The organism is Frateuria terrea (assembly GCF_900115705.1).
GTDB lineage: Bacteria > Pseudomonadota > Gammaproteobacteria > Xanthomonadales > Rhodanobacteraceae > Frateuria_A > Frateuria_A terrea.
Genome location: NZ_FOXL01000008.1, coordinates 166,768 through 223,343, shown reverse-complemented (window position 1 = coordinate 223,343; position 56,576 = coordinate 166,768). Strand labels below are relative to the sequence as shown.

Genomic DNA, 56,576 nt, shown 5'->3' with positions numbered 1-56,576 from the left:
AGGGCGAGGCAGGGCGAGGCAGGGCGAGGCAGGGCGAGGCAGGGCGAGGCAGGGCGAGGCAGGGCGAGGCAGGGCGAGGCAGGGCGAGGCAGGGCCAACCAAATGAGCGCTTCACCAAGCGGTGGCGCAGCACAACCTATCGACTCCGTGGCGCCCTACTCGTCCAGGTCCATCATATGTTCATAATGCTTCAACTGATCGGTTCGGACAAAGACCTCCTTGAACTTAGCGATGTATACGGCGGGGTCTAGGTTGGGGAGATCCGAGATATTGATCGGATCACCATGTGACTGCCGATTTATAAATCGATAGAAAGGTTGGAATGCAGTATCGGAACTCTCGAGCGCTAGCAGGCTGTCCCGCAGACTCTGTTGGTTTGAGACAAACCCAAAATAATGCTCTAGGATGTATCGCATGGCGATCGGCAGGGCCACGGAATACCTGGTGGCTTGTTGTGACTCCTTTACGACCACCCAGTAGGACTGGTAATCGTTTTTTATTTCATCCCACTCCATTGGGGTTATCGAAGAATGTTGTTGCTTAGCTACCCTGAAGCACTCGCATTGCTTCAACAACCCCTTTTCTGGCTTGATTAGCTTAAATAGTTCGTGATAAAAGAATAGGCTATGAGTAAGAATAATGATCTGAGCAAATTGCCGAGGTCCGATGACCTCGCGCATAACTAGGGACGCAATGTCATACACGTGGTTATGGGAAAGGCTGGATACTGGATCATCGAGCACGACGACCCGGTTTCCTTTTCGGACGGTGCCATCGGAGGTCTCCGCGCCATTGAGCGATTCTAAGAAATAGATCATCGTGATTAGGGTTTTTTCTCCCTCGCTCAACGATTTATAGCTCGCCCTTCCTCTTTCTCCCCTGGAAATCCGATAGTACCCTTTATTTGCTTCGTCCTTCTCTATCTGGAACCCCTGAACCCCTAGTTGCTTGATCTTAAGATTGATTGCATCGACTGCGGCTTCAATCGTGTTGGATGATGCCCGAAGTTCACGTAGTCTACTTTGAGCCTCCATATAGCTATCTCGCAAGGCTTGAAGTTGCACCTCTATTGCGCCAGCTTTTGTGTCGAGTTCGGCTTTGGCTGTGATATAGGACGTGATAACTGCATCGTAGTCGAACCGCATTTTCTTCCAGAATCGGCTAATTACGAGCTCTTTCGATTGATCTCGTTTTTCCAATCGAGCATTATAGGTCGTGATGTCTGATTGCAAGCGTCCCAAGTGGCTCATCAACACTTGAAGCAAGCCGCTTGTCTGTTCCAGCTTGACCTGTTCCGCTGGAACGGAAAGCTTGGAATTAATAGCTTCTAGGTTCCTCGCCATCGCCAACTCAAGATCTTTGATTGCGCGCTGGCATTCGGCGTCACTAGTCACGTATTCATCCTGGAAAGGAGGACTTGCTAGCGTTTGCCTGAGCGTATTTAATGAGTCTCTGTATTGACTGGCGAGTAAATTGATCCTGCGTACTCGCTCGTTGTAAGAATTATCAAAGATATTGGCGACCTCGGCTGCAAAGTCATGCGGCAGTCCCTGCTGGCAGAAGGGACATTTTTGTTGAGATTGATCGAGATACGTCACGCCCCTCGCAACCCAATTCTGATTCCGTAGAGCGCTTATAAGGGGTGAAAGTCGACTGTCCTCCGAGCCCACAATTTCTTCTGCCCATAAGGCGTCTTCTTCAATGGTGGGCGCAACAAGATTGGGTAGCGATATATCATCCTTTCTACCAGCGGAGCTATCAAGCAGCTCATCTGCTTCCCTAAGCAGGGCGTCTAGGTCAACATCGCCGTCTTGCGAAGCGATGGCTAATAGATGTTGAAATAGTCTGGCCTTGTCTCCTCGGAGTTTATATTTTTCCAGACAGAATCGGAGCGCTGTTTGGTCAAAGCGTTCTTTGACCGACCAACACGCGTCCTTCGTCCGCTGGAGTAAGTCGTCTGCTTCGGATAGCAGGGCTTGCAATAGGGCCTTCTGAATGGCGCCTGCAACTCGATCGCGTTCGACTTGTTTCTCCAGCGCTTCTATTTCCCTTACTTCCTCTCCAGATTTTTCGCCCAGAGTGAAAATTCCGCGCATGCCATCTTTGGCATGAAAGTTCTCTTCTACATAATCGGCGTCGTAAATGAATAGCTCGGGCTGGTCGATTCCGTCTATTGATACGGAGCAGTCTTTCATTTCAGCGGGCATGTCCTTTCCGTGTGCCCGAATGAGTCGCGCGATGCTCGTTTTACCTGAGCCGTTATGACCATACAGAACGGCAACTGGCTTCTGCAGCGTTATCGGTGTCACCGCTTCGGCTGAGTACGAGGCATACCCTTTGAGGCTGATCTTCGTCGTGACCATGTCCTTCCCTGAGATTCGCTGGATACCGCAAGAATCGCCCAACGTAACGGGCAAGTAAACATCGCTGTAGCGAGCTTTACTCCCCGTAACCTTTTGATTCCAAAGCTTTACGAGAGGGTCCTGTCCCGCGACACTTCCGGGCTATCTCGGCGGGGATCGCCGCAACCGGAGGAAAGGGGATGGCTGTCTATGGTTACGCTCGTGTATCGACCGTTTCCCAGGCGCGGGATGGCGAGAGCTTGGAGGCCCAAACGCGGCAGATGAGCGCGTACGCAGCCTCGAGAGGGTTGGACTTGCCGCCGGATAACGTGTTCGTCGAGGCAGGGGTGAGTGGAGGGGTCGAGTTCCAGTGCCGTCCGGAGGGCGGGCGGCTGTACGGTTTGCTTCAACCCGGCGACCTGATTGTGTTCCCGAAGCTGGATCGGGCGTTTAGGAACACTCGGAACGCACTCAACGTTCTGCACGAGCTACGAGAGCGCAAGGTGCATGTGCACTTCATCGACTTGGGCGGTGACGTGACCGGCAACGGGATTGGAGCGATCGTGTTCACCATCCTCTCGGCCTTCGCTACCTTCGAGAAGGAGCGCATCGCCACCCGTATCCGGGAGGTCAAGCAGATGAAGAAGGCGCAGGGTAAGTTCACCGGTGGACGGCGCGCCTTTGGATACGAGGTTGTGGATTCGGTCAAGGTGCCGAAGCCGGACGAGCAGGCCATCATTGCCGAGATGCGTGCGTTGCGGACAGGCGGGGCAAGCTACCGCGATATTGGGTCGTGGCTCGGCGAGCAGCGCAAGCTCACCTTCTCGCCCATGGGAGTGAGGCACATCCTCAATGAAGCCAGGTAGCCCGAACACGACGCTGCACATCTACACACGCGTCTCCACGACTGCGCAGGAGGACAAGGGGACCTCGTTGGCATCACAGGAGGCGCTCGGGCGCCGGCGGGCAGGGGAGCTCGGCTTTGAAGCCCGTGTATGGAACGAGGGCGGTCGTAGCTCCAATCACGAGGACCTCAAGGACAGGCCCGTGTTGTACCAGTTGGTGCAGGAGATGCAGGCTGGAGCGGTCAAGCACCTGTTCGTGTACGACCAGTCCAGGCTGTCGCGGAACGACTTCGTCGCCTCCTTCATCCGAAACTTGCTCCAGAAGCAAGGCATCACGCTGTACACCAAGGACGGCACGTACGACTTCACCAGCCCTCCCGATCTGCTGTTGAGGCAGTTCCTTGATGCGTTCGCGCAGTTTGAGAACCTCGTTCGAGCAGACCGTACCCGCGCGGGGAAGCTGGCGCGAGCGAAACAGAACCGGTGGCATGGAGGGCCACCGGTGTTCGGCTATCGCCTCGAAGACCGAAGGCTGGTGGTGGAGCCGCCTGAGGCAGAGAAGGTCAAGCAGGTGTTCGAGCGGTATGCCGGGGGTGAATCGACCATTGCTATCAAGGCGTACTTGGATAGTTCCGGTGTGGCTCCGAGACGAGGAGGCGTCTGGACGACGGGGTCGATCCTCAAGATGCTGTCCAACACGCACTACATTGGATACTACAGCTATTCCGACAAGGCACTGAAGGAGACGGTGCGCGTCGAATGTCCACCCATCTTGGCGGTCAGCCTTTGGCAGGCGGTGCAGGAACGTAGGAGTGAAATTCTCCAGCGCAAAGGTCAGGTCAATCGGACCACGCACTTCTATCTGTTGCGGGACATGATGTTTTGTGGCGACTGCGGCTCGCCCATGGCAGCTAGGACGAGAGCCGCCAAGCATGAGCACTTCTACTACTGCCCGCAGAAGGAGCGGCAGTGGGTGAAAGGCACTGCTCCCGAGCACAAGTTCTCCAAAACGACAGGGTGCAGCTTCAAGCGCTCGATGAATATCGAGCAAGCCGATCGGCTCGTCTGGGAGGCGGCGCTCAAAGTTTCCCGCCAGGCCAAGTTCCGGCGGCGGCTTGCAGAAGGCATTGGAGCCACCGCAACCGTGGCTGCCAACCTCAAGAAGACCCAGAAGGCGATCAAAGCCAGGGAGAGAGAACTCAAGATCGCCAACGATGCACTGGTCCGACTCGATGTAGAGCGGCGGCTCGGCAGGCTAACCGCAGCCGAGCACGCTGATCGGTCCAAGCTCATGCTGCAGGAGCGTGACGCGCTCCTGGCAAAGCTCGAAATGCTCAAGACGGAAACGGATCTGGAACACCAGCGCCAGAAATGGGGCGAGTGGATCGCCACGTGGGGGGAGGAGGCGCCGAAGGAGGAGCTCACGCCGGAAGAGCGTAAGCGGTACCTATCGGGCCTAATCGAGCGCATCGACGTATGGTTCCGATCGGATACGAAGGAGCACGTGCTTGAGCTCAAGTTCGCGCGGGCTATCGCTGGCGATGCTGTAGTGAAGCGCGGTTCGAGCTACTGGAGCGTCCCCGGCATCGGTCCCGTAACCCTGCACGCAAGAGGGCCTGCCGGGGGAAAACAGTTGACCCCCGTTGGAACACATTCCGCTACGGTGGAATAAGAGCGGCTACATCGGCCCGTGCTCGACCTGCCGTTCGCGCTGCATCAGCGTCCATTCGGCGTGTTCGGTCAGCGCCGCATGGCCCAGCGCGCGCAGGATCGCGCGCTGCTCGGCCGGGTCGCCGGTGCGGTCCAGAGCCGCGCGGGCCGCGCCGAAGATGCGCTCCATGAAACGATATTGCTTGAGCAACACCTTGTCGGCCTTGCGGTAGGCGTAGGCCTCGCGCACCGCGGCGATGATCGAGAGGATGCCCATCACCGCGACCAGCGTGGCCTTGGTCGACTCGCCCAGGTGCAGCGCGAATACAGCCAGCAAGACGCTGATCGACACGCCGCTCCACAGGCTGATCGCGCCGATGGCCTCGGTGACCCGATGCAGGCCGGCGCATTCGACGCTCTTGCGTTCGTAGTAGTGCAGTTGGCCAGAGCGGCCGGCCTGGCCCACCCATTCCGCGATCACTTCGCTCAGGGCCGTTGCCGTGGCGGCGGGCGCGTGGCTGGGCGGTAGCCCGGAGGCGCGCATCACGTTGCGGATCCAGCCCAGTTCCACGTTCTGCTTCTGCAGGAAGTCGTCATGCGCGAACGCATGGTCGCGGGTCAGCGAAATGCCGGCGCGCCGCCAGTAGGACTGGATCCGCAGGCCTTCGGCCAGCGCCCGGTAGTCCAGGTACTTGCGGTGCCAGCCGCGACGCTTGGCAATCGCCGCCACCACGGCGCCCAGCGCGAACAGCAGCAGGAACAGATAGATCAGGTAGTCCTTGGCCGCGAAATGGGCGTAGCAGGTGAAGGCGATGCCCATCAGCGCCGCCATCACGTAGATCGAGCGCATGGCCAGCAGGACGCGATGCTGGAAATGCACGGCCAGCCAGTCCGCTTCCCGAAAGCTGCGCTCGATGGCCATGGCCGCTACCGTCGGCGGCGCGGCGGCGCCCGCGTTGGCCACGGTTCCAGACGCGGCGTCGATCGCAGCCGCGTGCCGGGTGCACTCGTCGTTGAACTCGGCCATGCGCTCGAACATCAACCGGAACGCCGCAGGGATCTCCGGTTCCGGGCCATCGGCCGCGGCATGGCGCCACTGCACGCGGATCGGCGGGCGCTCGTCCGCGGGAACATCGGCGCGGGCGCATGCGATGTGGCAAAGCAGGCGCTCGTCGCCGGCGCCGAGGATGTGGCGCGGGTCGCGCTCCTGCCCCGGCGGCCCGGGCAGCGTGCCGCTGAGGTAATAGCGCACGATCTGGGCGGTGCCGCCCAGCCGGTCGGACGCCTGGCCGTCCCAGATCGCCAGCAGGATGTGGCAGTGGCTGGCGATGTAGACGCCCGCCTGGGCGTACTGCTGGTCGCGCGGCGTGCCTGGGTTGCCCACGTCGTGGTGCGTGTGTCCGTGGCGCACCGGCAGCACCATGACCTCGGCCTGCCGGCACAGCGCCTCGAACCGGGCACGGGCAGCGGAATCGGTGAAGTCCTCGATGTACAGCTCGTGTGGCAGAGGCAGCGGTGCGATCAGGCGCAGGCCGAGTCCCAGCGCTTCCTCCGCCACCAGCTGATCGCCGCCCTCGGCCAGCGCGGACAGCACTACCAGCGGTAGCGACGGGTACGCCTGCCCGAGCGACTCCAGTAAACGACGCACGCAATGGCGGATGGCGTCCGTGTCCGCCTCCGGCAGGTCGCGATGGCTGGTTACGCCGATCACCAGGGGCGTCATGGCATTTTCAGGATCCCGACATGCCACGGCGGTACGGCCCCAGCACCGCCGCCGTTCCAGGTGAAATCGCGCTCACGCCGGCCATGTCTCATGCGCTCCCGATCCGGGGCCAGGGGGCCGCCGCCATCGGATGGCACGCCACCTCTGGGGCTGCCCGCATGCGACGAGGCCGCCGATCGAGGCACGGCTCAGTTGTTCTTGATCGTTGGCCGGGTGGATGTGCCCGGCAGCAGCGGGGTCGCCAGGCTCGGCGATGCCTCCTTCTGGTCAGACGCGTTCTCGTCATCGAGCGGCTCAGGCGCCAGGTCTTCGTGCTCTTTGTTGGAGGGCATGGGATTCTCCGGGATGTGAATGGTTCGGCCGCCAGTGCACTGGCGGCCCCGCGTTTACGCCTCGCCGCGTTATCGATCGGTGACGTCGGTCGGCGCCTTTCGACCCGGTGGGCCGTCCTTTCCGCAAGACGGCTAGTTGTTCTTGATCGTTGGCGTGGTGGACGTGCCGGTCGGCAAGTCGGCGACCGTGGAGTAGTCGTTGCCGTCGACCTCGACCGTCAACTGATAGGTCCAGGTACCGGCCGTGCTCGCGCTGTTGTTGGTGTCGCTGAGCGTCAGCTGGTTGCCGTTGCCGCTTATCGCGGGCGATCCGAAGATGCCCTCGGGCGGAGGCGTGGCTATCCATTGGAAAGAAATGATGGATCCGGACGCCGCGTTTCCGGTCAGCTGCCAGGTAATGGTCTGTGGATCGGGACTGCGGCCGACGTGGTTGGCGTTGCCTTGCTGATCGACCTGAACGGACCACGGGTCGGTCGACTCGTCCAGCGAGACGTGGAGATTGTTCGGCATGTCGGTTCCTCCAACGGTGGAGCTCGGTTGAGGTACTCAGTTCGTCCTTGGGTTTCCCTGTTCCCCGGCCAAATCATGGCTGTCGGCGCTGGTTGGCGGACGCCAGCCGTTGTTCGAACTGCGGATTGCGCGGATAGTCGATCTGCTCATGCCGCAACAGCGACAGCAGCGCCGGATCGCGATAGCCCGACGCCCACAGCCGCCCGATCACGGGCGTTGCCTCGTCCTTCCGGCCCATCCCGAGCAACGCATCCGTCTGCAACGCAAGCAGGCGCGGGTCGCCCCGACCGCTGCTTACCTTCTGCAAGAGCAGCAACGTGCGCTCGCGCAGTTGTCGGGCACGCGGCGCATCGCGCGTGAGGGCGGCCAGCTGCAGCCGGGCGGTCGCGGTGTCCAGCAGAGTGGCCCGGTCGTCAGGCTGTTTGGCGAGTAACGGGTCGAGCAGCTTCAGCGCTGCCCCCACCTGGCCGAGTGCCAGGTCGTCCCGCCCCGCTGCGAGCGCCTGCGCAGCCTGTTCCGATCTTGCTTCGGCCAGGCCCTGCTGCCAGTCGGCATTGGCAGGATCCTGCCGGGTCAGCGCCGAATAGATTCGCAGCGACTGATGGACCAGGGCGCTCGCTCCAGGCAGGTCGCCGGTCAGGCGCCGGAACCGGGCCAGTTGCGAGGAATACAGCGCCACCTTTTGCTGGAAACTGGTCTGGCTCGGATCGACCTTCGCCAGTTGGGTCGCCATGTCCAGCGCCTGCTGCATCTGGAGCAGGCCGGCCGGGGTATTGCCGACCATCATCGAGGTGCGCCCAAGCGTGGCCCGTACCCGCACGGTGTTCTCGCGCTGGTCATTGTCTTTCGGATCGCGCGCGCTCAGGCCGGTCTCGATCGCGTCGTCGGCCGCGTACTCGGCGAGCGCGGCCGCCAGATCGCCGCGCACCAACGCGGTCTTGCCCAGGTTGTTGTGCGCCGCACCCAACTGCGAGATCCATTGGGCGTTGGGCGGCCGGCCCGCTACCAGCGCCGTGCAGCGGACGAGCATGCGGCGGTATTCCGCTTCGGCCTGGTCGAGCTTCCCACGAGCTTCGAAAACGTGTCCGATGTTGTTGTCGATGGAGGTGAGCAGGAAGATCAGTTCGGGGTCGCCGGCCGCATGCGACTGGGCACGCTGCAGCACGTTCCTAGCCTCTTCGAAATGGCGCTGGGCGGCGTCCAGGTCGCCCAGGTTCCAGTCGGTCATGCCGATGAAAGCCAGGATCTCGGCATAGGAGGTCTGGCGCTCCGGATCGTCCGGTGCCGCATCGGCGAGCGGGCCGGCGACCTGTGCGGCGGCCTGGAAGGCGGCCATCGCCGCCGCCAGGTGGCCCTGGTCCGATCGCACGCTCCCGATCTTCTCCAGCGCCTTGGCGCGCTGCTGCAGCGCCTCGTCGGTGATGTCGGTCGGGGGCAGCGACTGGAAATAATCCATCGCCTTGTCGTCGACCGCCTCCATGATGTCCAGGCGCTGCACCTGGGCGAGCTTGTCGTTGAGGTCGCCGAGCATGAAGTCGACCAGCGCTTCGGCCTGCTTCTGGCGCCGCTCGGCGGCATGGCGCGCGATCACGGCGTCGATCGCCAGCAGGCTGGTCACCAGCATCACCAGCAAGGCCAGGCAGGCCAGCGCGGTCAGGCGCCGGTTGCGCCGCTGCAGTTCGCGCCGGCGCAACTGGTCGAACTCCAAATCGAGCAGGCCGGCGACGAGCTTGAGCTTGGCGTTGTGCTTGCCGTCCTTGCCGGGGCGCACGTCGGCGGCGACCGGTTCGGCGTCCTTCGCGCCGGGCGGCCCATTGCCGTCCAGAGGAAGGCGCAACGCCTTCGGCAGGCACTCCTGTGCCTGGTTGTCCCCGGCCGCGTTCGGCTCGCCGGCGACGACCAGGCAAAAAATGCGCCCGTCGCGGCCGAGCCGGCGAAAGGCGAGTACCTCCTCGCCGACCCAGCGCGAGGCCGCGGCGGCGGGCGAGCAGATGACGATCAGGTTGGCCGACTGGGCCAGCGCCTGGTTGACCTGGCGACCCAGGTCGCCCGAGGAAGCCAGCTCGTCGCGGTCACGGAAGACCGGCGCCAGCCGGCGAGGCACCACCCCCGCAGCGGTGCGTTGCCCAACCAGGCGCGAGGGCACGCGATAGGTCTCCAGCCCGCGATGCAGCCACTCCGCCCACGCCTTGTCGCGGTGGCTGTAGCTGATGAAGGCGCGGTAGCGAAGCGCTTCCGCTTGGGGTGCCCGGTTCATGACGACGACCCCGGATCGAGTCGCCCGATTCGCTGGCGGTGCGCCGGAACCTAGCATCCCGGTCGTGATGGATGCCTCACGGGCCGACGAAGCGGGCGTGGCAGCCGTGGCGCGTCAGCCGGCCAGTCGATCCATGGTTTCGCGCAAGCCGACGGACCAGTCGGGCAGGTCGATGCCGTGGTGCCTGAGGCCGGCGTTGTCCAGCACCGACCAGGCCGGGCGTCGTGCCGGCGTCGGAAACTCGGCGGTCGTGATCGGCGTGACCTTCGGGATGCGCCCGATAAGGCACCGGGCATGCGCCTCGTCGAAGATCGCGCTGGCGAAGCCGTGCCAGCTGGTGTAGCCGCTGGCCACCACGTGATGGATGCCTTGCAGCTGCCTGCGTTCGGTGGCGTCGGCATCGCACCAGCGGTCCAGCAGCGCCAGGCTGGCGCGCACGATCAACGCGGTGGAGGTGGGCGCACCGTACTGGTCGGCAACCACACGCAGTTCCTCGCGCTCGGCGCCCAGGCGCAGCATGGTGCGCAGGAAGTTGTGGCCGTGCGGGGCGTAGACCCACGCGGTGCGCAGGATCAGGTGGTCGGCCCCGCTGGCGCGCAACGCTTCCTCGCCGGCGAGTTTGCTGCGGCCGTAGGCACCCAGCGGACCGGTGGGTGCGTCGACAGGGTAGGGAGCGGTCGCGCTGCCGTCGAACACGTAATCGGTCGAGTAGTGCACTACCAGTGCGCCATGTGCCGCAGCCCAGGCGCCCAGCTCGCCGACCGCTTCGCCGTTGACGCGGGCAGCCAGGGCTTCTTCCTGCTCGGCGCGGTCGACCGCGGTGTAGGCAGCGGTGTTGACGATCACGTCGGGTGCCAGCTGGCCGAGCAGCCGGTCCAGGCCCGGCCGGGCAAGATCGGCCACCTCGGCGCGCCCGCCATTCCACAGCGAACCGTTGCGCGTGGCCACCGCGAGTTTCCCGCGCGCGGCCAGTCCGCCATCCTCGACGAAGCTGCGGCCGAGCTGGCCGTTGGCGCCCAGCAGCAGGATCTTCATGGGGCGTAGACGGGCAGGCGCTCGGCGGGAACGTCCTTCAGGAACGGCGCGCGGGTGTCCTTGTCAGACAGCAGCGGCGCGCTGACCGGCCAGTCGATGCCGATGTCCGCGTCGTTCCAGCGGAGGCTGGCGTCGCCCTCGCGGTCGTAGAGCGCGGTGCACTGGTAGGTGAAAGTGGCGAACTCGGAGAGTACGCAAAAGCCGTGGGCGAAGCCTTCGGGAATCCAGAAGTGACGATGGTTGTCGGCGGTGAGCATGGCGCCGGCCCAGCGGCCGAAAGTGGGCGAACCGCGGCGGATGTCCACTGCCACGTCGTAGACCTCACCCTCCAGCACGCTGACCAGCTTGCCCTGCGGATTGGGCCACTGGTAGTGCAGGCCGCGCAGCACGCCCCTGGCCGAGCGCGAGACGTTCGACTGCACGAAGCGTCTTTCGATGCCCGCCTCGCGGTATTTGGCCTCGTTGTAGCTTTCGTAGAAGAAGCCGCGGGCATCGCCGAATACCTGCGGTTCGATCACCACCACGCCGGGCAGGGCGGTCTGGAGGATCTTCATCGCACGAGGCCCTGGTTGATCAGGTTCTTGAGGTACTGGCCATAACCGGTCTTGGCCAGGGGCTCGGCCAGGCGCAGCAATTGTTCGGCGTCGATCCAGGCCTTCTGGAAGGCGATCTCCTCCGGGCAGCACACCTTCAAACCCTGGCGGTGCTCGATGGTCTGGATGAAGTTGCCCGCTTCCATCAGCGATTCGTGCGTGCCGGTGTCCAGCCAGGCGTAGCCACGGCCCAACTGCTCCAGATGCAGGTTGCCACCGGTCAGGTAGCAGCGGTTCAAGTCGGTGATTTCCAGCTCGCCACGCGGCGAGGGGCTGAGCGAGGCGGCGTAGTCGCAGGCGCGTTCGTCGTAGAAATACAGGCCGGTGACGGCGTAGTTCGATTTCGGGCTGGCCGGCTTTTCCTCCAGCCCGACCACGCGGCCGTCGGCGTCGAATTCAGCCACGCCATAGCGCTCGGGATCGCGCACCCAATAGCCGAATACGGTGGCGCCCTGTTCGCGCGCGGCGGCGCGCTGCAGGCGTTCGGTTAGGCCCACGCCGTAGAAGATGTTGTCGCCCAGCACCAGGCAACTGGGCGCGCCGCCGAGGAACTCGCGACCGATCAGGAACGCCTGCGCCAGACCATCCGGCGAGGGCTGTACCGCGTACCGGATGTCCATGCCCCACTGCGATCCGTCGCCCAACAGCCGCTGGAACAGTGCCTGCTCGTGCGGGGTATTGATCACCAGCACTTCGCGGATGCCGGCCAGCATCAGCATCGCCAGCGGGTAATAGATCATCGGCTTGTCGTACACCGGCAGCAGCTGCTTGCTGATGCCCTGGGTGATCGGATACAGCCGCGTGCCGGAACCGCCGGCCAGGATGATGCCCTTGCGTGCGCTCATGTGTCGTCTCCCTACGAGCCCAGTCGTTCCATGCGGTAGCTGCCGTCCAGCACCCGCTGCACCCAAAGCTGGTGCGCCAGGTACCAGTCGACCGTGTGTGCCATACCGCTTTCGAAGGTTTGCGTGGGCGTCCAGCCGAGCTCGTGCTGCAGCTTGCCCGCATCGATCGCGTAGCGGCGGTCGTGGCCGGGGCGGTCCTTGACGAAGGTGATCAGCGACTCGCGCGGGCGGCCGTCGGCCAGCGGCCGGCGGGCATCGAGTAGCGCGCAGATGGTCTTGACCACCGTGAGGTTCTCGCGCTCGGCATTGCCGCCCACGTTGTAGGTTTCACCGATGCGCCCGGCGTCGAGCACCCGGCGGATCGCGCTGCAGTGGTCGCCCACGTAAAGCCAGTCACGCACGTTCCTGCCATCGCCATAGACCGGCAGGGGCTCTCCGGCCAGGGCCTTCTGGATCACCAGCGGGATCAGCTTCTCCGGGAACTGGTAGGGCCCGTAGTTGTTCGAGCAGTTGGTAGTGAGCGTGGGCAAGCCGTAGGTGTGGTGGAACGCGCGCACCAGGTGATCGGAGGCCGCCTTGGAAGCGGAGTAGGGCGAGTTGGGCGCGTACGGCGTGGTTTCGGTGAATTTGCCCTCGGCGCCCAGCGAGCCGTACACCTCGTCCGTGGATACGTGCAGGAAACGGAACGCCCCGCGAGCGCCGCCATCCAGGCCGCGCCAGTAGTCGCGGGCGCATTCGAGCAGGCCGAGCGTGCCGACCACGTTGGTTTCGACGAACGCGGCCGGGCCGTCGATTGAGCGGTCGACATGGGATTCGGCGGCAAAGTTGATGATTGCCCGTGGCTGGTGATCAGCCAGCAGCCGGGCGACCAGGGCGCGATCGCCGATATCACCCTGCACGAACAGGTGCCGGTCGCTGCCTTCGAGCGAGGCAAGGGTGTCGAGGTTGCCGGCGTAGGTCAGTTTGTCCAGGTTGACCACGCGCAGGCCGCCGGCGACCGCCTGCAGCACGAAGTTGGCGCCGATGAAGCCGGCGCCGCCGGTGACGAGCAAGGTATCCATGATCCGGTCCGTCTTCCAAACCCCGTATTGTGCCATCGACAGGGCGGTTTGCGGGATCGCGGGTGCCGGCGGAAATAGCCGGAATTAAGGCAAAAGCAGGCTTCGCGGTTAAGATAGCTGCCCCATTGTTGTCGGCCCTTTGCCCCATGAACAAAAAGAACGCCGCCTCCCTCGGGCTCGGAACCCGCGCCATCCACGCAGGCCAGCATCCCGACCCGAGCACCGGCGCGATCATGACGCCGATCTACGCCACCTCGACCTACGTTCAGGAGAGTCCCGGCAAACACAAGGGCTATGAGTATTCGCGGACGCAGAACCCGACGCGGATGGCCTACGAGCACTGTGTGGCAGATTTGGAGGGCGGCGTGGCTGGGTTTGCCTTCGCGTCCGGCCTGGCGGCGGCGGCCACGGTGCTGGACCTGCTCGACTCAGGCAGCCACGTGATTGCGATGGATGACCTTTACGGCGGCAGCTACCGACTGTTCGAGCGGGTGCGCCGGCGCTCGGCCGGGCTGGACTTCGAGTTCATCGACCTCAATGACGCCAAAGCGCTGAAGGCCGCGCTCAAACCCAATACCCGCATGATCTGGGCCGAGACGCCGACCAACCCGATGCTCAAGCTGGTGGACCTGGCCAAGGTCGCCGCCTTTGCGAAGAAGCATGGCCTGATCCTGGTGGTGGACAACACTTTTTGCTCACCGATGGTCCAGCGGCCACTGGAATTCGGCGCGGACCTGGTGCTGCACTCGGCCACCAAGTACCTCAATGGTCATTCGGACATGGTCGGCGGCATCGTGGTCGCTGGCAACGAAGAGCTGGCCGAGCGGATGGCCTTCCTGCAGAACTCCGTGGGCGCCATCGCCGGCCCGTTCGACGCGTTCCTTGCCATGCGCGGCTTGAAGACCCTGCACCTGCGCATGCAGGCGCATTGCCGGAGCGCACTGGAACTGGCCCAATGGCTGGAGAAGCATCCTGCGGTCGAACGGGTGATCTACCCGGGCCTGAAGAGCCATCCGCAACACGCGCTGGCGCGCCGGCAGATGCACGGCTTCGGCGGCATTGTGACGATCGAGGTCAAGGGCGGCCTGCGCAAGGCCCGCCGCATGCTGGAGCGCTGCGAGCTGTTCGCGTTGGCCGAGTCCCTCGGCGGCGTGGAAAGCCTGATCGAGCATCCGGCCATCATGACCCACGCCTCGGTGCCGCCGGCCAACCGCAAGCGGCTGGGCATCAGCGACGGACTCGTGAGGTTGTCGGTGGGCGTGGAGGATATTGCGGATCTACGTGCAGAGTTGGAGTTTGCGTTGCAATGAGTCCGATGCCACGACAGGGACGAAGTGACGCCACGGTATTGCAGGATCGTCGCCGTTGGGAGAGCCCGTTCGCCTCGCTACTTCGAAATGGATCTTTGGTGTGGGAGTTGAGCAAGCGCGAAGTATTAGGGCGTTACCGTGGCGCGAGTTTCGGCTTGGCGTGGTCCGTCATAAGCCCGTTTATGATGCTGTGCATATACGCTTTTGCGTTCGGCACCATAATGAAGAGCCGTTGGCCGCACGAGGCTGGCGGGGATCACTCGTACGCGGCGATATTGTTCACTGGCTTGATCGTGCACGGATTCTTTGCAGAATGCGTGTCGCGCGCCACCACCCTTGTGGTCGGTAATCCGAACTTCGTCAAACGGGTAGTATTTCCGCTCGATGTATTGCCCTGGCCGATGATGTTTTCGGCGTTGTTTCACGCATTCATGAACGTGGTTGTTCTGGCGCTGCTCATGTTGGCACTGGAGCATCGGTTGCATCTGACCCTGCTTCTGTTGCCTTTGATCTTAGTTCCACTAATGCTGTTGACGATGGGCATGTGCTGGTTTTTGGCGTCTGTGGGTGTTTATTTTCGCGATATCAGCCAAGTGATGCCGGTATTCATGACGGCCATGCTCTTCCTGTCTTCGGCAATTATTCCGGTCAGTATTTTGCCCAAAAACCTACAAACTCTGTTCAATCTCAATCCGCTGACCTTTTTTATCGACGAGGCTCGCGTTGTGGTGCTCATGGGCGAAGCGCCGAACTGGGGGGCGCTTGCATTGGCGACAGTAACTGGTCTGCTGGTGGCTTGGCTGGGGCATGCTTGGTTCGTAATGACGCAACGGGGATTTGCTGATGTCCTCTGAGATCGTCATTGAAGTGCGTGGCATGGGCAAGATTTACCCGATATACGACAAACCGCATCATCGATTGATGCAGATGATATTGGGCGGGAACAAGCGGTGGTATCGCGAATTTGAAGCCCTGCGCGACATTAACTTTACGATCCAGCGAGGCGAAACCGTAGGGATCGTCGGACGCAACGGCTCGGGCAAATCGACCTTGTTGCAGATCATTTGTGGAACCTTGGCCCCGTCGACCGGTGACGTTCGAGTGCGCGGACGAGTGGCCGCATTACTGGAACTCGGTGCCGGCTTCAATCCAGAGTTCACTGGCAGAGAGAATGTTTACCTGAACGGATCGGTGCTTGGCCTGACCCGTAGCGAAATCGACAAACGTTTTGATGAAATTGCGGCGTTTGCCGATATCGGTGAGTTTATCGAACAACCGGTTAAAAGCTATTCTAGTGGCATGGCCATGAGGTTAGCTTTTTCGGTGATGGCGCATGTCGACGCTGACATCCTTATCATTGATGAGGCGCTTGCGGTAGGTGACGCCTTTTTTACGCAAAAATGCATGCGCTACCTGCGCGAATTTAAAACGCGAGGCACTCTGCTGTTTGTCAGTCACGACAGTTCAGCAGTTACCGGGCTATGCGAGCGCGCCGTCTGGTTGGATCACGGACGGCAACAAGCGTGCGGTACAGCCAAGGAAGTAGTTCACGCGTACTTGGAAGCTTTCATGGCCGAGCGTCAGGGAGGGGCATTACGGCGCGAGTCAGTTGGAGCAGGGAAACGTGCCAAGTTGCGACGCAAAGATTGCCGGCAGGAGCTAATTGATCGCTCGTTGCTTCGTAATGACATTGAAATTTCGACGTTCCATCCCGATGCGGAAAGTTTTGGTGAGCTGAAGGCTCGCGTGGTCGATGTGGCCATTCTCGACGAACATGATAAGCAGATGCGTTGGGTTACCGGCGGCGAGAGCGTGGTATTGGAGCTTACCGCCGAAGCCAATGAGCCGTTAGAAAATGTCATTGTCGGATTTTATGTGAAGGACCGGCTCGGCCAGTTTTTGTTTGGTGACAACACCTATCTCAGTTATCTGGACACTGGCTTTTCGGTCGCTGCTGGAGAAACATTCCGCGCCCGTTTTCACTTTGATATGCCGCGCCTGCAAGCAGGAGATTACTTTGTCACAGCTGGGGTGGCGGATGGCAGCCAGAGTGACCATGTCATCCAAAGCTGGGTTCATGAGGCTTTGATATTTAAATCTCAGGGAACACAAGCTCCGGCGGGCATCATTGGTCTTCCCATGTACAGCATTACCCTCGACCGTGAATGATTCCATGAAACCTTTTCGTCTTGACGATCATCCGGTCGCTTTTCTGCGGCCGCGGCTCTCGTTCCCATTCGCATGGGCGGGTCATATCCCATTTGCGTATCTACTGATCGACTTGCTGCGCCCTCGGAGCTTGGTTGAGCTGGGTACCGATTCCGGTAATTCGTACCTGGCCTTCTGTCAAGCGGTCCTCCGCTTGAATATTGGGACACGTTGCACGGCGATTGATTCGTGGGAGGGCGACGCGCATGCACGAAAATACGCAGACGATGTTTATCTTAGCCTGAAGGCCTATCACGACCCATTGTATGGAAGCTTTTCGCACTTGAAGCGTTGTTTCTTCGACGAGGCGATAGTTGATTTCGCTGACGCCAGCATTGATCTGCTACATATTGATGGTCTTCATTCCTATGAGGCCGTGCGGCACGATTTCGAAACATGGTTGCCGAAATTGAGCGACCGTGCTGTCGTGCTTTTCCATGACTCGCAGGTGCGAGATCGCGGCTTTGGGGTTTTCCGTCTAATCGAAGAGTTAGCCGAACGCTACCCTACGTTCGATTTCACCCATAGCAATGGTTTGGCAGTAGTGCAGGTGGGCACGCATGCGCCTGACGGGTTCCAGGCCTTCATGCAGGCGGCGCAGGCCGAACCAGAGCGCATGCGCGAGTGCTTCAGTCAACTGGGGCAGACCATTGTCCGTGCGGATGGCGCGGCTCCGGCGCAAGTGGAAGTAACCGCACCGGATCTAGTGTGCAGCCTTTTCTACCGGCAACAAGATGAGCACTTCAGCGAAGAGCGATTGCTAAGCGCGAAGCTCGATGTCACCGAGGGCAGACGGGCGATCGAGTTCCTGCTTCCGCCGGGCATACGTCCGGACTATATCCGGCTGGATCCCGGCGAGGCGCCCGGTGTTTTTCGTGTAGGTGCGATGTCCCTCGCCATCGAGGGCGGAGTTGCTCACGATGTGCCGGTGGCCGATCTTCACGCCAGGCTGGGTTTCCTCCATTGCGACGTTTGTCCGCCCGAGAAGGCTGGCGAGCTACGAATTGTTGCGCTTGAGCGCGACCCTTATGTGGAAATCGAGATTGCCGATCTCGTGGGCGGCTTATCGCCGGCCGGGGCATTGGTGTTGCGGTTGGAGCTGACGATCGAGGTTGTGCTCAACGAACCGGCAACATGGGAGATCGCAGCTACGCAGGCCAGAGCACTTGGCGAGATCAGGCAAGCCGCGGCGGGCCAGGTCGCCTTGCGAACCGTGGGTCGAAGTGTGGAACGGCTGAATCTCAGTCAGCGGGAGCACGCGCGGGCGCTGGATGAACAGGTCGCTCAGGTAGAGGCTGCCTTACAGAAGCGCCTGAGAGATATCGATCAGCATCTGACCGACGCTGTCGGCCGCCTGACAGCGATTGTCGAGCCGCTGCGAAAGGGGCAGGTTCGCCATGAGACGCTTCTGCGCACTCTACTGAAGCGGCAGGATATCTTTTCGCGACTGCGTCGGCGAGTGGCACGGACCGAGTTTCAACTGATGCCAATCCAGCAGCTTGAGGCGTTGGACCCAAGCGAACGACGTTGGCAGGTAACCGGGGCCGATCCGATATTCGCTTGCGGTAGCGATAATTTTCCCATGGCGCCGGGCTGGTACATGATCAGCCTCGACATGGAGCAGCACGACGGCAGTCCCGTGCAAGCAATCCTCTACCCAGACTACGGCCCGGACGTACCGCCGGACACGCAAGGCATAAACATGTCTTTCGTCAAGCCTGGCCAGTCGTTGCACCGCGGCGTCGTACGTTTCTCCCACCCCTTGCATGGCTTGCGATTCGATCCGGCCATGTCACCCTGCCAGCTATCTGTCCGTCGCCTTGTCATGAGGCGTGTGAGTAAGGTCACGGCGGCACTGGCGCTGGTGCAGGCAGCCCGGACTGCCTCCCGCCTACCAGGCAGGAAGGGAATCGGCCCGCGCATGTTGGTCGGCAGGCTTCGCGAACTCGGCTTGCGCGGTGTTTTGGGTGCGCTATATAGGTCGTATGCGAGGCCAACCGGAGTCGCCAATACATATGATGCGTGGCTGGAGAATTACGATCGCGTCACGCCGCAGGATGTCGAGCAAGCGCGTACGGTGTGCGCGGCCTGGGAGTTTCAGCCACTGATGTCGGTCCTTGTGCCTGTCTACAACACCGAGGAGAAGTGGTTGCGACGCTGCATCGAGAGCGTGCAGGCGCAGGCTTATCCGAACTGGGAGCTGTGTATAGCGGATGATGCCTCCCCAGCGCCGCATGTCGCTCGGATATTGAACGAGTATGCCGCGAAAGATGGCCGCATCCGGCTCGTAAGACGCCCTCGGAACGGTCATATTTCGGCTACCTCCAATAGCGCTCTGGCACTGGCGAGCGGGGAATACGTCGCGTTGCTCGATCATGATGATGAGCTGCATCCACTGGCCTTGTTCGAGGTCGTCAAGTACCTGCAAAGCCATCGCTCGTGGAAGCTTATCTATAGCGACGAGGACAAGATTGACCAGGACGGGCGACGTTATGATCCCTACATGAAGCCGGATTGGAACTACGATCTGCTGCTGTCACAGAATTGCATCAGCCACCTGGGCATATACCAGCGTCAATTGCTGCTTGATGTTGGGGGTTTCCGTGAAGGTTACGAAGGCAGTCAGGACTGGGACCTTGCCTTGCGATGCATAGAAAGACTCGCGCCAACAAACATCGGACATATTCCCCGAGTGCTTTACCACTGGCGCGCGATCCCTGGTTCAACTGCCATGGCGGTCGACGAGAAAAGCTATGCCCGCAAGGCCGGCATGAAGGCTATTGGTGAGCATCTAGAGCGTATAAAGGTCAAGGCGAAGCTGCAGGAAATCGTTGGGCGACCGGGAAATTTCCGTGTGAGCTACGCCCTGCCTACACAAGCGCCAAAGATCAGTCTGATCATTCCGACACGCGACGGGCTCAAGCTGCTCGAACGCTGTGTCAATTCAATTCTCGCCCTCACCACCTACGACAATTACGAAATCATCATCGTAGACAACCAGTCACAGGATCCTGCCACGTTGCAGTACTTGAGGGACGTCGTAGTCAACCCGAAGGTGAAAGTTATCGCGTACGACCAGCCATTCAACTACTCCGCGCTAAACAATTACGCAGTGCGGCAAACCCAGGGCGAGCTGGTCGGTCTGGTCAACAACGACATCGAGGTAATCTCACCCGACTGGCTACAAGAGATGGCTGGCCATGCGATGCGCCCTGAGATCGGAGCCGTCGGTGCGATGCTCTACTACCCTAACGACACCATCCAGCATGCCGGTGTCGTGCTCGGCGTGCACGGTGTGGCTGCACATGCTTATTGCGGCAAGCCACGTGGTTACCCCGGACAGATGGGCCGGGCCGCGCTTACACAGAACATGAGCGCGGTGACCGCCGCTTGTCTGCTGATCAGGCGTGAGGTGTTCGAGGAGGTGAACGGTTTGGACGAGTCCTTGCAGGTCGCGTTCAACGATATCGATTTCTGCCTGCGGGTGAAGCAACGCGGATATCGCAATTTATGGACTCCGTTTGCCGAGCTGTATCACCACGAGTCGGCTACCCGGGGTTATGAAGATTCCCCGGAGAAGCAGGCGCGCTTCGCCAGCGAAGTCGAATCGATGCTGGCAAGGTGGCCGTTTGAGCTGGCCGCTGACCCGTTTTACAGCTGCAATCTCACGTTAGTAGGAACGCCGTTCGAACTCGCGTTTCCTCCACGCATGCCCATGTAGCCACAGGCGGTTGGGGCGGCAGCTAGAACGTGGACGGTACCCAGTGACGGTGCCGCGGCGGGTTGTGAGTTATCGATCTGTTTTGGCGATGCGGACCGATTGGTGGGCGAGTGTAGATCCAAGGCGCGATCTTTGAAAACGCGTCAGCCATACGGCAGGTTAACGCGTTATATCACATGGAAATGGAAAAAGTCTGTCGTGACTGATTGCCTGCCAGGCCGCCCCCAAGTAACCAGGATGAAAAGGGCTCTCATGGTTTTTGCATCGCGTGCTGTCAATTGCCTCCCACGTCTGCGGTCATCATCCAGCAAGCAGTGGCTTCGCACTGCAGCGGCAGCGCTGTTTGCTCTCGCAATGATGTGGCTACTCGGCTGGGGTAGTCCCGCCGTTACAGTCGAAATTCGTTCATGGGCGGGCGCCGATGGACAAATCTATTATGCGGCTGCAAACCAAGACTACCAGCCTGATCAGCATGTGGCGTTCAAGATCAATGCGGATGGGCGTTGGCATAGATATCGAATCGACATGCCAGAAGGGTGTGATCTAGAACGAGTCCGGATTGATCCAGGCAGTATTTCCGGTCGGTTCGAGATACGTCGGATCAGATTCCGAGTGCCGGGAAAATCAACTGACCTCCTAGGGTTGAAGCTGTTCGAGGCTATCGAGGTGACCAACGATCTCCGTCGCGAGCCAAGCAGCGATGGGAGCCTTCGCTTTGTAGCTCAAGCTCCTGATCCTTTCATAGGCGTCAGGCTCCCGCCCGGAGCGGGCGTCGCGTCGCTAGGAAACCGAGTAATGGCTTGGCTCGGTAATGCGACCGCCGCAGCCTTGCTCTGGCTATTGGTCGCCGAGCTAGCACTGCCATTGCTCGTGCGGCGCCTTAGCCGGAAGCTTCGTCTGCCATCCATGTTCCATAGATTAGCTGCCAGAGCAAGCGATCCAAATGTATTAATTCCGTCACCATACTCGATGGCAATAGTTGTATTTGTAATCTGCAGTGCTGGTTTATATGTCGCACTCAATTTAAATCAGTCATCGCTTGGTGTTTGGGAGGAAATTTATCCTGCGAAGCCGGTTGCGCAACTGGTGGATTTCGGAACACCAAGGCGTGTTAGATCGGACGAGTGGAATACACAGACACCCTGGGTTCTGAACCAAGTTCAAAGTGGGGAGAAGGATCACAACCCAAGTATCGGCGGAAGTGAGGCGCCGCTATTGGCTGCCGTGCCGGTCTTGCATTCCTGGGCGATCGCGCAGGGCGAGTTCATCGGGTTCCATCTGTTTAATCTTTCGACCGGTTTCTCGTGGTGGTGGGCCTATAAAACTTTCGGCCTGATACTGTCTTTTTTTTGGCTCTTCTTACTTCTTACGCGAGGTAGCGTGGTCGCTTCGGTGCTGGGTACCGTATGGGTCTATGGGTCATCCTTCACCCAGTGGTGGTTCTCAAGCAATATGCCGGAACTGCTTATTGCTTTCGCGTTGGCGACTATCGGTGGGATATATCTTCTGTTGGCACATCGCCGAGTGACGATCGGAATCGGCGCTGCGCTCATTGTGTATTCTTTTCTTAATCTAATGCTGCATCCGTATCCTCCGTTCATCGTGCCTATGGCATATTTGGGAGTGGCGATTTTGGCCGGTTTGGTGTTAGAGCCGGGTCGTACAGCGCAGCTCCGAGAGAAGCTGCGATTCCGCCTGTTTTCTCTAGTTGCAGCCGTACTTGCCATTGGACTTATTGGTGGTAATTACCTGATTGACGCCATGCCCTCAATTGAGGCTATGGCTGGTACCAGCTATCCGGGCCATCGTATCGCCCTAGGTGGGGGTTTTCGTTTTGCGAAGTTGTTTTACGGCTTTTTCGAAGCACTGCGCATGGGTGAGCAGCACGTACCGCTAGGGCCGAGTAACGCGTCGGAAGCGAGTAGTTTTGTAATCTTGATGCCCCTATTGTTCTTGACGGTGCCGTTTGCCGCGTATGTACGGCGCAAAAACGCATTGCTGGTCGCGCTGTCACTTTACTGCACCGTGGTAATTTTCTGGATCAGCATTCCGCTGCCGCATACCATCGAGTCCGCCTTGCAGGCAATGGGTTGGTCGTGGTCGCCGCCTGCAAGGTCTGTCATAGGCTTGGGCATTGGATCGATCATGGTTACAACGATCCTCTTCTCGCGGGTCCGTGACGAATCCATCGAGCTGCGTCGCATAGCTGTGCGGAAAATCGCACCGGCTTTGTCGTTCTTGTTGGTGCTTACATTTGGCGGCTACCTGCGAAGCATGGATCCTGTTTTCTTCAGCCCCAGGATCGTGCTGGCGGCATCGGCAATAGCCGCTGTATTAGCCGCGGGCGTCTCCCATGGACGCTTCGAACTATTCGCTGCGGGCCTGGCGGCGATAGTCATACCTGCGTTAACGGTCAATCCTCTGGTAAGTGGCCTGTCTGCAATTGAAGGTAAACCAATCTTGTTGGCGGCAGAACGTCAGAGCAACTCTGGAGAGGACCGGTGGGCCGTGGTGGGGGATTTCATTTTGTCACAGGGGCTGAAGGCAAAAGGTTTGAACGTAATTACAGGATCGCAAATGATACCAAATTCCAACGTGGTCGACGTGCTTGATCCGAGGGGGGAATACAAAAGCATATGGAATCGCTATGCCCATGTAATAGTCGAGTCTGAGCCTGGTAGAGTCCACCCACTCTTTCAGCTTCGTTCTCCTGATCTATATGTAATCAGACTGGACATTTGCGGTCCCGACCTACCTCGGCTTGGCGTCACCCGTGTCGCGTATACGTCGGTTGTTCCCCCTGCCGATCGCCAGTGCCTGACACCGTTGGATGCTCCGGCTGACAGCGGGGTACATCTGTTCCGCCTCTCCTCGCGGACAATTGGTGCATATCAATGAAGATATTATGGTGCCACGAGGTCAGTTACCTCGGCAAACCGGTTTACGAATATCAAGACTTCGCTGAACGCCTTGCCGAGCGGGGCCACGAAGTCGAGGTGATTGATTTCGACGAATCGATGAAGGCGAGGCCGGGCAGCGTTCGCGTGAGCCGGACAGGGCAGGGAACGGTCCTGCTGACCTCGATCCCTCACGGAAACCGACGAGCGCTGAAATATTTCGAAGCGCGGAGAAATTTTCGACGCATGATTATCGAACGCCTCCGTCGGGGCGACGTCGATGCAATATTCGTGTACTCAATATTTATCAACGGCACACAGGCAGTCAGGCTTGGTCGCAAGTTCGGTGTGCCGGTTGTATACCGTGTGTTAGACGCTTATCACAGGCTGCGACCGAGCTTCGTTGAGCGGACAATCTTATTGTTCGGGGAGCGCTTCATTTACCGCCGGGCAGACCTAGTACTGGTGACCAATGAGCAAATGGGAGAATACGTAACCCAAATAGCTGAGATCGATATGGCCGCTCGCATGATCGTTATCGACCATGGTGTGGATACCGTGCACTTTGCGCCGCGGGTTGCAGATGTTGAACTTATGGCGCGCTATGGTCTCTCGGATAGAGACACAGTGGCGCTCTTTCTTGGAACAACTTACAGCTTCAGCGGTCTGGTCAATTTGGTGCGGCGCGCGCCGCAGCTAATAAACCGGGTTCCTTCGCTGAAGTTGATGATAATCGGAGGGGGTGGGCAGGATGCCGAGCTTGCTGCGTTGGTGACCGAACTTGGGTTGAGTTCGCGAGTAATATTGACGGGTATGGTTGCCTATACGGAAGTTCCGCGCTATTTGTCGCTAGCGAAGCTAGCGCTCAACCCGTTCGAACTCAATGATATTACGCGAGATATTATTCCCATAAAGATCTTACAATATCAGGCGGCCGGCCTGCCCGTGCTCTCCACTCCACTGCCCGATCTAGTGCGAAAGCATCCCGCTGGAACCTCCGGGATTGAGTACAGCGTCTCTGACGAGACGAATGTATTCCTGCGGAGGATGGTTGAACTTTTAGAAGCGCCGGAGCGATTACGAGCAATTGGCCAGCGGGGTAGGGCCTTCGTCAATGAGCGATTCTCCGTAGATTCCACCGTCAATAAGGTTGAGGGGATCCTAGTTCAGCTCAAGAGGAACATGGGCCAATGATTCGCGAGATATTGATGATCATATTTGTCACTTTGTCGACCCTGGTGAGCCAACTGCTTGTCAAAAACGGCGTCAGTGTCATCGGAGTGCGCGATCCGGACCTGAAAGGAGGCAGGTGGCTAGTGGCGGCTCTATTATCACCCAGCATTATCGGGGCTATCGCGATCCAAGGCGTGGGCTTTTTGGTTTGGGTCGTAGTGGTAAGTCGAATGAAGTTAGGGGTCGCCTTCGCTATCTCTGGAGCGTTTTTCTATCTATTTATTGCGCTTTCAAGCTGGATGATCTATGGCGAGAAACTTAGTGCGATGCAGTGGACGGGACTTGCCATGATCTCGAGCGGAGTCCTGATGATGATTGTTGATTCACGCTGAGGAGGTGACCTGTCCGTCGGAGCATCGCGACATTCATTTATATTGGGCTTGATCGGAGCCGCCGGGGTAGCAGATATGAAACGACATACAACGTCATTCCGGTCCCCCAGCGTACGTAGCTCCCGTTTTATGCCATACGCGCCTGTTCACGAATGGGGTATAGCTGAGAAGGATTCGCACAATCTTGTCCGAAACGTTCGTGGGAAGATAGTCTCCGACGAGACGAAGCAGTCGGTGCTGTTCACCACGCGGCTGCGAGGCAAGTACGTCCAAGGCTTGCGCGATCTGCGGTAGCTCGAGGCCGCACAGGATTACGCTTGCCTCCTCGAAGCCCTCTGGACGCTCGTGCACCTCGCGCAGGTTGAGCGCGGGAAAGTTGAGGATCGATGACTCTTCGGTGATTGTTCCGCTATCAGAAAGCACGGTCCGCGCATGGATCTGCAGATGTATGTAATCCAGGAAGCCAAACGGCTTGCAGAAAGTTACCCGAGGGTTCGCGACAAGGCCCATCGCTTCGATCCGCTTGCGGGTGCGTGGGTGAGTAGAGACGACCACCGTACTATCTCGCGTCGTCGAGAGATAGTCGAGAATGGCAAAAATTTTGCGCAGCCTCTCATCGCTGTCGACATTTTCTTCACGATGCGTGCTGACGAGGTAATACTCGTTGGGCACAAGGTCCAGTTCGTTAAGTACCCGCGATGCCTCGATCCCGGGTCGATAGTAATCTAGAACCTCGCGCAGTGGACTACCCGTCCAAATCACCTGATCTGGCGGCAAGCCTTCTCGTAGCAAGTATTGTCTCGCGATCTGGCTGTAGGTCAGGTTGATATCGGCAATATGATCAACTATTCGCCGATTGATCTCCTCTGGCACACGCATGTCAAAGCAGCGATTACCTGCTTCCATATGGAAGATTGGAATTTTGCGGCGCTTTGCAGCTATTGCGGCCAAGCTCGAATTGGTGTCCCCGAGAATGAGTACCGCGTCCGGAGATACGTCCGCCAGCACCCTGTCGGCTTCCGCGATCACGTGAGCGATTGTTTCCGCAGCGGTAGTACCGGCAGCAGACAGGTATCGATCTGGGGCACGTACTTGGAGTTGCTTGAAAAACACCTCGTTGAGTTCATAGTCGTAATTCTGGCCCGTATGAACCAAAGTATGGCTACAACTTGAATCGAGCTTAGCAATAATGCGAGACAACCGGATGATCTCCGGGCGAGTCCCCACAATGGTCATGACATTAAGCACGAAGCTTCTCCAGTGGCCCGAGCTTCTCAAGCACGTGCTTTACTCCCGCCAGGTCGAGCCGTTCGGTATTGTGCGAAGTATAGTCGTCGAGTGTTGAAATTTCGGGCTCGCCCTCTACGAAATACTGATTGTAATTCAAATCCCTTGCGTCGGCTGGAATGCGGTAATATCGATCGCAGTCCTCGGCTCGTGCCATTTCCTCGCGGGACACAAGCGTTTCAAAAAGCTTTTCGCCGTGCCTGGTTCCGATGATGCGAACCTCGTTATCTTTGTGAAGCATTTGCCTAAGCGCTTCCGCGAGCATCGCAACCGTGGAGGCGGGTGATTTTTGGACGAAAATATCCCCGGGCGTCGCATGCTTGAAGGCGTGAAGGACCAAATCCACCGAATCCTGTAGTGACATAAGAAATCGCGTCATATTAGGGTCAGTAATAGTGAGCGGCTTTCCTTCCAGTAATTGCGAAACGAACAGCGGAATTACCGAACCGCGCGATGCCATAACGTTACCGTAACGAGTGGCACAAATGACGGTCTTTGCAGGGTCACAATTGCGCGACTTCGCAACAACTACCTTTTCAGACAAAGCTTTCGACATGCCCATCGCATTGATGGGATAGACAGCCTTGTCTGTGCTGAGCACCACTACGCGGGAAACTCCGAGCTCGATTGAGGCAGTGAGTACGTTCTCGGTGCCAAGTACGTTTGTTTTTACTGCTTCGAGCGGGTAGAACTCACACGACGGCACTTGTTTGAGCGCGGCGGCATGGAACACGTAGTCGACGCCCTTGAGTGCGTCACGAACGCTTCCGTAGTCACGTACGTCACCAATGTAGAACTTTATCTTCTCGTTCTGCCGAGCAACGCGCATGTCGTCTTGCTTCTTCTCATCGCGGCTGAATACCCGAATCTCTTTGATGTCGGTATCGATGAACCGGGAGATGACTGCGTTACCGAATGATCCGGTGCCGCCCGTGACAAGCAGCGTCTTTTCGTTAAATGCAGATTCCATCATCGTATTCCTTCGTAATCATCCAAACAATTTCATGGCGTGGACTAACTTGGGCCAAGGCGGCGGCTGGTACCCTGTGGCTCGGTTAAATCGATCTGCGTTAAGGGAACGGTCGATGACCACGGTGTCGTCTGGTATTATCTTGATATCCTTTCCATATACCGTGGCTGTCAATCTAAGTAGGTCGTATTTGCTAATGGGGGCGGATGCGACATGATAAAGACCATGAAGGTCAGGTCTCGGTATCAAATAACCCTCGATGATCCGCGCCAATTCAACAGTCGGGAGTCCTGTAAACACAGCCCGCGTGAATCCTTGTGCTTGAATATTTTGAGATAAAAACCACGCAATTAGACCATTTGTTGATCCCATTTCGTGGCCAATGATTGACGTGCGAAGGGTTATCGCATGTGGATAGTCGACTTCGCCGAGCAGCTTGGATCTTCCGTATATATCGATGGCGTCCGGCGGGTCGGTCTCACTGTAGTTTCCGATAGTGCCGGTGAACACACAATCGGTACTGATGTGGACCAAGCGTGCGCCCGCGACCACACACAATTGAGCAAGACGATGTGGAAATAACGCGTTCATCGGTAACGCGCTGAGAGGGTCCTTAGATGTTTGGAGTTGTTTAATCAAGCCTGCGGCGTTGATAACGTAATCAGGCTTTATTTTCGAGAATGCTGATGTAACGGTGTCGAAGCGGTTGGCGTCCACTCCGCTTAGGATGGCGTCGCGGCGCGCTGGGTCGAAATACGATTTTCCCCGTTCATCGCGAACAGTCCCAAAGGTTTGGATATCGGGTGTCCGGCTAAAATAGCGAAACAAGGTGTTGCCTAGCATTCCCGTGATGCCAATGATCATTAGCTTCATTTAGGATTCTTCCGTGTCGGCGTAGAGGGATATGGTGTCCGGCTCGTCCGGCAGCCTTGAGTGGATTGCTGTGCGTGGCGCGGCTTGCATGTCCCACATAAGGAACGCAAGCAGGAGCTGCAGCCCAAGCATGATTGGGAGCGCTGCGAGCATGACGGTACCCGCTGTTGCGGGGCTAGCGGGGTTGAATAGCCATTTCCAAAAACCGAATATCGTACCCCCGATCATCAAAAGGGAGCCTAGCAAGAGCTGCAGTGAGGCTGCAGAAAGATCGCGTAGAAAGTAGTTGTAGAAGATTCGTTTTGCGAAATTGCGCGTGTGTCCGACGAAAAATTCGGTAAAAACGCGCGACGGCCTCAGATGACTTATTTCGTCGCCATATCTTGCTGCCATTGGAATGTCCACCACCACGGCTCGCAGAGTGTTGAGGCGGAAAAGCATGTCAGTTTCAAAAAAGTAGCGGGCACTGATGCGTTCGAGTGGAAGGTGCGCAGCGACCTTCGCTTGAATCGCAGTGTAGCCGTTAGTTGGATCAAAGATATCCCAGTAGCCGCTTGAAAACTTTGACATGAAGGATAGTGCTGCGTTTCCAAACAATCGCAGTGGCGGCATTGAGTGGACATTGGAGAGATCATAGAAGCGATTTCCCTTCGCGTAGTCTGCAGATCCATTCAGTAGGGGCGCGATGAACCGGGAAATTAACTCAGGTGGCATTTGGCCATCACCGTCGATCTTCACCAGGATGTCAGCGCCCTCCTTGAGTGCGGCCCGATAGCCCGCCATAACGGCTCCGCCGACCCCGAGATTGGAATTGTTGCGAATTATCCGAACTCGTGCGTCCGAGCAATGCTTTTGTACGTACTCACCCGATTTATCCGGGCAACAGTCATCTATGATATAAATCTGATGGCATTCCGGACCAACGCGCTTGATGACGCCCAAAATATGCTGGGTCACTCGATAGCATGGAATGACCACCGCTATAACTGGTGTATGCGCAACGGTCTGTAACAGCATCTCTTTCCTTTCGATGCTTGGTGGGCTATTACAATTTGTTTGCTTAGTCATTCTGTCAGCCGGCGGTGGAGGGGTCTTCATCGTCGTGTCCCCAGCGATCTTGTTGTAGTAACTAGCGCGACCAGCGCATCCAATTCGGTAGCGAGCGCAGGTTGATGGCGAGCTCCCCTATGGCGGGATCGGCCAGTACAGGACCGCGATCGGTTGGACCGCCGCGATAGCGATCAGCTCGTTCGTTACGCACTCTCTGGATGCCCGGCGCCCAAGCAGAGGTCGCGACACGCGAGGGAGCATGGTGCTGTCTTGATCCATCCATGTGGTAACACTCGGGAGCGGCGCCCTCGCGCTCGACTTGCGCTGTGCTCTGTAAGAGCTTGACTCATTAGCTATCCCCAGCTCAACGTGCGCCAGATCCCGACATTTGCTTCCCGGTTGGTGGGCAAAGCGGATGTAGCAGTCAATTGTACTATGCCGGGGGTTCGGCGATGGAGATGAGGACCACCGGGTGGCGTAGTCCAAGGGTGTTTGGAGCTGCCGACAACTGAAAGAGACAGACATCAGGTGTGTTAACAATATCGAGCGGCTACTGTTGATTGTTGGAGCGGCTGTGCTAGTAGTCTGCGTCGGCAAGAGGCAACAGAGATGGGCGTGATGCATCGACTCATGGTCGGAAAGGCGCCGGCTATTGCCGATTGCCATAAATCTTCAACGGTCGTAAGGGCCGTGAGGCTGCTCTCGACCGCGGGCATCAGCTCGATGCACGGTGGAGAGACACGATGAATTCCATCTTGCGGTTCGGTGGCCGCATGTGTGCAAAGCTGGCACCGTTACTGGCTTACCTGTCGTTCGCGGTCGTTGTGCTCGGCGCCAATCCCTTCGCAGAGGAAACCGCAGGGCCCTTCGATCTGCTCGTGGCGCAGGCAGGCTGGACGGTTCCGGGGGAGCCGGTCTCCGTAAGAAACGCGGAGCGCTCTGATGTGCTTGATGCACTGCTTCCGCGCTGGATTTATCAGCGAGGAGAAATACGCGCTGGTCGCTTGTCTACTTGGGATCCCTTGCCGGCGGGTGGGGAGCCTGGCATCCAGAGTCTCGTGAACTCGGAGCTGACACCTGCCTTTGCGCTATTTGCCCTTTCGCCGAATGCGGCGCTTGGCTTCTATCTCGCGACGCTTTTTAACCTGACGATGGCGGCTTGGGGAGCGCATCTTTGGTTACGTCGTCGAACATCGCTATTGCCGGCGACGTTTGGCGCCGTGACCATCATGTTGTGCGGCTTCCATACGGCGTGGTTGTATTGGCCTCATACTCTCACTTCTATCTGGATTTGTTGGTTGCTTTGGGCGATCGACCGTTGGTGGCAGGATCCAAATTATGGGCGGTTCCTGTCATTGGTGGTTGCCAGCGCGATGCTCCTGCTTGGCGGATTCCCATTTGTGACTTTGCTTGGCGCAGGGGCAGCGGTGCTTTACTTGTTGTGCCTCTGGATCGCGGATGCCCAGCCGCGGGGGCTGATGCGCATTGGCGGATTTGGCGCCGGGTGGATTGTGGCGATGATGTTATGTACCGCCCCGCTCATCTCGCTTCTCGCTTGGTATGCCCGGCTGGATGTCAGTTACCGCGTTGGCGGGAGCCAATTACAGTTACCGGATGCTGCACGATTTCTGTTGCCTCACTTCGCTAAATCGATGCCGCACGTTGAATCTGCGATGTATGTGGGGTTGCTAGGGCTGGGGCTGGCTGTACTGGCATTTGGCCTCATACTCTGGCGACGTGCCCGGGTCGGTGTAATAGCGCTCTATTCACTGCTGTTGGGAACGGTTGCCGCCATCCTGGTGTTCGGAATCATTCCGTCCGCCTATTTAAGCTGGGTACCCGGACTAGCGCACAACCCTTGGTCTCGAAGCATTATCATTCTCGACATAGCGCTGTCCGCTGCCGCGACGTTTTGCTTGGACGAAGTGTCAAAGCGGATCGGAGCGCAGGCGCTCGCTCGGTTGGTGCTGGGCTTCCTGGTCGCGTATCAGGCGGTCGATCTTGCGTCCTTTTTCCGACGCTTCAATGGACCAACTCCGGCGGCCTATTTTTATCCGGCGGATCCGTTGGTGGCAAAGATAAAACAAAATTTAAGGCCCTTCCAGAGTGTAATCGCGGATAACAACTTTCTGGTTTCGGGAACGCTTGGCGCCTATGGCATCCCCGAATGGTTTGCTCATGCCTTCAAGAGCGAGTCAAAAAAGTCTCTGCTGAGCAAGGTCATTGATGATCCGTTCACTACGGCTACTGCGACCCTCGTGGAGGGGGAGAGCATCAATTTGAGCAGCCCGGTCATGGCTGCCTTGGGAGTTCGGTATGTATTGGGTGACGCTGGAATTGTGTTGGCCGGCCCTCGCCCGGACTTTGGTCAGAACACCATCGTTCCTGCGCACGCGCCGCTACCGCCCATGCCTGGAGTTGACTGGGTACAGTTTTTCGATTTGACCACCACCTTTCGTCCCCAGGCGCTTTTCGTGCGCTTGGCTACCTATGCGAGGGCCGGTCTGGCAGGCGAGGTCGTCCTGACTTTGTATCGGAATGGAGAGATTGAGCCAATTGCTCGCAGCACCATCGAGGCGTCAAAGGTGCTGGACAACCAGATGGCCACTTTCCCGCTGCCCAAAGCGCTCGTTCTCGCGCCGGGTAGCTATCGTTTCCATTTCACCTATCAGCACGCGGGCGCTGGCGACCGGCTTAGTGCGTGGTTCACGCCGGCGCCGGCAAAAAATTGCTCGTTACAGTTGAATGGCAAGAAGGTGCCAGGTTGTATCGATCTTGAACTGGCCGCCCCCCGCAACGATATGGGGGCATTTTCGCCGATAGCATCGAGAAACGGCATGTATTTATTAGAAAACACGAACGTACCGGCCGGGCCCTATTTTCTGCACGAGCTAAGTGGGTGGCCCAATCGGGAAAGTTCGAATGAGACCCGGCTAATCGCCCGGACCGGGCCAGATTTCCAAATAAGATACTTCGGTCCTGACTCTGGCTTTGTCGTAGTGCCAATGAACTTTCCGAAAGAAGACTGGCATGTCCGCCTGAACGGTCGCGAAGTCCTGCCAGAACGGTATCTCGGCGACTTGCCAGCATTCCGGGTCGATGGCCCAGCAACGCTGGATTTCAGCTATAGGCCGCGGTCGCTCCGTTTTGGAGCGTGGATTTCCTTGGCCATGCTGCTGGGACTGCTATTGGGATGGGGGCTTGCCACTAGGCATCGCCGGTCGGCATCGGGTGCCGACGGTATCGTCGACGGGACGTGAATCCATTTCGAGTTCGATTCGCTGGACGTGAAGAAGAATGCGTTCCGATAGCTTTCGATTGGCAGCGATGAGGTCGGCAATCAATCCCATCATGATTAGAAGCGTGCCAAGGATGAGGCACAGCGCGGCGAGGACCACGGATTGGATATGCCCTTCTCCCCGTCCCGTGAGATACAAAACCAGAAACCGAACGCCGTATAGTAGGCCAAAAGCTATGCAAGGAATGCCAGTCCATAGGAACAGAGCAAGTGGCCGGTAGATGACGAAGACGCGCACGATGGTACCTAGCGAACGTTGCACATAATTGCCGATACTCCTCACCAACCTTGAAGGCCGCAGGTCCGCATTGGTGCGTATAGGAACCGAGATTACCTGCATGTTGCTCTGACCGGCTTGAATGATCATTTCCAGCGTGTAGGTGTAGGCATTGAACACATTGAGTCGCATCGCCGCCTCGCGCGTAAACGCTCGGAACCCGCTGGGTGCATCGGCCACGTCGGTATGGCTGGCCACGCGCACCACCCAGCTGCCAAGGCGCTGGAGCACCTTTTTTAACCTCGAGAAATGTTCGGTTTCGCTGATTGGCCGCGCGCCAATCACGATCTCGGCTTCGCCGGCGAGGATCGGCTTGGTGAGCGCCGGTATATCGGCGCCGTTGTACTGGTTGTCAGCATCGGTATTGACGATTACGTCGGCGCCCACCTTCAGGCAGGCATCGATTCCTGTCATGAAAGCCTCGGCCAAGCCGCGATTCATCGGATGCCGGATTACGTGATCCACGCCGTTCGCGCGTGCGACCTCGGCCGTGTTGTCGGTAGAGCCATCGTCAATGATCAACCATTCGACAACGTCGAACCCGTCGACTTCGCGCGGTAGTTCAGCAAGTGCGATGGCCAGCGTTTCGGATTCGTTGAAGCAGGGGATCTGGATGACGAGTTTCATCAGGGCTCCCTCGTGCAAGGAGTGGATACTCCACATGCCGTGACTTACCAGTGACATCCTTAGGGGCTATCGTCCGTCTCCAAGCGTATGTCACCGAGAGCCGCTTGGTGAGGCCTTTGAGGCAAGCAATTGTCAGGCAGACTAACCGTCGCGGCTGCTAGCAATAGCTATGCTTCCCCAGACGAAGTTGAACAGATCGCCCAGCGTGGTTGCGATGCGCAGCGCGATGACCAGCAGCACAATTTGGGCGGGGGGCAACGATCCGCTCAGCCACGCGCTGAGAATCGCTTCCCGGACACCCAGCCCAGCTGGTGCGCCGGGTATGATGAACCCGAAAATCCAGCTGCTTGCGAAGGCTCCGGTCAGGAAGATTGCGCTCGGTGTTGTATCGGCATAGCTCAGCAGGGCATGTGCGAGAAACCACAGGCCGCTGCCTATCAAGCAGAAGTTGGCCGCGTAGACGACATAGCAAGCAAGTGCGGTGCCCGCGCCCAAATGCAACCTAGGTGGCACATAATCATGATCGCCGCGTCGGCTGGCGCGGTAACGGGCAAGCCAGGAAGCCACGCGCGGCGCCAACAATAATCCGACAATGGCCACAAGCGTGATGACGATCAGCAGCGGTACGCGGTAGTCGATGATTCCCCAATGGGAAAAGGCTCTCGGCGGTGCCCACAGTAAGGTCAATGCGCCGATATGCGCGCTGGCGACAAGCATCAGAAGCATTTCATAGGCCACCGAAAACAGAGCGGCCGACAACGACACTCCGGCCGATCGCGCGAGGGCGATGCGCCCGATGTGCTGCGCCACGTTACCTGGCAGGTACTTGCCGAACTGGGTGGTCGCCATGACGGGCAGCATACGGCGGTAGCGTGCCGGTTGGTGCATGGCGTTGAGCTGCCAAGTCCAGGCAAGCGCAGTGGTGGGGATCAGCAAGGTGTAAAGCACAGTCAGGATCACTGCCGCGAGCAAGACCTTGCCATCCATAAGACGTGACAGATCCTTGTCAATTAGCGCCTTTTCTGCGTGGCGGATGAAATAGGTGCCTGCGGCGATTGCAAGCAAGATCCCCAGCCATCGCATCAGCCGCTTGCTCATCCTCCGCGAGCTCGTATGAGGTAGCCATTGCCGAAGGGTAGGCCGCTGCTCATGGCTTGTGCTGCAAGTGCGCAGCGGAGCGCCAGCTGTCCCGGTAGCGAGCGCATGGCTGGGTACCAGCGGAGGACATGATCGCGCTCGATGCCGCTGCGGTTGCTGTTTATCTGGTGGCTCTGATCGAGGCTGGCCCTTGGCGGGTGGCGCCGGATTCCCCTCGCTTGCATCTGTTCAGTGACGTTTCCCAATGGAAAGCCGTAGCATTCCACGTGCTCGATTTCCAGGCCGGCGGCCACCACGACGTCGATGAGATCCTGTTTCCGGTAGCGCCGGTAATGACCTGCCCATTCGTCTGCGGCGCTCCACAGGCGTGGATGGGCCGGGACGGAAATGAGAAGGGTCCCTCGGGGAGCCAACCACGAGGCCCATTGCTTCATGGCTGCGGCATCGTCCTCGATGTGTTCCAGCACTTCAAACGCCATCACCAACGAGAAACGGCCTCGCCATGAGGCATCTGGTTCGTCATGCACGGCGATTTTCTGGCCGGTTTTCGCACTAAGCCGGGCGACCAGCTGACGCGCCTGCGGCGAGCTTTCGAGCGCCTGGCATAGGAACCCGCGTGCGGAAAGCTCCTGCAGGAGCATCCCTGCGCCGCAGCCGATTTCGATTACTTCACAGGGAGACAGATTTCGCAGCTGCCGGAGGATGCGCTGCCGACGAAGGAGATATCGAGGTGCCGGCACCCAGCCTTCCTCGGGAGCAGCCGGGCCGAGCAGAGGTAGATATTCCATAGCTCAGGATCCCAGTCGAAGGTGACGTTTCAGCATCGCCATGCACTGTTGCCCCACCGCTTCGGCATTCAACTTGTCCTGAAGTGGAGCATGACACGGGCCGATAGGGAGGTCCCGTCGGACCAAACCACAAACGGCGTCGGCCAACGCCTCGGCGTCGCAGGCCGGGACGAGGCTCACGCAAGGCGGTGAATCTCCCAGCATTTCGCGAATGGCGGGGGAATCCCGGGTAATCAGCGGCTTGCCCATCGCCACTATTTGGAAAACCTTGTTGGGGATGACGCTAGCCGCCTTTTCCGACCCACCGAAGATACCCAGGCACACATCGGCGCTAGCGATCCGCCTGCGCAATTGTGTGTAATCGACCCATGGCTCCCAGTGCACCTTCGGCAAGGGTTGTTCGGTCAGTAAGGTCTTGATGCGATCTGCCTCCTGCCCCTTGCCAATTAGCTGCCACTCGATCGGCTCGCTACGGGTGAGGCGGGCGGCACGCACGATGGTTTCGATACCGTGCAAGGGAATGAACTGGCCATAGAATAGAACTTGCAGCGGGGGATGATCGGACGAGTTGACCTGCGAGCGAACGGCGTTGACAAGTGTGGAGTCGGCGTGAAAGTGCTCCGTTTCTGCGCCGACCCAGACAGTCTCGGCACTTCCGGTAGTCAGCCCGAACAATGTCTCAATGCGACGTGCATGGGCCTGCGTGTCCAGAAAGACGAGGTCGGCACGATTCAGCGCAAACCGCTCCAATGCATGCAAAAGCTTGGCAGCGAGACCGCGACGGGGAAGTAACTGCCTGTCCTCCACCACGGTGTCGTAGATCGACATGAACATGTCCCAGGCGAGTGGGACCCGGCGCAGACGCGCTATAGGTGCTGCGACGATCATGTCCAAAATGCCGGGAAAGCCGACCAGCACAACATCAGGTTTCGGTGTGCGAGCGAGACGCCACGCCAGGCGGGGATAAGACAGTAACCAGCGAATCGCTATTCCCAGCCATTGTCGTGCCCCCCGAATCTGGGACTTGTCGGCGACCCCGTGCCAAAGCTCTACGTGGCATTCGGCCACCTCTGCCCCAGCCAGCCGGAGGCCTTTCAGCAGGAGCCGAGCCCTCGGCTTGCTGGTGTCATAGGTACCCCAGCAAAGAATACGCATGGGTCAGCATACCCCGGCATTGCTGATAATCACCCAGCAAGCGCCGCTTCCAGCTCCGGAACGATCTTGAACAAGTCCCCGACCAAGCCAAGATCGGCAATCTCGAAAATCGGCGCCTCGGCATCCTTGTTGATCGCCACGATGGTGCCGGCGTCCTTGATGCCGGTCAGGTGCTGGATGGCGCCGGAGATGCCGATGGCCATGTACAGCTCCGGCGCGATGATCTTGCCGGTCTGGCCGACCTGCATCTCGTTCGGCACATAGCCGGCGTCCACCGCGGCGCGGGAGGCGCCCACGGCGGCACCAATCCTGTCGGCGAACTTGTAGATGATCTCGAAGTTCTCCTTCGAGCCCACGCCACGGCCGCCGGAGACGACCTTGCTGGCGCCCTGCAGGTCCGGGCGGTCGCTCTTGCCCTGCTTCAGTTCGACGAATCGGGTGTAGGAGGGCAGGGCGACGTCGAGGTTCAGCGCTTCGACGGGCGTGCCGTTCGCACCGATGGCGGCGGCCGGCCAGGACGCGGTGCGGATGGTCGCCACCACGGTCTGCGCCGGATCGGCTTCCACCGTGACGATGGCATTGCCGGCATAGATGGGACGCTTGAAGGTGTGGCTGCCTTCGACCGCCATCACGTCGCTGACCTGGGCCACGCCGAGCAGGGCGGCCACGCGCGGGGCCAGGTCCTTGCCGAAGGTGGTGGACGGGGCGAACACGTGACTGTAGCCGGCGGCGGCCTTGGCCACTTGTGGTGCCAGCACGGCGGCCAGCGCGTGGGCGTTCTCGGCGCGGGTGACGGTGAGAACGCGGCTCACGCCTTCGATCTTGGCCGCCTCGGCGGCAATGGCGTCGGCGTTGTCGGCCAGCACCAACACGTCGATGGCTTCGGGCTTGGCCGCCGCGGCGGCGCTCACGGCGCGCGCGGTCGAGGGGTTGAGCTTGCCGCCCAGGTGCTCGGCGATGACGAGGATTTTGCTCATGTCTTCTCTCCTGTTGCCGGCAGCTGCTTAGAGCAGGCCCTTCTGCTTGAGGGTGGCCACCAGCTCGGCCGCGTCCTTCACCATCACGCCCTTGCTGCGCTTGGGCGGCGCGGCGTAGTGGGTGGTCTTGAGGTGGTCGCCACCTTCGACGCCCAGCGAGCCGAGCTCGATCACGTCGATCGGCTTGGATTTGGCTTTCATGATGTCCGGCAGCTTGATGAAGCGCGGCTCGTTGAGGCGAAGGTCGGTGGTGATCACCGCCGGCAGGTCGGCCTCGATGGTTTCCAGGCCGGCGTCAACTTCGCGGGTCACCGTGGCCTTGCCATCGGCGATCTCGACCTTGCTGGCGAAGGTGGCCTGCGGGCGGTCCCACAGCGCAGCGAGCATCTGGCCGGTCTGGTTGGCGTCGTCGTCGATCGCCTGCTTGCCAAGGATCACCAGGCCAGGCTGCTCCTTCTCGACCAGCTTGAGGAATACGCGCGCGGCGGTGAGCGGCTGCACGGCCTCGGCGGTGGTGACGTGGATGGCGCGGTTGGCGCCCATCGCCAGGCCGTTGCGCAGGTGCGCGGTAAGGTCGGCCGGGCCGATGCCCACGATCACCACTTCCTCAGCCACGCCCTTCTCGCGCAGGCGCAGGGCCTCCTCCAATGCAATGTCGTCGAAGGGATTGGCGGAGAGCTTGACGCCCTCGGTCACCACGCCGGTGCCGTCGGGTTTGACCTGGATGCGGACGTTGTAGTCCACGACGCGCTTGTAGCCGACCAGAATCTTCATCGCGGTTCCTTTGACAGCTGCAGCCCGGGAGGGCGCGAAAAGCCGACATTGTAACCGCATCGCCGGTGGGCGCAGGCGCGGCGGGGTGGTCAGCGCCCGCGTTTTGCGTAGGGATAGGGGGCGGCCGGAGGCTCGGCCAAGCCGCAGACGGCCGCACCGCTCGTGGATTCGAAACCGGCGGCCCCGGCGACGACCATGAACAGGCGCTCGACAGCATGGGCCTGGGTCCCGTCTATCTGGCCCATTTCCGTTTCGAATTCATCGACGGCGAGGTGGGCATCCAGCAAGGGACGCAGCGCTTCCGCGCGGATCCAGAACATGCTGCCGGCTACAAAGGCGGCCTGGCCGGCAGCCTCCAGGTCGATCCCGATGCGGGTGGCCAGCGAATAGGTGTTTGCTCGGTTGGCGCCCCAGAAATCCGGGACGGCCTGACGATGTCCTTCGGGATAGACGATGCCCAGCGTCGGCCGCTCCCGGAAGGCGTCCAGGATGCAGGTGGCCCGCGCCGGGGCGAGCAGCCGCTCGAGCAATTCGCGCCGCCACTGGTCGCCATCCGAACGATGGGTGGAGCGCTTGGTATGCAGCTTGAGAATGACGTCCGTGCCCTCGTCGAGCAGACGGTTGGCGACGTGCAGGAACGGCAGGATGTCGCGGCCACGGTTCTCGAAGATTTCCAGCTCGGCGTCGAGCGCTAGCGAGGCCATGCGCTGACGCACGGCGTCGGCGCGTTCGCTTGTAGTCGTGACCACGATGCGCCAGTCCACGCCGCTGGCCCGGAGCGCCGTGGCGATGTCGTCCAGCACATCGAGATACCAGGCATGCACGATCGCGCATGGGCGGGCAGTGTGCGGTCGGCCGGGCTCCGCGGGGAGCAGCGCGTCCCGGGTTGCCTGCAGCCAGGCGTAGCCGAGCCGGGTGTCCGGTTCGAGCACCGCGCCCTCGGCCCATTCGTTCCATGCATTGATGAACACCATCGCTGGCTGGCGGCGCTGCGCGCGGGCGATCGCGCGGCGCAACCAGTCGCGATAGCCTCGAGGGGACGCATGCTTGAACACCCGTCCTTTACCGCTGCGACGCGGTTCATTGTCCCAGCCGGGGTTGACGCCGGGGTAGCGCGGATAGGGCGGGTCCGCCTGCGCCTCGGCTGCGCGAGCCAGTTCGCGCCAGTCGAAGACGTCGCCCGCGAACGCGGGGTTGAGCAGGCGCTCTTGCGCGGTGATCGGCGCAAGCGTGGTGTTGTTGGGGGGGAACTCCACTGCAGCATCGAAACCGATCTCGCGCGGATCGACGCGGTCGAAGCTCTGCACGTACGCAAGCTGGATCTCGCCGATGCCGGCATCGCGGCACCATGCACGCCAGCGTGCCGCAGTGGCCTTCGGCTCCGGCATCAGGCCGGGTCGATAGACCAGCAGCAGCGGCTTGCCTTCCACTCGCAGGTAGCGCGGATCGCGCAGGTAGCGCGCGACGTGGGCGATGAAAGCGAGGTCATCCTCGGCACTGTGGCGCTGGCCTATCAGGATGTCTTCGGCGCGCCCATCCCAGCGCCGCGACCAGTTCTCGTTGGCCCAGCACAGGCACATGGGCAGGTCCAGCGACGGATCGTCCAGCCATTGCTGCAGGGGCTGTTCCAGTAGGCGCTCCCCACCGAACCAGTAGAAGTAGCTGCAGAACGCGCCGATGCCGTATTCGCGCGCCAGCCGCATCTGCTTGCGCATGACCTCGGGAAGGCGCAGGTCGTAGAAACCCAGCGCACCCGGCAGGCGCGGCTGTGCATGGCCTTCGAACTGTGGCAATGCGCGCGCCACGTTGGTCCACTCGGTAAAACCCTCGCCCCACCACGCGTCGTTCTGTGCGATCGGGTGGAACTGCGGCAGGTAGAACGCAACCAGCGTCGCCGGTTGCGGGGCCGGCAGGGATTCCGCACGCCGTTCCACATACCCGATGGCGCGTCCGCCTGCATGCCGGCGGGGGCGGCGTTCGGCGTGGGCCGGATCGCCCACCCGGCCCCGCGGGCCTGCCGGCACCACGTGTGCATAGCGGTCGAGGAACCGCTGGCGCAGCCGGTCTCGCGTGATCGCCGGCAACGGCAGCGCACGGAAGCACGCGCGCAGGGAAAGAAACAGGCAACGTTGGGCAAAGGCAGAGGGCGACATGGTGGCGGTCAACCGAGCATGCGCTCGAGCGTGGCAGCGGCAGCCTCGGCGGAAAAGTGCCGTCTCACGTTTTCCACGCCGCGCTCGGACAGGCGCTGCCACAGCGCGGCATCGCGGACCAGGCGCAGCACGGCATCGGCATAGGCATCGGGGTCGTCCGCGACCAGCACGTCACTACCGTCGGTCAGCTGCATGCCTTCGACGGCGATGGTGGTGCCGATCACCGGCAGGCCATGGCTCATGGCCATATTGATCTTGCCTTTGACGCCAGCGCCGAAGCGCAACGGGGCCAACGACGCGAGGCAGCCGTCGAGCCACGGATCCAGCTGCGCAACGCGGCCGTGGATCTCCAGGCCCGGCCGGGCCAGCTCTGCACGCGCGTTGTCCGGCATGTCGCCCAGCAGATGCACGCGCAGGCCGGGTAGTGCCTGGCGCAGACGCGGAAGGATCGCCCCGGCGATCCAGCGGATCGCATCGGCGTTCGGCGGATGCTGCCAGCCGCCGATGAACACCAGGTCCCTGCGTTCGGCATGCGTGCGGGTGCTGGCATGTACTTCGTGAATGTTGGAAAGCAGTTCCACGCGCGCGCCCGGCACCATCCGTGACAGCAGGACCTGTTCGTGCGCGCTGACCACCACGGTGACGTCGCTCTGCTCGATGAGGGCCATCTCACTGCGTTGCGAGGCAGCAGCCTGCCTCGAAAGCGCATGATTGCCCGCCACTTCGGCTGCACGCTGCTCGCGCAGGAAGTGCAGGTCCACCGTGTCGAAGATCAGCCTGGCCTGCGGTGCATGCCGGCGTACCAGCCCTGCGTACTGGCCGGCGACCGTATGGCGGCAGAGGATGACCGCGTGCAACTGGCGACCGAACCGGGCCAGCCATTGCGGCAGATCCTCGCTCTCCGGGCCGGCAAGCGTCTCGCAGCCGAGCTCGCCCAACGCAAGCATGTCCAGGCTGCCAGCGCGACGATCGTCCGGGAAGAAACAGGTGCTCCAGCCTTGTGCGTCCAGCAGGCGAAGGATGCCGCACAGTCGCATCGAGCCGGAATCACGTGCCGGATCGGGCATGGTTCCATCGACCACCAGCACGCGACCGCGGCTACGCCAGCGGATCGCGCGGTCCAGCGGCGTACTGGGCGGCGGCTGGACGGTCAGCTGCGTTGCCCACTTGGTGGCGAACGTGGCCTGGTTGATCGCTTGGTGTCGCTTGGTGCCGGTGGCCAGGTCGGTGCCCGAAGTGATGCCTTCGCAGTGGATCACGGTGCTGGCCGGTTCGTAGTACACCTCCAAGCCGAGATCGCGCACGGCAAAAGCAAGATCGGTGTCCTCGTAGTAGGCGGGGCGATAGCGGACATCGAAACCGCCAACGCGCTGGAAAACCTCGCGACGCAGCAGCATCGCCGCTCCGGTCACGTAATCGGTACGCCGGCGGTATTGGTAGGCGGGAGCGTTGCGCGCTTCGAAGCGGCCGGTGTTCCAGCAACTGCCATCGGCGAACACCAGTCCACCGGCTTCCTGCAATCGCCCGTCCGGATAGACCAGCCGCGGGCCCGCCATGCCACAGTCGGGCCGCTGCGTGAAACATGCGAGCAGCGCGTCGAGCCAGCCTGGCGTGACCTGCGTGTCGTTATTGAGGAACAACAGGAACTCGCCTCGTGCGGCTGCAGCGCCGGCGTTGCAACTGTCGACGAAGCCGACATTGCGTTCGTTCCGCAACAGGCGAAGGCCCTCGACCTGGGTGAGCACCGATGCGCTGTCGTCCGGCGAGGCGTCGTCGACCACGATGGTTTCGAAGCTTGCCTTCGCGCCATGCCTTGCCAGCGAACGCAGGCAGGCAAGGGTATAGGCAAGCTTGCCGTGGACGGGAATGACGATGGACACGTGCGGGACGTCCGCACGCGGCAGCGTGAACGGCGCAAAGGGTTCGTCCAGCGGCAGCAGCACCAGGTCATCGGTGTCGTCGGGCGGCCCGGTGAATTCCTGGCGCACGCGAGCCACCGTGCCCCGCCAGCCGCGTAGCGCCAGGCTGCCGCGGAAGCGCTGCACTTGATAGCCAAGGCGCTTGAGGCGCCATTGCAGGTTGCCGATCAGAAAACGCGCCCCTGGTGTCTTACATGTTCTGGTAATTGGGCCCCGAACCACCCTCGGGCGTCACCCAGGTGATGATCTCGTACGGGTCCTTGATGTCGCAGGTTTTGCAGTGCACGCAGTTGGCGGCGTTGATCTGCAGGCGCTTGCCTTGGCTTCCATCCGGCATGGCTTCCTCCACGATCTCGTAGACGCTGGCCGGGCAGAAGCGCGTGCATGGGTTGCCGTATTCGACGCTGCAGCGCTCGATGCAGATGGTCGTGTCGGCCACGTGCAGGTGGATCGGCTGGTCTTCGTCGTGTTCGGTGGCGGCGAAGTAGACGCCGGCGAGGCGATCGCGCGGAGGCAGCTCGCGTTGGACGTAGTCGCGTTTGGGCTCCTCGTGCTCGCCGATCTTGTCCAGGGTGGACCAGTCTGGCTTGTTCTTCAGCGTCCACGGCGAGGCGCCGCGGGTGACCGTTTCCCAGGCGGCATTGGCCATGCCGAACCACAGGCCTTTCTTGAAGCCGGGCTTGATGTTGCGCACCTGCTTCAACTCGTCCATTGCCGGCGAGGCGCGCAGCGCGGCGTCGAAGCCGGCGGGGTTCAGGCCGTTGGCGGCCAGATGTTCAGCGGCGAGCATCCCACTGCGGATCGCCTGGTGCGTGCCCTTGATCTTGGGCACGTTGAGCAAGCCGGCAGTGTCGCCGATCAGGATCGCGCCGGGCATCTCCACCTTCGGCAGCGACTGGTAGCCGCCGGTGACGATGGCGCGCGCGCCGGCCGAAAGAATGTTGCCGCCCTCGAGCAATGGCTTGACGTGCGGGTGGTTCTTCCACTGCTGGAAGGCTTCCCACGGCTTGTACTCGGGGTCGCTGTAATCGAGCCCGCTGACGTAACCCAGCGCGATGCGGTCGCCATCCAGGTGATAGAGGAAGCTGCCGCCGTAGGTGTCGTTGTCCGCCGGCCAGCCGAAGCTGTGCACGATCTTGCCGGGGGTGACACGGCCTGCCGGCACCTGCCACAGCTCCTTGATGCCGATCGAGTAGCCCTGCGGGTCCGAGTCCTTGTCCAGCGCAAAGCGCTTGATGAGCTGTTTGGTCAGGCTGCCGCGCGCGCCTTCGGCGAGCACCGTGACCTTGGCCTTGATGTCGATGCCCTGGGTGTAGCCGGCCTTGTGCGTACCATCCTTGGCTACGCCCATGTCGCCGATGCGCACGCCGGCGACCGAGCCGTCCTCGTTGTAGACGTTGTCGGCGGCGGCGAAGCCGGGGAACACGTCCACGCCCAGCGCCTCGGCCTGCGGCGCCAGCCACGCGCACATGGCACCGAGCGAGACGATGAAGTTGCCGTGGTTGTTCATGCCCGGCGGCACCGGCAGCTTGCGGCCGCCGGTCTTGGTCAGCAGCCAGAACTCGTCTTCGCCGGCCGGCACGCAGATCGGCGGCGGGTTGTCGCGCCAGCCCGGCAGCAGGGCGTCGAGCGGACCGGGCTCGATCACCGCGCCGGAGAGGATCTGTGCGCCGACGGTGGAGGCCTTCTCGATCACGCAGACGGTCGTCTCGGGCTGCAGCTGCTTGAGGCGGACCGCGAACGACAGCCCGGCCGGGCCGGCGCCGACCACGACCACGTCGTATTCCATCGTTTCGCGTTCGCTCATGGCGGGCTCCGTGCTGCATACATATAAGGAAGAAGCGGCATTGTCCGTTTTCGCGTGCCTGGCGGCAAACCGGACTCTTCACTAGCGGCCGCTTGCAATCGCTTCGCGCCCCGTGGCGATAATCGTGAATCCAACGCAAAGGATGGGGCATGAATTCAACCGCACCGATCGCCGACATCGACCTGCGCCGCGCCAGCGTGTGCCAGCTGCTGCACTGGCTGGCGGTGGGACGCGTGCAACCCCAGGCGCTGGCCGATACCTACCAGGCGGCGATCGAGCGGATCAATCCCGAGCTCAACGCCTATGTCGACCTGCGCCCCGGGCTGCTGCAGGAACAGGCGCGCACCGCCACGCACCGGCGTCGCGACGGCGTGCTCGGGCGGCTCGATGGCATCCCGATCGCGCTGAAGGACAATTTCGACATGGCCGGCTGGCCGACCCGTGCCGGCCTGCCCGGGCGCGAGGAGCCGGTGCAGGAGGATTCCCACGTGGTCGCGCGCCTGCGTGCCTCCGGCGCGGTGCTGGTGGGCAAGACCAACATGGACGAGGCGGCGCTCGGCGCGGCCACCGACAACCCGCACAGCGGCCCGACGCACAACCCTTACCGTCACGACTACAGCGCCGGCGGTTCCTCCGGTGGCGCCGCCGCCGCGGTGGCCGCCGGGCTTGCCGCGGCCGCGGTGGGCTCGGACAGCCTGGGCTCCATCCGCATACCCGCCAGCTATTGCGGCGTATACGCGCTCAAGCCGACCCATGGCGAGATTTCCACCCGCGGCATGCTGCCGGCCGCGCGCCGGCTCGACGCCGTGGGCCTGCTGGCGCGCAGCGCCAACGACCTGACCGTGCTGTTGCAGGTGCTGGCCGGCTACGACGCCGACGACGCGCGCTCGCGCCGTCGGCGCGTGGCCTTCTCGCCGCCGGACTGGGAGCCGGGCAACCTTCGCGCCGGCCTGCTGCCGGACCTGGCCGCCGTGGGCGTGGAGGCGGACGTGATCGAGGTCTTCGAGGCAGCCCTGGCGCGACTGCCGCGCGAGCTGGGCGAGCGGCGCACGGTGGATTTCTCCGACTGGAATTTCGCCCGCACCCGCCGCGCGGGCCTGCTGCTGATGGAGGCGGAGATGCTCGGCACCTTCGCCCCCGACCTGGCCGACACCTCGAGGCCGGTGTCGCCGCGCCTGCGCCAGATGCTCGAGTACGCCGCGCGCAAGAGCGCGGCCGACTACGCCATGGCCGACCGCGTGCTCGATGCGGCCACGCTCAAGATGCGCCGCCTGTTCGCGCAGATCGACGTGCTGGTGCTGCCGACCACGCCGCAGGGCGCGTTCCCGCTCGACGGTCCCGCGCCCGATTCGGTCGCCGATCTGACCAGCTTCGCCAGCCTGGCCGGCTGCCCGGCGGTGAGCATCCCGATGGGTGCATTGCCGGGCGGACGCCCGATCGGCATGCAGTTCGTCGGTGCGCGCGGATCGGACCTGCGCTTGCTGGAACTGGCGGCGGTGTGCGCCTCGACGCTGGACATGGAACCGATCTACCCGGCGATCGCCTGAACCGGTGGGTTGGCAGCCGCTCGCGCTGGCGGGGGCGGACCTCGCGCTGTGGACCGACTGGCTGTCGCCAGCCGAGGCGGATGCGTTGCTTGCCGAGCTGCGCGACACCATTCCCTGGGAGACCCACGTCATCCGCCTGTTCGGTCGTGAGGTCGCGTCGCCGCGGTTGAGCTGCTGGATCGGCGACCCGGGCGCCAGCTACGTCTACTCGCGCACGCGCTTCGAGCCCCATCCCTGGCCGGCCGCACTGGCCGCGCTGCGACCGCGCCTGGAGCAGGCCTGTGGCGCCACCTTCAACAGCGTGCTGGCGAACCTCTATCGCGACGGTCGGGATGCGATGGGCTGGCACAGCGACGACGAGCCCGAACTCGGCCCGGCACCGGTGATTGCCTCGCTCAGCCTGGGGGCTTCGCGACGGTTCGTGTTCCGTGCAAAGGCGCATCGTCCAGCCGTGGCGCTGGAGCTGAAGCTGCCCCATGGCAGTCTGCTGCGGATGGGTGGCGCCACCCAGCGGCTCTACCAGCACGCGCTGCCGCGCATGGCCCGCGTGCAGGCGTCGCGCGTCAACCTCACCTTCCGCCACATCCTGTAGGACCGACACTGCCACTGTTTTCGTCGCTTGCCCTAGGCAGGGAGCGGCGTCGCCCGTGGCTTGGCTTGCATCCGGACGCCGGCGATAATCCTTGCTTTCCCCCCAGGTGCCCGCGCGATGACCGAGAAGACCGTACTCAACGACACCCACCGCGCGGCGGGCGCCCGCATGGTGGATTTCGGCGGCTGGGACATGCCGATCAACTACGGCTCGCAGATCGAGGAGCATCATGCGGTGCGCCGCGACGCCGGCATGTTCGACGTCTCGCACATGACCGTGGTCGACCTGCACGGTGAGCGCGCGCGCGAGTTTCTGCGCCACCTGCTGGCCAACAACGTCGACAAGCTCAAGGTGCAGGGCAAGGCGTTGTACTCGTGCATGTTGAACGAGCAGGGCGGCGTCATCGACGACCTGATCGTGTACTTCTTCGACGAGGAGCATTTCCGCCTGGTGGTCAACGCGGCCACGCGCGCCAAGGACCTGGCGTGGATCGAGCGGCAGGCGCGGGCCTATGGCGTGGAAGTGAAGGAGCGTCCGGACTTCGCCATGGTCGCGGTGCAAGGCCCGAACGCGCGCGCCAGGGTGATCGGGCTGCTGCACGAGGTCGACCGTCCGCGCATCCAGAAGCTCGGCCGCTTCGCCGCCGCGGCGGCGCAGGGCCCGCACGGGATGCCGCTGTTCATCGCGCGCACCGGCTACACCGGTGAGGACGGCTTCGAGATCATCGTGCCGACCGAGCACGCGGTGGCGCTGTGGCAGGCGCTCGCCGGCTCGGGCGTCCGTCCGGCCGGCCTCGGCGCGCGCGATACCTTGCGTCTGGAGGCGGGCATGAACCTGTATGGCCAGGACATGGACGAAACGGTTTCGCCGTGGGAAGCGAACCTGGGCTGGACCATCGCGCTGGACGAAGGTCGCGACTTCATCGGCCGCAAGGCGCTCGAGGCGCAGAAGGCCGCCGGCGTGCCGCGCGTGATGGTCGGCCTGGTGCTCGACGAGAAGGGCGTGCTGCGCCACGGCCAGAAGGTGCTCACCGCCAACGGCGAGGGAGAAATCCTGTCCGGCAGTTTCGCTCCCACGCTGGACAAGGCGGTGGCGTTCGCGCGCATCCCCGCCGGCGAACCGGGGCAGGTGCGGGTCGACATCCGCGGCCGCGAGGTGCCGGTGCGCGTGGTGAAGTACCCGTTCGTGCGCGACGGCAAGCCCTGCGAAGGCATCTGATTCCGCGCCCGCCATTCGATAGATTTCCTGCCGGAGCGGCTAGAATCGCCGCTCCATTCCACGAACGAACGACTGGACCCGAACCATGAGCGAGATTCCCGGCGATCTGAAGTTCCTCAAATCCCACGAGTGGGCCCGCGTCGAAGACAACGGCATCGTCCGCGTGGGCATCTCCGACCATGCGCAAGGCCAGCTCGGTGACCTGGTCTACGTGGAACTGCCGGAGATCGGCGCGAGTGTGCAGGCCGGTACCGGCGTGGCGGTGGTCGAGTCGGTCAAGGCCGCTTCGGACATCTATTCGCCGGTCTCCGGCGAAATCGTCGAGGTCAACGAGCTGCTCAACGACAAGCCCGAGACGATCAACGAGGACGCCTTCGGCGAAGGATGGATTTTCGCGGTGCGCATCAGCGACCGCGGCGAACTCGATGAGCTGCTCGACGCCGACGCGTACGCCGAGCAGATCGAGAACGAGGACCACTGACGGTCCCTTCGTCGTGCGCCGCCCTGGCGTGCGCACGACGTGCTTGCGGGCGCCATCGCGCGTCGACGACCCCCGTGACCGCCCCCCCGAAAGGACGGGCCCGGGTCGCCGCCCGCCTATCGGCTTGCACCGACGATCGTGCCATTGGTCGACTCCCGTTCATTCGGATGCGGGCCTTCGAAACGCATTTTTCAACCACGCGCGCGGCATGCGATCGCGCGTGGCGGGATTGCGGGTTGCGTGTGGCACTTGGTCGGCAAAGCCTTGCGGGCCAACGTTTTGCGGCGCAATCGGCATTATGTAGGTTATTTTAGAATGGATGTATATACGTCCATTTGAAAATGCCGGTGCAGGTCCGCGAGGCCTTGCTGCGCGGCGCTTCGCAGTCCCCGGAAGGTGCCTTCGGCCATGCAAATTCGATGGTCGAAATCAATTGACAGTTGAAATCTTCAGGAATAGCTTTCGCTTCAGATCGAGGGGAACAGGTACACATGGCTGCACCGAAATTCATAACGCCTTATATCGGTCACGGCGAGAAGGCAGGCGCGGTGCGCAAAATCACCGTGTCGATTCCGCTGCATGTCCTGCGTCTGCTTTCCGACGAGCGCACCCGTCGCCAGGTCAACAATCTTCGGCACGCCACCAACAGCGATTTGCTGGTGGAGGCGTTCCTGCACGCTTTTACTGGGCAACCACTGCCAACTGATGAGGAGCTGAGACGAACTATGGCCATTGCCAAGAAAACTGCTGCGAAGAAACCGGCCGCCAAGAAGGCGCCCGCCAAGAAGACCGCTGTGAAGAAGGCCACCGCGAAGAAGCCGGTAGCCAAGAAGCCGGCCACCAAGAAGGTCGCCGCCAAGAAGGCCGCCCCGAAGAAGGCTGCCGCCAAGAAGCCGGCCGCCGCCAAGAAGGCTGCCGTCAAGAAGGTCGCCGTGAAGAAGGTTGCCGCCAAGAAGGCAGCCCCGAAGAAGGCCGCGCCGGCCAAGGTGGTCAAGGCCACCAAGACCGCCAAGGCGAAGAAGTAAGACCTACAAGACCAACTAGCTGTATCGACTTTCTCTCCCTGCGGTGCCCAGCGCAGGGAGATACTTCGAAGAGCGATTCGTCCCGGCCCCGGCCGGGACGCTTCGTTTCAGCGGCCGGAAAAGCTTGCGCCCGCTCCATTGCGCCGATTTGCCGCAACGGCACATTGGCGGTAAGTTGTGCGCACTCGCGCCGCGCACGTCCAGGGGGACGGCCGCTCCTACAGGGGGAAATAGCGCGGGTATCTGATGCCAGCCAATGGTGAACGTCCCATGGATACCCGTTCCAGTTCTATGCGCGCGCACGCGCGCGGGGCCGCCCGGCCCACCTTGATAGCCATCATCGCCATTTTCGTCCTGCTGGCCGTCGCCAGCTGGTTCCTGATCCTGCAGCCGCACCAGGAACTGGTCATGCAGGATGCCGGCGGCCACCCGTCTACGCCGGTGTCGACCGACAAGATTGCAGTACCGCCGCCAGCCAACGTGGAGACGATGGACTTGAACCAGCTGCTGGCCGAGGCGCGCAAGGCGATGAACGACCATCGCGTGCTGGCGCCGGCCGGCAACAACGCCTTCGAGTTCTACCTCAAGGCGCTGGAGAAGCAGCCGGGCAACCCGGTCGCCTCCGACGCGCTGCGCGAGACGTTCCCGTTCGCCGCCAGTGGCGCCGAGCAGGCGATCAACTCGCGCGACTTCAACGAGGCCCAGCGCGAGATCGACCTGCTGGCCAAGGCCGACCCGGCCAACTACACGCTGACCATCCTGCGTTCCAAGCTCGACGCGCAGCGCAAGCTGCTGGACAAGGAGCAGCAGCAGGCGCTCGACCAGCAGCGCCAGCAGCAGCTGGCCGCCGAGAAGGCCGCCGCGGACAAGGCCGCAGCCGAGAAGCTGGCCGCCGAGCAGAAGGCACAGCCGGCCGAGCAGAAGACGCAGGCAGAGGTCGCCGCCGCAGCCAACACGCCGGCCGCCAGCGCGCCGAGCAAACCGGCCGTACAGCAGGTGGTGAGCACCGATCCGGTGATGACCAAGTACGTGCAGCCGCGGTTCCCGACGCAGGCCCAGCGCACGCGTACGCAAGGCTGGGTGGTGGTGGGCTACACCGTCGATACCGACGGCAACGTCAGCGGCGCCCGGGTCGTCGATGCCCAGCCGCGCCATCTGTTTGACCGCGAGGCGATCAACGCGGTCGAGCGCTGGAAGTACAAGCCGGCCACGCGCGATGGCACGCCGGTGGAGGCGAAGCTGCAGCGCAAGATCGAGTTCAAGCTTTAAGCCCGCTTGGACAACCTAGAAAAGGCGGCGCTTGCGCCGCCTTTTCTTTTGCTCGGCAAAGCGGGCTGTGCTTGCCCATGACGAACGCGGGAGTGCTGTCGCTCAGCGGCGCCGGTGTCGCCGAGGACGAACCTTGCGCGGTGTGGCTGGCGCGCGGTCGGGGACGTTGTTCTCCAGTCCCGCCCAGTCCACGTGCGGCAGTCCAAGCAGGCTGTCGAACACCATCGGCATCAGGCCCGAGGGCGTGGGCACGCCGGCATTCCAGAGGGTCACGACGCCGGCGTGGTACTTGGGAAGGAAGCCGATCATCGTGCGGTAACCCTCCACCGCACCGGCGTGGTAGACCAGCGTCTGGCCGCCATAGGTGAACACGCGCCAGCCCAATGCGTAGTGCGCGGCGGTGAGGCGCCCGTTGCGCCAGGCCGAGGAGTGCAGCTCCACCGGCGTGGGCACGCCCGGCGCATGCAGCACTGCCAGCGCCGCGGGGGAGAGCACGTCCGGCCGACCGCCCATCTGCGCGATCAGCCACTTCTCCATGTCACGCAGGCTGGCGTTGACGCCGGCGGCCGGGGCTACGCGGTAATAGTTTTCCTTCGGCTCGAACGGTACCCAGCCGCGCCGCGTGCGCCGGTGCGGGCGCGCCCAGCTCTGGCTCGACTCCAGGGCGGCGCGGCCATAGCTGGCCGTGGTCATGCCCAGCGGCAGGAAGATGCGCCGGTCGACCAGCTTGTAGAAGAAGTTGCCGGTCATCGCGTAGACCACGTCGCCGATCAGGCTGAAGGCGACGTTCTGGTATCCGTAGCACTTGCCCACGCCGCAGGCCATGTCGACCTCGTCGAGCTTGCGTACCAGCTCTTCGTACGGCACGTCGTCCTCGAGCATGTTGTCGTAAGTGTTGCGCGGCAGGCCCAGGCGCTGGCCCAGGATGTCGGCCACGGTGGCGCGCTGCGTGTCGGGCACGTTCTTGAGCTTGAAGAACGGCAGCACGTTGACCAGCCGCGTGTCCCAGGCGAGTTTGCCGTCCTGCACCAGGATCGCCGTCAGGCCCGTGGCGAATGCCTTGGACAGCGAGGCCAGGCGGAACACCGTGTCGGGTTTCATCGGCTCCTTGTCCGCGGCATCGGCATAGCCGACGGTGCCCTCGAACACCACCTTGTCGTTGACCACCACGGCCGTCGCCAGTCCGGCGACGGAATCGCGCTGCTCCAGCTTGGCCAGCCACTGCCTGTACGCCTCCAGCGTGGCCCTCACCCGTTCGGGCGGCAGCGTCTGTGTGGGGGTGGTGTTGGTGGTGGGGGTCGGCTGGGCCAGCGTCGAAGTGCGGGCCAGGGCGGGAGCGGTTGCCACGCCGAGCAGGCCGGCGATCAGCAGGGGAAGCGTACGAAGCTGCATGCCTGGAAAAGTCCGGCGCAAAGCCGTGGAAAGGAGAGAGAAGCTCGGCCAGCGAGCGGCACGATTCGGCGATTGTGGTGCAGTTGGCGCTGGTCCACAACGCAAGCGCGCAGACGCCAGGATGACGGGGTTCAGCGGACAGCATGTTGCCTGAGGCTTGCCACGCTGCGAGAGGCTGCCGGCCTGGCAGCACATGCTAGGCTTTGCCGCCCCACCCCAAGGCTGGATCCCGGTGAGCCTGCGCCACAACGCCCGAGCCGACGAAGGTAACGGGCTGACCCTGTCCACGCTGGCCTTCTTCCTGGTGATGGCCGGCTACTACATGATCCGGCCGGTGCGCGACCAGCTTGGTGGCGCAGTCGGATCGCAGTCGCTTCCGCTTTTCTACGCCGTGACCTTCGGCGTCATGCTCCTGCTGACGCCGGTGTTCGGTTGGCTGGTGGCGCACGTGTCCCGCCGGCGGCTGCTGGCATGGAGCTACAGCTTCTTCATCGTCTGCCTGCTCGCTTTCGTACCCGCGTTCGTGGCGCAGGAGCGCATCGGCGCGCGGATGCTGGGCGTGGTGTTCTACGTCTGGGTCAGCGTTTTCAATCTATTCGTGGTCTCGCTGTTCTGGAGCTTCATGGCGGACATCTTCGTCAGCCATCAGGCGCGGCGGGCGTTCCCGCTGATCGCGCTGGGCGGTATGGGCGGTGCGATCTTCGGCCCCTTGCTGACCCGGTATCTCGTGCAAGTGCTCGGCGTGGCGCCGCTGCTGGCGGTGTCGGCGGCGACCCTTGGACTGGCGCTGCTGCTGTTGCTGCGGTTGTCCGCGCGTGACGAGCGGGCGGGCGACACATCCGCCGCGCAGGGCACCGGTGGCTCGCTGTGGGCCGGCATCCGCGAACTGTGGTCGCGACCGTTCCTGCGCTACATGGCGGTGCTGATGCTGCTCGGTGATGGCATAGGTACGCTCGCCTACGCCCTGATGGCCGACTATGCCAAGGCGCATTTCGCCGACCGGGTGGCGCGCACCGCGTTCTACAACGATCTCGACCTGGCGACCAATGCACTCGGCGCGCTGCTGCAGCTGACCCTCACGCGCTGGCTGCTGGTCCGCTTCGGTGCCGGCTGGGGCCTGGTGGTGCCGGCGCTGGTGAACATCGTGCTGCTGTTGATGGTTGCCGTGTTCGGCACCGGCGACGTGCGGCTGCTGGGCATGATCGTGCCGTTGCTCGGCGTGATGCTGGTGACCACGCGCGGTTTCGCCTACGGCATGACCAAGCCGGCGGTCGATTCGCTGTACACCCGGGTGCCGCGCGAGACGCGCTACAAGGGCAAGAACTTCGTCGAGACCGCGGTGTGGCGCTTTGGCGATGTGCTGGTGACCAGCGGCGTGAGCGTGCTGGCGTGGCTCGGCGTGGGCGTGGGAGGGATGGGGCTGATCGGCGCCGGCGTGGCGACGATGTCGGCCTGGGTGGCGCGGCGGGCGGGCCGTGCGCCGGATCTGGCGAAAGACTAGCCGGGCGCCAGGTCCCTCTCCGGGGAGAGGCGGCAGGGTGCACTTCAGCTGGTGATGTAGCGTTGCAGCTGGTCGATCTCTTGCGCCTGCGCGTCGATGACAGCCTTGACCAGGTCGCCGATCGAGATCACCCCGACCACCCGCGCCCCGTCGACCACCGGAAGATGGCGCACGCGGCGCTCGGTGCACAGGCGCATGCAGTCGAACACGTCGGTCTCCGGCGAGATCGTCAGCGGGTCGCCGCTCATGATGTCGGCCACCGCGGTCTGCGCGGAGGAGCGGCCCTGAAGGATGACCTTCCGCGCGTAGTCGCGCTCGGACACGATACCGGCCAGCGCCTCGCCTCTCATCACCACCAGCGCCCCGACGCGGCGTTCGGCCATCTGCCGGATCGCCTCCAGTACCGGCGCCTCGGGCGCGATGGCGTACACGGCGTTGCCCTTGCTTTCCAGCAGATGCCTGACCTGGTGCATGCCTTGGCTCCTCAGCCGGCCGCGGCGGGCCGCGTGGGAGGAGTCTAGCCCCGGCCCGTCGGTGCCGCGTCAAGGCACCGGTTTCAGCGCCCCAGCCGTTCCTCTTCCACGAAATACAGCGGGCGCTGCTTGCTCTCCGCATAGCTGCGCCCCAGGTACTCGCCGATCACGCCGAGCGCCAGCAGTTGCACGCCGCCCAGGAACAGGATCACCAGCATGAGCGTCGGATAGCCGCGCACCGGGTCGCCCCAGATCAGCGCCTTGGTCAGCACCCACAGGCCGTAGACGAAGGCGAGCAGCGAGGACCCCAACCCGACCCAGGTGGCCAGCCGCAGCGGCGCGCTGGAGAAAGAGGTGATGCCCTCGATCGCCAGTTGGGTCAGCCGCCAGTAGTTCCACTTGGTGTGGCCGCCGTGGCGCGGCTCGCGCTGGTAGTACACGGCGGTCTGGCGGTAGCCGATCCAGGCGAACAGGCCCTTCATGAAGCGCTGGCGCTCGCGCAGCCGGCCCAGCGCGTCCAGCGCGCGGCGCGAGAGCAGGCGGAAGTCGCCCGTGTCTCGCGGCAGGGGCGTGTCCGAGAGCCGCTCCATGGCGCGATAGAAGCCGGCCGCCGTGAGCCGCTTGAGCCGCGTCTCGCCGGCGCGTGCGCTGCGCGTGGCGTAGACGACGTCGGAGCCGGCACGCCATTGCGCGATCAGTTCCGGAATCAGCTCGGGCGGGTCCTGCAGGTCGGCATCGATCACCACCGCGGCGCCGTCGACGACGTGGTCCAGCCCCGCGGTGAGCGCGGCCTCCTTGCCGAAATTGCGCGACAGCTTCAGCGCCCGCACCCGCGGATCGGCGGCAAGCAGCGCCTCGATCGCCGACCAGGTGCCGTCGGTGCTGCCGTCGTCGACGTAGAGCACCGCGCTGTCCAGCGGTAGCGCGTCGAGCACGCTGCCGAGGCGCTGGTGGAAGGCGGCGAGGACGTCCGCCTCGTTATGGGCGGGGACGACGACGGTGAGTTCGTTCATGGGTCAGTGTCCTCGCCGTGGGCGCGGGTGGGTGCCGTCCAGGTAGCTGGGGCCACCGAGTTGCTGCATCTGGCGCTCGATCCACTGCGTGCGGCGCTGTACGTAGGCGCTGGGGCGGTCGGCATGCAGGCGTCGCGGACTGGGCAGCACCGCGGCCAGACGTGCGGCCTGCGCCGGCCCGAGCCGCGCCGGCGGCACGTGGAAGTAGGCCTCGCTCGCCGCACCGACGCCGTAGATGCCGTCGCCCAGCTCGGCGATGTTCATGTAGACCTCGAGGATGCGCCGCTTGGGCCAGCTCAGCTCGATCAGCACGGTGAAGTAGGCCTCCAGTCCCTTGCGCACGAAGCTGCGCCCATTCCACAGGAACAGGTTCTTGGCGGTCTGCTGGCTTATCGTGCTGGCGCCGCGCAGGCGCCCGCCTTCGTCGGCCTCATCCAGCGCATCCTGGATCGAGTCCAGGTCGAAGCCATGGTGGAAGGGAAATTTCTGGTCCTCGCCGGCGACCATCGCCAGCGGAACGTAGGGCGATACCCGTTGCCACGGTACCCAGTGCTGGCGCAGCTGGAAGTCGTGCTCGCCGTGCAGCCAGGAGCCGACGCGACGCTCCATCATCACCGCCGACGTCCACGGGGGCACGAATCGCAACGCCAACACGACCAGCCAGGAGAGCGCCAGCCACGACACCGCCAGGACGACGAGCGAGCGCAGCAGGCGGCGAAAGGCGGTGCGCGTTGGTGGCATCGTCGGGCGTCGACCTTGGTTTGGGAGCGTGGGGAGTATAAGCGGCCCATTGTTCCGCACCGACGCCGACCCCATCTGGTGCGATTCCCTTTGTCGAGGTGAGTATTCGTGGAAACCGTGCTTGTCGAGGACGTGCTGCACCGCTTCGTGCTGGAACGCGCCGGCGTGCGCGGCGTGTTGGTGCGCCTGGGCGCGGCGTGGCGCGAGGTGGCCGCCCGCGCGGACTATCCGCAAGCGTTGCGCGAACTGCTCGGCCAAAGCCTGGCCGCGAGCGCGCTGCTGACCGGCAACATCAAGCTCGAGGGAGCGCTGTCGATCGAGCTCAAGAGCAGTGGTGCGCTGCGCCTGCTGTTCACCGAATGCAGCGACCAGGGTCGCCTGCGCGGCCTGGCGCGGTGGAGCGATCCGTTGCCCGAACCGTTGGATCTGTCCACGCTGCCGGACGCGGTGATGGCGATCACCATCGGCCACGCCGAGCGAGGCCAGCGCTACCAGGGCCTGGTCGAGCTTGGTCAGCCGGACCTGGCCGGGGCGCTGGAAAACTATTTCCGCCTGTCCGAGCAACTGCCGGCGCGCCTGCTGCTCGCCGCCGATGGCGAGCACGCCGTGGGACTGATGCTGCAGAAGCTGCCCGGCGAGGGTGGCCACGGCGCGGTCGAGGATGAGGACGCGTGGAACCGCGTACTCCACCTGACCGGCACGCTGGGCCGCGAGGAGATGCTTTCCTCGGCCGCCGAGCAATTGCTCTATCGGCTCTACCACGAGGAAACCGTGCGGCTGTTCGAGCCGCGCCCTCTGGCGTTCGGCTGCAGTTGCTCCCGCGAGCGGGTGGAATCGATGCTGCGCTCGCTGGGGCGCGAGGAGGTGGAGGCCGCGCTGGCCGCCCGCGATGGAGAGATCGAGGTGATCTGCGAGTTCTGCGCGCAGCGCTATACCTTCGACCGCATCGATGCAGAGCACGTATTGAGCGGCGGGGTAAGCGCAGATACGCCCACGACCTCGCAGTAAGGCCGTAGGGAGGGCTCAGGCCCGCCAGCATCGAGGCCTGCGACACCCCACGCGCTCATCGCAGGATCAGGCGACGGCCGGCGTCGGGTCGGCCGGCAACCAGGCGGCTATCGGCTGCGGGCGGGCGAACAGGAAACCTTGGCCGTAGCGGCAGCCCACCCGCATCAGCGCCTGCCGCTGGTGTTCTTCCTCGATGCCTTCGGCGATCACCAGCATGTTGAGCGAATCGGCCAGCACCTGGATCGCGCGCACCACGGCCACGCCCTGGCTTTCGCCTTCGCGCGGCAGCTCGGTGATGAACGAGCGGTCGATCTTGAGCGTCTCGAAGGGGTACTGGTGCAGGTAGCTCAGCGATGAGTAGCCGGTGCC

General features: G+C 62.1%; 45 protein-coding genes (1 of these 45 running past the window's edge). 18 read left to right on the top strand and 27 right to left on the bottom strand.

Features of this window, described 5'->3' with window-relative positions:
* Nucleotides 1–155: 155 nt before the first annotated feature.
* Nucleotides 156–2,363, bottom strand: a complete 2,208-nt coding sequence (locus BMZ38_RS15085) for an AAA family ATPase (protein ID WP_091339525.1) — start codon at nucleotides 2,361–2,363, stop codon at nucleotides 156–158.
* Between the two features lie 179 nt (nucleotides 2,364–2,542).
* On the opposite strand from BMZ38_RS15085, the gene BMZ38_RS15080 reads away from it, so the two are divergent.
* Entirely contained in the window at nucleotides 2,543–3,208 is a 666-nt protein-coding gene (locus tag BMZ38_RS15080) for a recombinase family protein (RefSeq protein WP_091339522.1), read from the top strand.
* Nucleotides 3,195–4,859 carry a recombinase family protein gene (locus tag BMZ38_RS15075; protein WP_091339518.1) on the top strand — a complete coding sequence of 555 codons (1,665 nt, stop codon included), beginning with the start codon at nucleotides 3,195–3,197 and terminating at the stop codon, nucleotides 4,857–4,859. The genes BMZ38_RS15080 and BMZ38_RS15075 overlap by 14 nt, the downstream gene beginning before the upstream one ends.
* A 6-nt stretch (nucleotides 4,860–4,865) precedes the next feature.
* Here the strand turns inward: BMZ38_RS15075 and BMZ38_RS15070 are convergent, their stop codons facing one another.
* From BMZ38_RS15070 to rfbB, 8 genes are all read right to left on the bottom strand, one after another.
* Nucleotides 4,866–6,560: a DUF4231 domain-containing protein gene (locus BMZ38_RS15070; RefSeq protein WP_091339515.1), complete on the bottom strand. Its 1,695-nt coding sequence runs from the start codon at nucleotides 6,558–6,560 to the stop codon at nucleotides 4,866–4,868.
* Between the two features lie 188 nt (nucleotides 6,561–6,748).
* On the bottom strand, nucleotides 6,749–6,892 hold the full coding sequence (locus BMZ38_RS17830; protein ID WP_175483748.1) for a hypothetical protein: 144 nt from the start codon (nucleotides 6,890–6,892) through the stop codon (nucleotides 6,749–6,751).
* 132 nt (nucleotides 6,893–7,024) lie between these two features.
* Nucleotides 7,025–7,402, bottom strand: a complete 378-nt coding sequence (locus BMZ38_RS15065) for a hypothetical protein (RefSeq protein WP_091339513.1) — start codon at nucleotides 7,400–7,402, stop codon at nucleotides 7,025–7,027.
* 73 nt (nucleotides 7,403–7,475) lie between these two features.
* Entirely contained in the window at nucleotides 7,476–9,659 is a 2,184-nt protein-coding gene (locus tag BMZ38_RS15060; protein ID WP_091339509.1) for a toll/interleukin-1 receptor domain-containing protein, read from the bottom strand.
* A 114-nt stretch (nucleotides 9,660–9,773) separates the two neighbouring features.
* On the bottom strand, nucleotides 9,774–10,694 hold the full coding sequence (rfbD, locus tag BMZ38_RS15055; protein ID WP_091339506.1) for a dTDP-4-dehydrorhamnose reductase: 921 nt from the start codon (nucleotides 10,692–10,694) through the stop codon (nucleotides 9,774–9,776).
* Nucleotides 10,691–11,248 carry a dTDP-4-dehydrorhamnose 3,5-epimerase gene (gene rfbC, locus BMZ38_RS15050; RefSeq protein ID WP_091339503.1) on the bottom strand — a complete coding sequence of 186 codons (558 nt, stop codon included), beginning with the start codon at nucleotides 11,246–11,248 and terminating at the stop codon, nucleotides 10,691–10,693. Before rfbC ends, rfbD begins: the two co-directional genes overlap by 4 nt.
* Nucleotides 11,245–12,132: a glucose-1-phosphate thymidylyltransferase RfbA gene (gene rfbA / locus BMZ38_RS15045; protein WP_091339501.1), complete on the bottom strand. Its 888-nt coding sequence runs from the start codon at nucleotides 12,130–12,132 to the stop codon at nucleotides 11,245–11,247. Before rfbA ends, rfbC begins: the two co-directional genes overlap by 4 nt.
* A gap of 11 nt (nucleotides 12,133–12,143) precedes the next feature.
* A complete protein-coding gene (gene rfbB / locus BMZ38_RS15040; RefSeq protein WP_091339498.1) occupies nucleotides 12,144–13,193 on the bottom strand; it encodes a dTDP-glucose 4,6-dehydratase in 1,050 nt (349 codons plus the stop codon).
* Between the two features lie 146 nt (nucleotides 13,194–13,339).
* Here rfbB and BMZ38_RS15035 point away from each other — a divergent pair, with 146 nt between their 5' ends.
* The 7 genes from BMZ38_RS15035 (at nucleotide 13,340) to BMZ38_RS15005 (ending at nucleotide 24,894) form a co-directional block, all read left to right on the top strand.
* Nucleotides 13,340–14,503, top strand: coding sequence for a trans-sulfuration enzyme family protein (locus tag BMZ38_RS15035; RefSeq protein WP_091339495.1), 1,164 nt, complete (start codon nucleotides 13,340–13,342; stop codon nucleotides 14,501–14,503).
* Nucleotides 14,504–14,610: 107 nt separating this feature from the next.
* A complete protein-coding gene (locus BMZ38_RS15030) occupies nucleotides 14,611–15,357 on the top strand; it encodes an ABC transporter permease (protein WP_245747250.1) in 747 nt (248 codons plus the stop codon).
* The gene (locus tag BMZ38_RS15025; RefSeq protein WP_091339492.1) at nucleotides 15,347–16,672 is read left to right on the top strand and encodes an ABC transporter ATP-binding protein; all 1,326 of its coding nucleotides are present in this window, start codon (nucleotides 15,347–15,349) and stop codon (nucleotides 16,670–16,672) included. The genes BMZ38_RS15030 and BMZ38_RS15025 overlap by 11 nt, the downstream gene beginning before the upstream one ends.
* Before the next feature lie 4 nt (nucleotides 16,673–16,676).
* On the top strand, nucleotides 16,677–20,432 hold the full coding sequence (locus BMZ38_RS15020) for a glycosyltransferase (RefSeq protein ID WP_091339489.1): 3,756 nt from the start codon (nucleotides 16,677–16,679) through the stop codon (nucleotides 20,430–20,432).
* A gap of 795 nt (nucleotides 20,433–21,227) precedes the next feature.
* Entirely contained in the window at nucleotides 21,228–23,330 is a 2,103-nt protein-coding gene (locus BMZ38_RS17650; RefSeq protein ID WP_139202436.1) for a DUF7657 domain-containing protein, read from the top strand.
* Nucleotides 23,327–24,523, top strand: a complete 1,197-nt coding sequence (locus tag BMZ38_RS15010; protein WP_091339482.1) for a glycosyltransferase — start codon at nucleotides 23,327–23,329, stop codon at nucleotides 24,521–24,523. The genes BMZ38_RS17650 and BMZ38_RS15010 overlap by 4 nt, the downstream gene beginning before the upstream one ends.
* 14 nt (nucleotides 24,524–24,537) lie before the next feature.
* Nucleotides 24,538–24,894 (top strand): DMT family transporter, encoded by a 357-nt coding sequence (locus tag BMZ38_RS15005; protein ID WP_175483749.1) that lies wholly within the window; start codon nucleotides 24,538–24,540, stop codon nucleotides 24,892–24,894.
* Nucleotides 24,895–24,987: 93 nt separating this feature from the next.
* Here BMZ38_RS15005 and wecB read toward each other — a convergent pair whose 3' ends face one another.
* The 4 genes from wecB to BMZ38_RS14985 are packed head-to-tail and all read right to left on the bottom strand — an operon-like array spanning nucleotide 24,988 to nucleotide 29,041.
* Nucleotides 24,988–26,142, bottom strand: coding sequence for a non-hydrolyzing UDP-N-acetylglucosamine 2-epimerase (wecB, locus tag BMZ38_RS15000; protein ID WP_217638746.1), 1,155 nt, complete (start codon nucleotides 26,140–26,142; stop codon nucleotides 24,988–24,990).
* Complete coding sequence (locus BMZ38_RS14995) at nucleotides 26,135–27,151, bottom strand: polysaccharide biosynthesis protein (protein WP_091339594.1); 1,017 nt, start codon at nucleotides 27,149–27,151, stop codon at nucleotides 26,135–26,137. The genes wecB and BMZ38_RS14995 overlap by 8 nt, the downstream gene beginning before the upstream one ends.
* An 18-nt stretch (nucleotides 27,152–27,169) precedes the next feature.
* Nucleotides 27,170–28,024, bottom strand: a complete 855-nt coding sequence (locus BMZ38_RS14990; RefSeq protein WP_091339474.1) for a dTDP-4-dehydrorhamnose reductase family protein — start codon at nucleotides 28,022–28,024, stop codon at nucleotides 27,170–27,172.
* The gene (locus tag BMZ38_RS14985) at nucleotides 28,025–29,041 is read right to left on the bottom strand and encodes a glycosyltransferase family 2 protein (protein WP_091339472.1); all 1,017 of its coding nucleotides are present in this window, start codon (nucleotides 29,039–29,041) and stop codon (nucleotides 28,025–28,027) included.
* A 776-nt stretch (nucleotides 29,042–29,817) separates the two neighbouring features.
* Here BMZ38_RS14985 and BMZ38_RS17645 point away from each other — a divergent pair.
* Complete coding sequence (locus BMZ38_RS17645) at nucleotides 29,818–32,334, top strand: glycosyltransferase family protein (protein ID WP_139202437.1); 2,517 nt, start codon at nucleotides 29,818–29,820, stop codon at nucleotides 32,332–32,334.
* Here BMZ38_RS17645 and BMZ38_RS14980 read toward each other — a convergent pair.
* The 9 genes from BMZ38_RS14980 to BMZ38_RS14940 all read right to left on the bottom strand — a co-directional run bounded on the left by BMZ38_RS14980 (nucleotide 32,260) and on the right by BMZ38_RS14940 (nucleotide 43,947).
* Entirely contained in the window at nucleotides 32,260–33,276 is a 1,017-nt protein-coding gene (locus BMZ38_RS14980) for a glycosyltransferase family 2 protein (protein WP_091339593.1), read from the bottom strand. The genes BMZ38_RS17645 and BMZ38_RS14980 overlap by 75 nt on opposite strands.
* A 141-nt stretch (nucleotides 33,277–33,417) precedes the next feature.
* Complete coding sequence (locus tag BMZ38_RS14975) at nucleotides 33,418–34,374, bottom strand: lysylphosphatidylglycerol synthase domain-containing protein (protein ID WP_091339470.1); 957 nt, start codon at nucleotides 34,372–34,374, stop codon at nucleotides 33,418–33,420.
* Nucleotides 34,371–35,162 (bottom strand): class I SAM-dependent methyltransferase, encoded by a 792-nt coding sequence (locus BMZ38_RS14970; protein WP_091339467.1) that lies wholly within the window; start codon nucleotides 35,160–35,162, stop codon nucleotides 34,371–34,373. Before BMZ38_RS14970 ends, BMZ38_RS14975 begins: the two co-directional genes overlap by 4 nt.
* 3 nt (nucleotides 35,163–35,165) lie before the next feature.
* On the bottom strand, nucleotides 35,166–36,317 hold the full coding sequence (locus tag BMZ38_RS14965) for a glycosyltransferase (protein ID WP_091339464.1): 1,152 nt from the start codon (nucleotides 36,315–36,317) through the stop codon (nucleotides 35,166–35,168).
* Between the two features lie 29 nt (nucleotides 36,318–36,346).
* On the bottom strand, nucleotides 36,347–37,294 hold the full coding sequence (locus tag BMZ38_RS14960; RefSeq protein WP_091339462.1) for an electron transfer flavoprotein subunit alpha/FixB family protein: 948 nt from the start codon (nucleotides 37,292–37,294) through the stop codon (nucleotides 36,347–36,349).
* 27 nt (nucleotides 37,295–37,321) lie between these two features.
* Nucleotides 37,322–38,068 carry an electron transfer flavoprotein subunit beta/FixA family protein gene (locus BMZ38_RS14955; RefSeq protein ID WP_091339459.1) on the bottom strand — a complete coding sequence of 249 codons (747 nt, stop codon included), beginning with the start codon at nucleotides 38,066–38,068 and terminating at the stop codon, nucleotides 37,322–37,324.
* An 89-nt stretch (nucleotides 38,069–38,157) separates the two neighbouring features.
* On the bottom strand, nucleotides 38,158–40,221 hold the full coding sequence (locus BMZ38_RS14950) for a glycoside hydrolase family 99-like domain-containing protein (RefSeq protein WP_091339590.1): 2,064 nt from the start codon (nucleotides 40,219–40,221) through the stop codon (nucleotides 38,158–38,160).
* A gap of 8 nt (nucleotides 40,222–40,229) precedes the next feature.
* Nucleotides 40,230–42,266, bottom strand: coding sequence for a glycosyltransferase (locus tag BMZ38_RS14945; RefSeq protein ID WP_245747251.1), 2,037 nt, complete (start codon nucleotides 42,264–42,266; stop codon nucleotides 40,230–40,232).
* A gap of 64 nt (nucleotides 42,267–42,330) precedes the next feature.
* Complete coding sequence (locus tag BMZ38_RS14940; RefSeq protein ID WP_091339456.1) at nucleotides 42,331–43,947, bottom strand: electron transfer flavoprotein-ubiquinone oxidoreductase; 1,617 nt, start codon at nucleotides 43,945–43,947, stop codon at nucleotides 42,331–42,333.
* 149 nt (nucleotides 43,948–44,096) lie between these two features.
* Here BMZ38_RS14940 and BMZ38_RS14935 point away from each other — a divergent pair, with 149 nt between their 5' ends.
* The 6 genes from BMZ38_RS14935 (at nucleotide 44,097) to BMZ38_RS14910 (ending at nucleotide 50,079) form a co-directional block, all read left to right on the top strand.
* Nucleotides 44,097–45,494, top strand: a complete 1,398-nt coding sequence (locus BMZ38_RS14935) for an amidase (protein ID WP_091339453.1) — start codon at nucleotides 44,097–44,099, stop codon at nucleotides 45,492–45,494.
* Between the two features lie 4 nt (nucleotides 45,495–45,498).
* A complete protein-coding gene (locus tag BMZ38_RS14930; protein ID WP_091339450.1) occupies nucleotides 45,499–46,086 on the top strand; it encodes an alpha-ketoglutarate-dependent dioxygenase AlkB family protein in 588 nt (195 codons plus the stop codon).
* A 117-nt stretch (nucleotides 46,087–46,203) separates the two neighbouring features.
* Nucleotides 46,204–47,304, top strand: coding sequence for a glycine cleavage system aminomethyltransferase GcvT (gcvT, locus tag BMZ38_RS14925; protein ID WP_091339446.1), 1,101 nt, complete (start codon nucleotides 46,204–46,206; stop codon nucleotides 47,302–47,304).
* A gap of 85 nt (nucleotides 47,305–47,389) precedes the next feature.
* Entirely contained in the window at nucleotides 47,390–47,785 is a 396-nt protein-coding gene (gene gcvH, locus BMZ38_RS14920; protein ID WP_091339443.1) for a glycine cleavage system protein GcvH, read from the top strand.
* Nucleotides 47,786–48,276: 491 nt separating this feature from the next.
* Nucleotides 48,277–48,810: a met regulon transcriptional regulator MetJ gene (gene metJ / locus BMZ38_RS18090; protein WP_091339440.1), complete on the top strand. Its 534-nt coding sequence runs from the start codon at nucleotides 48,277–48,279 to the stop codon at nucleotides 48,808–48,810.
* Nucleotides 48,811–49,080: 270 nt separating this feature from the next.
* Nucleotides 49,081–50,079 carry an energy transducer TonB gene (locus BMZ38_RS14910; protein ID WP_091339437.1) on the top strand — a complete coding sequence of 333 codons (999 nt, stop codon included), beginning with the start codon at nucleotides 49,081–49,083 and terminating at the stop codon, nucleotides 50,077–50,079.
* Between the two features lie 102 nt (nucleotides 50,080–50,181).
* Here the strand turns inward: BMZ38_RS14910 and BMZ38_RS14905 are convergent, their stop codons facing one another.
* Nucleotides 50,182–51,471 (bottom strand): serine hydrolase domain-containing protein, encoded by a 1,290-nt coding sequence (locus BMZ38_RS14905; protein ID WP_091339434.1) that lies wholly within the window; start codon nucleotides 51,469–51,471, stop codon nucleotides 50,182–50,184.
* Between the two features lie 307 nt (nucleotides 51,472–51,778).
* Between BMZ38_RS14905 and BMZ38_RS14900 the strand changes: the two genes are divergently transcribed.
* A complete protein-coding gene (locus BMZ38_RS14900) occupies nucleotides 51,779–52,972 on the top strand; it encodes an NTP/NDP exchange transporter (RefSeq protein ID WP_245747260.1) in 1,194 nt (397 codons plus the stop codon).
* A 44-nt stretch (nucleotides 52,973–53,016) separates the two neighbouring features.
* Here BMZ38_RS14900 and BMZ38_RS14895 read toward each other — a convergent pair whose 3' ends face one another.
* The 3 genes from BMZ38_RS14895 to mtgA form a co-directional block, all read right to left on the bottom strand.
* A complete protein-coding gene (locus BMZ38_RS14895; protein ID WP_091339431.1) occupies nucleotides 53,017–53,445 on the bottom strand; it encodes a CBS domain-containing protein in 429 nt (142 codons plus the stop codon).
* An 83-nt stretch (nucleotides 53,446–53,528) separates the two neighbouring features.
* A complete protein-coding gene (locus tag BMZ38_RS14890; protein ID WP_091339428.1) occupies nucleotides 53,529–54,458 on the bottom strand; it encodes a glycosyltransferase family 2 protein in 930 nt (309 codons plus the stop codon).
* A gap of 3 nt (nucleotides 54,459–54,461) precedes the next feature.
* On the bottom strand, nucleotides 54,462–55,199 hold the full coding sequence (mtgA, locus tag BMZ38_RS14885; protein WP_091339425.1) for a monofunctional biosynthetic peptidoglycan transglycosylase: 738 nt from the start codon (nucleotides 55,197–55,199) through the stop codon (nucleotides 54,462–54,464).
* A 108-nt stretch (nucleotides 55,200–55,307) separates the two neighbouring features.
* On the opposite strand from mtgA, the gene hslO reads away from it, so the two are divergent.
* A complete protein-coding gene (hslO, locus tag BMZ38_RS14880) occupies nucleotides 55,308–56,207 on the top strand; it encodes an Hsp33 family molecular chaperone HslO (RefSeq protein WP_091339423.1) in 900 nt (299 codons plus the stop codon).
* 66 nt (nucleotides 56,208–56,273) lie between these two features.
* Here hslO and BMZ38_RS14875 read toward each other — a convergent pair whose 3' ends face one another.
* On the bottom strand, nucleotides 56,274–56,576 hold the 3' portion of the coding sequence (locus BMZ38_RS14875; protein WP_091339420.1) for a bifunctional diguanylate cyclase/phosphodiesterase. Its footprint extends 2,592 nt past the window's final position; 303 of the gene's 2,895 nt are visible here — the last part of the coding sequence; its start codon lies off the right edge, out of view; the stop codon is at nucleotides 56,274–56,276.

What these genes read in the sequence shown, in the direction of transcription:
- rfbA (WP_091339501.1), bottom strand. Translation starts at nt 12,132, where the DNA reads ATGAGCGCACGCAAGGGCATCATCCTGGCCGGCGGTTCCGGCACGCGG.
- BMZ38_RS15065 (WP_091339513.1), bottom strand. Translation starts at nt 7,402, where the DNA reads ATGCCGAACAATCTCCACGTCTCGCTGGACGAGTCGACCGACCCGTGG.
- BMZ38_RS14975 (WP_091339470.1), bottom strand. Translation starts at nt 34,374, where the DNA reads ATGAGCAAGCGGCTGATGCGATGGCTGGGGATCTTGCTTGCAATCGCC.
- BMZ38_RS15005 (WP_175483749.1), top strand. Translation starts at nt 24,538, where the DNA reads ATGATCATATTTGTCACTTTGTCGACCCTGGTGAGCCAACTGCTTGTC.
- BMZ38_RS14965 (WP_091339464.1), bottom strand. Translation starts at nt 36,317, where the DNA reads ATGCGTATTCTTTGCTGGGGTACCTATGACACCAGCAAGCCGAGGGCT.
- BMZ38_RS14900 (WP_245747260.1), top strand. Translation starts at nt 51,779, where the DNA reads ATGGCCGGCTACTACATGATCCGGCCGGTGCGCGACCAGCTTGGTGGC.
- BMZ38_RS14960 (WP_091339462.1), bottom strand. Translation starts at nt 37,294, where the DNA reads ATGAGCAAAATCCTCGTCATCGCCGAGCACCTGGGCGGCAAGCTCAAC.
- BMZ38_RS14995 (WP_091339594.1), bottom strand. Translation starts at nt 27,151, where the DNA reads ATGGAATCTGCATTTAACGAAAAGACGCTGCTTGTCACGGGCGGCACC.
- BMZ38_RS14895 (WP_091339431.1), bottom strand. Translation starts at nt 53,445, where the DNA reads ATGCACCAGGTCAGGCATCTGCTGGAAAGCAAGGGCAACGCCGTGTAC.
- BMZ38_RS14990 (WP_091339474.1), bottom strand. Translation starts at nt 28,024, where the DNA reads ATGAAGCTAATGATCATTGGCATCACGGGAATGCTAGGCAACACCTTG.
- BMZ38_RS14970 (WP_091339467.1), bottom strand. Translation starts at nt 35,162, where the DNA reads ATGGAATATCTACCTCTGCTCGGCCCGGCTGCTCCCGAGGAAGGCTGG.
- BMZ38_RS14905 (WP_091339434.1), bottom strand. Translation starts at nt 51,471, where the DNA reads ATGCAGCTTCGTACGCTTCCCCTGCTGATCGCCGGCCTGCTCGGCGTG.
- BMZ38_RS14890 (WP_091339428.1), bottom strand. Translation starts at nt 54,458, where the DNA reads ATGAACGAACTCACCGTCGTCGTCCCCGCCCATAACGAGGCGGACGTC.
- rfbB (WP_091339498.1), bottom strand. Translation starts at nt 13,193, where the DNA reads ATGGATACCTTGCTCGTCACCGGCGGCGCCGGCTTCATCGGCGCCAAC.
- BMZ38_RS14910 (WP_091339437.1), top strand. Translation starts at nt 49,081, where the DNA reads ATGGATACCCGTTCCAGTTCTATGCGCGCGCACGCGCGCGGGGCCGCC.
- BMZ38_RS15020 (WP_091339489.1), top strand. Translation starts at nt 16,677, where the DNA reads ATGAAACCTTTTCGTCTTGACGATCATCCGGTCGCTTTTCTGCGGCCG.
- BMZ38_RS15060 (WP_091339509.1), bottom strand. Translation starts at nt 9,659, where the DNA reads ATGAACCGGGCACCCCAAGCGGAAGCGCTTCGCTACCGCGCCTTCATC.
- mtgA (WP_091339425.1), bottom strand. Translation starts at nt 55,199, where the DNA reads ATGCCACCAACGCGCACCGCCTTTCGCCGCCTGCTGCGCTCGCTCGTC.
- rfbD (WP_091339506.1), bottom strand. Translation starts at nt 10,694, where the DNA reads ATGAAGATCCTGCTGCTGGGCGCCAACGGCCAGCTCGGCCGCAGCTTC.
- BMZ38_RS14980 (WP_091339593.1), bottom strand. Translation starts at nt 33,276, where the DNA reads ATGAAACTCGTCATCCAGATCCCCTGCTTCAACGAATCCGAAACGCTG.
- BMZ38_RS17645 (WP_139202437.1), top strand. Translation starts at nt 29,818, where the DNA reads ATGAATTCCATCTTGCGGTTCGGTGGCCGCATGTGTGCAAAGCTGGCA.
- BMZ38_RS17830 (WP_175483748.1), bottom strand. Translation starts at nt 6,892, where the DNA reads ATGCCCTCCAACAAAGAGCACGAAGACCTGGCGCCTGAGCCGCTCGAT.
- BMZ38_RS15025 (WP_091339492.1), top strand. Translation starts at nt 15,347, where the DNA reads ATGTCCTCTGAGATCGTCATTGAAGTGCGTGGCATGGGCAAGATTTAC.
- BMZ38_RS15035 (WP_091339495.1), top strand. Translation starts at nt 13,340, where the DNA reads ATGAACAAAAAGAACGCCGCCTCCCTCGGGCTCGGAACCCGCGCCATC.
- BMZ38_RS15085 (WP_091339525.1), bottom strand. Translation starts at nt 2,363, where the DNA reads ATGGTCACGACGAAGATCAGCCTCAAAGGGTATGCCTCGTACTCAGCC.
- gcvH (WP_091339443.1), top strand. Translation starts at nt 47,390, where the DNA reads ATGAGCGAGATTCCCGGCGATCTGAAGTTCCTCAAATCCCACGAGTGG.
- BMZ38_RS15075 (WP_091339518.1), top strand. Translation starts at nt 3,195, where the DNA reads ATGAAGCCAGGTAGCCCGAACACGACGCTGCACATCTACACACGCGTC.
- BMZ38_RS14985 (WP_091339472.1), bottom strand. Translation starts at nt 29,041, where the DNA reads ATGCTGTTACAGACCGTTGCGCATACACCAGTTATAGCGGTGGTCATT.
- BMZ38_RS14935 (WP_091339453.1), top strand. Translation starts at nt 44,097, where the DNA reads ATGAATTCAACCGCACCGATCGCCGACATCGACCTGCGCCGCGCCAGC.
- BMZ38_RS15070 (WP_091339515.1), bottom strand. Translation starts at nt 6,560, where the DNA reads ATGACGCCCCTGGTGATCGGCGTAACCAGCCATCGCGACCTGCCGGAG.
- BMZ38_RS15080 (WP_091339522.1), top strand. Translation starts at nt 2,543, where the DNA reads ATGGCTGTCTATGGTTACGCTCGTGTATCGACCGTTTCCCAGGCGCGG.
- BMZ38_RS14955 (WP_091339459.1), bottom strand. Translation starts at nt 38,068, where the DNA reads ATGAAGATTCTGGTCGGCTACAAGCGCGTCGTGGACTACAACGTCCGC.
- BMZ38_RS15010 (WP_091339482.1), top strand. Translation starts at nt 23,327, where the DNA reads ATGAAGATATTATGGTGCCACGAGGTCAGTTACCTCGGCAAACCGGTT.
- BMZ38_RS17650 (WP_139202436.1), top strand. Translation starts at nt 21,228, where the DNA reads ATGGCTTGGCTCGGTAATGCGACCGCCGCAGCCTTGCTCTGGCTATTG.
- BMZ38_RS14950 (WP_091339590.1), bottom strand. Translation starts at nt 40,221, where the DNA reads ATGTCGCCCTCTGCCTTTGCCCAACGTTGCCTGTTTCTTTCCCTGCGC.
- rfbC (WP_091339503.1), bottom strand. Translation starts at nt 11,248, where the DNA reads ATGAAGATCCTCCAGACCGCCCTGCCCGGCGTGGTGGTGATCGAACCG.
- metJ (WP_091339440.1), top strand. Translation starts at nt 48,277, where the DNA reads ATGGCTGCACCGAAATTCATAACGCCTTATATCGGTCACGGCGAGAAG.
- gcvT (WP_091339446.1), top strand. Translation starts at nt 46,204, where the DNA reads ATGACCGAGAAGACCGTACTCAACGACACCCACCGCGCGGCGGGCGCC.
- BMZ38_RS14940 (WP_091339456.1), bottom strand. Translation starts at nt 43,947, where the DNA reads ATGAGCGAACGCGAAACGATGGAATACGACGTGGTCGTGGTCGGCGCC.